At 53.7% G+C, this 57,508-nt stretch carries 52 protein-coding genes (2 of these 52 only partly in view); 23 read left to right on the top strand and 29 right to left on the bottom strand.

Going from position 1 to position 57,508, the window contains the following annotated elements:
- Positions 1 to 105, top strand: partial view of a baeRF7 domain-containing protein gene (locus HNQ92_RS24980; protein WP_184178577.1) — the final stretch only. Its footprint begins 1,059 nt before the window's first position; only the last 105 of its 1,164 coding nucleotides appear in the window; its start codon lies beyond the left edge, outside the window; the stop codon is at positions 103 to 105.
- 93 nt (positions 106 to 198) lie between these two features.
- On the opposite strand, the gene HNQ92_RS24975 is transcribed toward HNQ92_RS24980, so the two are convergent.
- The 3 genes from HNQ92_RS24975 to HNQ92_RS24965 all read right to left on the bottom strand — a co-directional run bounded on the left by HNQ92_RS24975 (position 199) and on the right by HNQ92_RS24965 (position 2,173).
- The gene (locus tag HNQ92_RS24975) at positions 199 to 1,122 is read right to left on the bottom strand and encodes a sugar phosphate isomerase/epimerase family protein (RefSeq protein ID WP_184178575.1); all 924 of its coding nucleotides are present in this window, start codon (positions 1,120 to 1,122) and stop codon (positions 199 to 201) included.
- 119 nt (positions 1,123 to 1,241) lie between these two features.
- On the bottom strand, positions 1,242 to 1,721 hold the full coding sequence (locus tag HNQ92_RS24970; RefSeq protein ID WP_184178573.1) for a hypothetical protein: 480 nt from the start codon (positions 1,719 to 1,721) through the stop codon (positions 1,242 to 1,244).
- 11 nt (positions 1,722 to 1,732) lie between these two features.
- Entirely contained in the window at positions 1,733 to 2,173 is a 441-nt protein-coding gene (locus HNQ92_RS24965; protein ID WP_184178571.1) for a hypothetical protein, read from the bottom strand.
- A gap of 301 nt (positions 2,174 to 2,474) precedes the next feature.
- Between HNQ92_RS24965 and HNQ92_RS24960 the strand changes: the two genes are divergently transcribed.
- Positions 2,475 to 3,266, top strand: a complete 792-nt coding sequence (locus HNQ92_RS24960) for an SDR family oxidoreductase (RefSeq protein ID WP_221307540.1) — start codon at positions 2,475 to 2,477, stop codon at positions 3,264 to 3,266.
- 111 nt (positions 3,267 to 3,377) lie between these two features.
- A complete protein-coding gene (locus HNQ92_RS24955; protein WP_184178570.1) occupies positions 3,378 to 4,064 on the top strand; it encodes an MCP four helix bundle domain-containing protein in 687 nt (228 codons plus the stop codon).
- A 78-nt stretch (positions 4,065 to 4,142) separates the two neighbouring features.
- On the opposite strand, the gene HNQ92_RS24950 is transcribed toward HNQ92_RS24955, so the two are convergent.
- On the bottom strand, positions 4,143 to 4,694 hold the full coding sequence (locus tag HNQ92_RS24950) for a hypothetical protein (RefSeq protein WP_184178568.1): 552 nt from the start codon (positions 4,692 to 4,694) through the stop codon (positions 4,143 to 4,145).
- Positions 4,695 to 4,931: 237 nt separating this feature from the next.
- Between HNQ92_RS24950 and htpG the strand changes: the two genes are divergently transcribed.
- Positions 4,932 to 6,755, top strand: a complete 1,824-nt coding sequence (gene htpG, locus HNQ92_RS24945) for a molecular chaperone HtpG (protein WP_184178566.1) — start codon at positions 4,932 to 4,934, stop codon at positions 6,753 to 6,755.
- Between the two features lie 123 nt (positions 6,756 to 6,878).
- Here htpG and HNQ92_RS24940 read toward each other — a convergent pair whose 3' ends face one another.
- Positions 6,879 to 7,505, bottom strand: a complete 627-nt coding sequence (locus tag HNQ92_RS24940; RefSeq protein ID WP_184178564.1) for a hypothetical protein — start codon at positions 7,503 to 7,505, stop codon at positions 6,879 to 6,881.
- A 236-nt stretch (positions 7,506 to 7,741) separates the two neighbouring features.
- Here HNQ92_RS24940 and HNQ92_RS24935 point away from each other — a divergent pair, with 236 nt between their 5' ends.
- The 3 genes from HNQ92_RS24935 to HNQ92_RS24925 all read left to right on the top strand — a co-directional run bounded on the left by HNQ92_RS24935 (position 7,742) and on the right by HNQ92_RS24925 (position 13,260).
- Positions 7,742 to 8,848: an imelysin family protein gene (locus HNQ92_RS24935; RefSeq protein ID WP_184178562.1), complete on the top strand. Its 1,107-nt coding sequence runs from the start codon at positions 7,742 to 7,744 to the stop codon at positions 8,846 to 8,848.
- Between the two features lie 367 nt (positions 8,849 to 9,215).
- On the top strand, positions 9,216 to 10,541 hold the full coding sequence (locus HNQ92_RS24930; RefSeq protein WP_184178560.1) for a hypothetical protein: 1,326 nt from the start codon (positions 9,216 to 9,218) through the stop codon (positions 10,539 to 10,541).
- 106 nt (positions 10,542 to 10,647) lie between these two features.
- Entirely contained in the window at positions 10,648 to 13,260 is a 2,613-nt protein-coding gene (locus HNQ92_RS24925) for a DUF3857 domain-containing protein (RefSeq protein ID WP_184178558.1), read from the top strand.
- Positions 13,261 to 13,314: 54 nt separating this feature from the next.
- Here the strand turns inward: HNQ92_RS24925 and HNQ92_RS24920 are convergent, their stop codons facing one another.
- The 3 genes from HNQ92_RS24920 to HNQ92_RS24910 form a co-directional block, all read right to left on the bottom strand.
- Complete coding sequence (locus HNQ92_RS24920) at positions 13,315 to 13,686, bottom strand: hypothetical protein (protein ID WP_184178556.1); 372 nt, start codon at positions 13,684 to 13,686, stop codon at positions 13,315 to 13,317.
- Between the two features lie 146 nt (positions 13,687 to 13,832).
- A complete protein-coding gene (gene rho / locus HNQ92_RS24915; RefSeq protein ID WP_184178554.1) occupies positions 13,833 to 15,626 on the bottom strand; it encodes a transcription termination factor Rho in 1,794 nt (597 codons plus the stop codon).
- A gap of 300 nt (positions 15,627 to 15,926) precedes the next feature.
- Positions 15,927 to 17,093: a mechanosensitive ion channel family protein gene (locus tag HNQ92_RS24910; RefSeq protein ID WP_184178552.1), complete on the bottom strand. Its 1,167-nt coding sequence runs from the start codon at positions 17,091 to 17,093 to the stop codon at positions 15,927 to 15,929.
- 45 nt (positions 17,094 to 17,138) lie between these two features.
- Between HNQ92_RS24910 and HNQ92_RS24905 the strand changes: the two genes are divergently transcribed.
- From HNQ92_RS24905 to lptC, 3 genes are read left to right on the top strand one after another with little or no spacing between them, the layout of a single operon-like run.
- Positions 17,139 to 17,867 carry a type III pantothenate kinase gene (locus tag HNQ92_RS24905; RefSeq protein ID WP_184178550.1) on the top strand — a complete coding sequence of 243 codons (729 nt, stop codon included), beginning with the start codon at positions 17,139 to 17,141 and terminating at the stop codon, positions 17,865 to 17,867.
- Positions 17,845 to 19,140: a BamG family beta-barrel-assembly machinery protein gene (gene bamG, locus HNQ92_RS24900; protein ID WP_246440805.1), complete on the top strand. Its 1,296-nt coding sequence runs from the start codon at positions 17,845 to 17,847 to the stop codon at positions 19,138 to 19,140. The genes HNQ92_RS24905 and bamG overlap by 23 nt, the downstream gene beginning before the upstream one ends.
- 34 nt (positions 19,141 to 19,174) lie before the next feature.
- The gene (gene lptC / locus HNQ92_RS24895; protein WP_246440798.1) at positions 19,175 to 19,849 is read left to right on the top strand and encodes an LPS export ABC transporter periplasmic protein LptC; all 675 of its coding nucleotides are present in this window, start codon (positions 19,175 to 19,177) and stop codon (positions 19,847 to 19,849) included.
- A 4-nt stretch (positions 19,850 to 19,853) separates the two neighbouring features.
- Here the strand turns inward: lptC and HNQ92_RS24890 are convergent, their stop codons facing one another.
- The 6 genes from HNQ92_RS24890 to HNQ92_RS24865 all read right to left on the bottom strand — a co-directional run bounded on the left by HNQ92_RS24890 (position 19,854) and on the right by HNQ92_RS24865 (position 24,136).
- Entirely contained in the window at positions 19,854 to 20,285 is a 432-nt protein-coding gene (locus HNQ92_RS24890; protein ID WP_184178549.1) for a c-type cytochrome, read from the bottom strand.
- A complete protein-coding gene (locus HNQ92_RS24885; RefSeq protein ID WP_184178547.1) occupies positions 20,285 to 20,947 on the bottom strand; it encodes an SCO family protein in 663 nt (220 codons plus the stop codon). The genes HNQ92_RS24890 and HNQ92_RS24885 overlap by 1 nt, the downstream gene beginning before the upstream one ends.
- Before the next feature lie 66 nt (positions 20,948 to 21,013).
- On the bottom strand, positions 21,014 to 21,448 hold the full coding sequence (locus HNQ92_RS24880; protein WP_184178545.1) for a viral A-type inclusion protein: 435 nt from the start codon (positions 21,446 to 21,448) through the stop codon (positions 21,014 to 21,016).
- Between the two features lie 88 nt (positions 21,449 to 21,536).
- A complete protein-coding gene (locus tag HNQ92_RS24875) occupies positions 21,537 to 22,547 on the bottom strand; it encodes a BsuBI/PstI family type II restriction endonuclease (protein ID WP_184178543.1) in 1,011 nt (336 codons plus the stop codon).
- A complete protein-coding gene (locus HNQ92_RS24870) occupies positions 22,522 to 23,553 on the bottom strand; it encodes a DNA cytosine methyltransferase (RefSeq protein ID WP_184178542.1) in 1,032 nt (343 codons plus the stop codon). The genes HNQ92_RS24875 and HNQ92_RS24870 overlap by 26 nt, the downstream gene beginning before the upstream one ends.
- A gap of 100 nt (positions 23,554 to 23,653) precedes the next feature.
- Positions 23,654 to 24,136: a GNAT family N-acetyltransferase gene (locus HNQ92_RS24865; protein ID WP_184178540.1), complete on the bottom strand. Its 483-nt coding sequence runs from the start codon at positions 24,134 to 24,136 to the stop codon at positions 23,654 to 23,656.
- Positions 24,137 to 24,413: 277 nt separating this feature from the next.
- Here HNQ92_RS24865 and HNQ92_RS24860 point away from each other — a divergent pair, with 277 nt between their 5' ends.
- The 3 genes from HNQ92_RS24860 (at position 24,414) to HNQ92_RS24850 (ending at position 28,019) form a co-directional block, all read left to right on the top strand.
- Positions 24,414 to 25,055 carry a hypothetical protein gene (locus tag HNQ92_RS24860; protein ID WP_184178538.1) on the top strand — a complete coding sequence of 214 codons (642 nt, stop codon included), beginning with the start codon at positions 24,414 to 24,416 and terminating at the stop codon, positions 25,053 to 25,055.
- Positions 25,056 to 25,171: 116 nt separating this feature from the next.
- Positions 25,172 to 25,768: a peptide deformylase gene (def, locus tag HNQ92_RS24855; protein WP_184178536.1), complete on the top strand. Its 597-nt coding sequence runs from the start codon at positions 25,172 to 25,174 to the stop codon at positions 25,766 to 25,768.
- Between the two features lie 91 nt (positions 25,769 to 25,859).
- A complete protein-coding gene (locus HNQ92_RS24850) occupies positions 25,860 to 28,019 on the top strand; it encodes a TIM-barrel domain-containing protein (RefSeq protein ID WP_184178534.1) in 2,160 nt (719 codons plus the stop codon).
- 66 nt (positions 28,020 to 28,085) lie between these two features.
- On the opposite strand, the gene HNQ92_RS24845 is transcribed toward HNQ92_RS24850, so the two are convergent.
- From HNQ92_RS24845 to HNQ92_RS24810, 8 genes are all read right to left on the bottom strand, one after another.
- On the bottom strand, positions 28,086 to 30,620 hold the full coding sequence (locus HNQ92_RS24845) for an ATP-dependent Clp protease ATP-binding subunit (RefSeq protein ID WP_184178532.1): 2,535 nt from the start codon (positions 30,618 to 30,620) through the stop codon (positions 28,086 to 28,088).
- Positions 30,621 to 30,684: 64 nt separating this feature from the next.
- Positions 30,685 to 31,353, bottom strand: coding sequence for a WbqC family protein (locus tag HNQ92_RS24840; RefSeq protein ID WP_184178530.1), 669 nt, complete (start codon positions 31,351 to 31,353; stop codon positions 30,685 to 30,687).
- Between the two features lie 107 nt (positions 31,354 to 31,460).
- Positions 31,461 to 32,087, bottom strand: coding sequence for an L-threonylcarbamoyladenylate synthase (locus HNQ92_RS24835; RefSeq protein ID WP_184178528.1), 627 nt, complete (start codon positions 32,085 to 32,087; stop codon positions 31,461 to 31,463).
- Positions 32,088 to 32,108: 21 nt separating this feature from the next.
- Positions 32,109 to 33,125, bottom strand: a complete 1,017-nt coding sequence (locus HNQ92_RS24830) for a glycosyltransferase (protein WP_184178526.1) — start codon at positions 33,123 to 33,125, stop codon at positions 32,109 to 32,111.
- 322 nt (positions 33,126 to 33,447) lie between these two features.
- On the bottom strand, positions 33,448 to 34,368 hold the full coding sequence (locus HNQ92_RS24825) for a YihY/virulence factor BrkB family protein (protein ID WP_184178524.1): 921 nt from the start codon (positions 34,366 to 34,368) through the stop codon (positions 33,448 to 33,450).
- A 2-nt stretch (positions 34,369 to 34,370) separates the two neighbouring features.
- A complete protein-coding gene (locus tag HNQ92_RS24820) occupies positions 34,371 to 34,796 on the bottom strand; it encodes an acyl-CoA thioesterase (RefSeq protein ID WP_184178522.1) in 426 nt (141 codons plus the stop codon).
- A gap of 57 nt (positions 34,797 to 34,853) precedes the next feature.
- Positions 34,854 to 35,891, bottom strand: a complete 1,038-nt coding sequence (mltG, locus tag HNQ92_RS24815; protein ID WP_184178519.1) for an endolytic transglycosylase MltG — start codon at positions 35,889 to 35,891, stop codon at positions 34,854 to 34,856.
- 44 nt (positions 35,892 to 35,935) lie between these two features.
- Entirely contained in the window at positions 35,936 to 37,009 is a 1,074-nt protein-coding gene (locus tag HNQ92_RS24810; RefSeq protein ID WP_184178518.1) for an Ldh family oxidoreductase, read from the bottom strand.
- A 419-nt stretch (positions 37,010 to 37,428) separates the two neighbouring features.
- Here HNQ92_RS24810 and HNQ92_RS24805 point away from each other — a divergent pair, with 419 nt between their 5' ends.
- The 6 genes from HNQ92_RS24805 (at position 37,429) to HNQ92_RS24780 (ending at position 43,180) form a co-directional block, all read left to right on the top strand.
- Entirely contained in the window at positions 37,429 to 38,046 is a 618-nt protein-coding gene (locus tag HNQ92_RS24805; protein ID WP_184178516.1) for a DUF502 domain-containing protein, read from the top strand.
- Positions 38,047 to 38,155: 109 nt separating this feature from the next.
- On the top strand, positions 38,156 to 38,776 hold the full coding sequence (locus HNQ92_RS24800; protein WP_184178514.1) for a hypothetical protein: 621 nt from the start codon (positions 38,156 to 38,158) through the stop codon (positions 38,774 to 38,776).
- 102 nt (positions 38,777 to 38,878) lie between these two features.
- A complete protein-coding gene (locus tag HNQ92_RS24795; protein ID WP_184178512.1) occupies positions 38,879 to 39,325 on the top strand; it encodes a GNAT family N-acetyltransferase in 447 nt (148 codons plus the stop codon).
- Between the two features lie 219 nt (positions 39,326 to 39,544).
- Positions 39,545 to 40,789 carry a 3-phosphoshikimate 1-carboxyvinyltransferase gene (locus tag HNQ92_RS24790; protein WP_184178510.1) on the top strand — a complete coding sequence of 415 codons (1,245 nt, stop codon included), beginning with the start codon at positions 39,545 to 39,547 and terminating at the stop codon, positions 40,787 to 40,789.
- Between the two features lie 22 nt (positions 40,790 to 40,811).
- Positions 40,812 to 41,501, top strand: a complete 690-nt coding sequence (locus HNQ92_RS24785; protein ID WP_184178508.1) for a hypothetical protein — start codon at positions 40,812 to 40,814, stop codon at positions 41,499 to 41,501.
- Positions 41,498 to 43,180, top strand: coding sequence for a S8 family peptidase (locus HNQ92_RS24780; RefSeq protein ID WP_184178506.1), 1,683 nt, complete (start codon positions 41,498 to 41,500; stop codon positions 43,178 to 43,180). Before HNQ92_RS24785 ends, HNQ92_RS24780 begins: the two co-directional genes overlap by 4 nt.
- Here the strand turns inward: HNQ92_RS24780 and HNQ92_RS24775 are convergent.
- On the bottom strand, positions 43,170 to 43,712 hold the full coding sequence (locus HNQ92_RS24775; protein WP_184178504.1) for an NUDIX hydrolase: 543 nt from the start codon (positions 43,710 to 43,712) through the stop codon (positions 43,170 to 43,172). The two genes, HNQ92_RS24780 and HNQ92_RS24775, sit on opposite strands and share 11 nt — an antisense overlap.
- Before the next feature lie 71 nt (positions 43,713 to 43,783).
- On the opposite strand from HNQ92_RS24775, the gene HNQ92_RS24770 reads away from it, so the two are divergent.
- The 4 genes from HNQ92_RS24770 to pgl all read left to right on the top strand — a co-directional run bounded on the left by HNQ92_RS24770 (position 43,784) and on the right by pgl (position 48,545).
- The gene (locus HNQ92_RS24770; protein WP_184178502.1) at positions 43,784 to 44,686 is read left to right on the top strand and encodes a DUF2911 domain-containing protein; all 903 of its coding nucleotides are present in this window, start codon (positions 43,784 to 43,786) and stop codon (positions 44,684 to 44,686) included.
- Between the two features lie 204 nt (positions 44,687 to 44,890).
- On the top strand, positions 44,891 to 46,318 hold the full coding sequence (gndA, locus tag HNQ92_RS24765) for an NADP-dependent phosphogluconate dehydrogenase (RefSeq protein ID WP_184178500.1): 1,428 nt from the start codon (positions 44,891 to 44,893) through the stop codon (positions 46,316 to 46,318).
- Complete coding sequence (gene zwf, locus HNQ92_RS24760; RefSeq protein WP_184178498.1) at positions 46,318 to 47,826, top strand: glucose-6-phosphate dehydrogenase; 1,509 nt, start codon at positions 46,318 to 46,320, stop codon at positions 47,824 to 47,826. The genes gndA and zwf overlap by 1 nt, the downstream gene beginning before the upstream one ends.
- A gap of 5 nt (positions 47,827 to 47,831) precedes the next feature.
- Positions 47,832 to 48,545, top strand: a complete 714-nt coding sequence (gene pgl, locus HNQ92_RS24755) for a 6-phosphogluconolactonase (protein WP_184178496.1) — start codon at positions 47,832 to 47,834, stop codon at positions 48,543 to 48,545.
- 20 nt (positions 48,546 to 48,565) lie between these two features.
- Here pgl and HNQ92_RS24750 read toward each other — a convergent pair whose 3' ends face one another.
- The 6 genes from HNQ92_RS24750 to HNQ92_RS24725 form a co-directional block, all read right to left on the bottom strand.
- Positions 48,566 to 49,468 (bottom strand): bestrophin family protein, encoded by a 903-nt coding sequence (locus HNQ92_RS24750; RefSeq protein WP_184178493.1) that lies wholly within the window; start codon positions 49,466 to 49,468, stop codon positions 48,566 to 48,568.
- 213 nt (positions 49,469 to 49,681) lie between these two features.
- Positions 49,682 to 52,870 (bottom strand): efflux RND transporter permease subunit, encoded by a 3,189-nt coding sequence (locus HNQ92_RS24745; RefSeq protein WP_184178491.1) that lies wholly within the window; start codon positions 52,868 to 52,870, stop codon positions 49,682 to 49,684.
- Positions 52,871 to 52,975: 105 nt separating this feature from the next.
- Positions 52,976 to 54,112, bottom strand: a complete 1,137-nt coding sequence (locus tag HNQ92_RS24740; protein WP_184178489.1) for an efflux RND transporter periplasmic adaptor subunit — start codon at positions 54,110 to 54,112, stop codon at positions 52,976 to 52,978.
- A 25-nt stretch (positions 54,113 to 54,137) separates the two neighbouring features.
- Entirely contained in the window at positions 54,138 to 55,490 is a 1,353-nt protein-coding gene (locus tag HNQ92_RS24735; RefSeq protein WP_184178487.1) for a TolC family protein, read from the bottom strand.
- Positions 55,491 to 55,725: 235 nt separating this feature from the next.
- The gene (locus HNQ92_RS24730; RefSeq protein ID WP_184178485.1) at positions 55,726 to 57,429 is read right to left on the bottom strand and encodes a sodium:solute symporter family protein; all 1,704 of its coding nucleotides are present in this window, start codon (positions 57,427 to 57,429) and stop codon (positions 55,726 to 55,728) included.
- On the bottom strand, positions 57,426 to 57,508 hold the 3' portion of the coding sequence (locus HNQ92_RS24725; protein ID WP_184178483.1) for a hypothetical protein. It continues 58 nt past the right edge of the window; 83 of the gene's 141 nt are visible here — the last part of the coding sequence; its start codon lies off the right edge, out of view; it ends in the stop codon at positions 57,426 to 57,428. Before HNQ92_RS24725 ends, HNQ92_RS24730 begins: the two co-directional genes overlap by 4 nt.

Here is a 57,508-nt window from a genome sequence, read left to right as displayed (position 1 = left end):
CAGACGGTACTGATGAAAGGAGAAGTATACCTCTGCAACGCGGACGAAATGCCCGCTGGCGACAGCGTGGTAGTGGCCGTTTTCCGCAATCCGGTGGTCCTTTAACAGGGCAGCCCAACTATAGTAAAGTCGGGAAGGAACTGCTGTTTCTTCCCGACTTTTTTTTAACAGGTACCTTATCTACTGGATCTACTGGGCTCAGATTCCCTCCGTCACCTTTTTCATTTTGGCCAGGCCGGTTTTGGCTACGAGCAGGGCGTCCTGGGCGTAGTAAGTAGGGTTGAATACTTCCAGCGATAGGATAACGGGCCGCTCAGGATTTTTTAGAGTCTTTAGTAGTGGACCAAACGGAGCTACCCCGTCACCCATGTACACCCGATCAGCATCGACGATCTTGTCGCGGGCGGGAGTGGCAGGATAATCATTGACGTGAAATACCTCGATGTAGGGCTTCCCTACCCAGGCCACACTTTCCAGCCCCGAGCCTCCTTTGTACAAGTGGTAGACATCCATGAGTAGCCGCGCCGACGGGTGCCCGCTTTGAGTAGCTACAAACAATATCTCCCCGAGGGTACTTAGGTTTTTGGAAAAGCCCCACAGCTCCAGGTGCGGCACTACGCCCGTTTGGTCGCCCAGCTCCAGGATGGCGCGGTAGCGCTCGGCGGCGGCCCGCAGGTCCAGGTATTCGCCCTGGGTGGCGCCCATGGGCGGGGCCGCGATCCGTTTGCAGCCTACTTCGGCCAGCATGTCCATCTCTCGTTTGAGCTGGTCCAGGGCTTTGGTGCGCACGCTGTCGTCGTTGACGATCCACTGCGCAAAACCGATGGCGTCTTCTACCTGCACGCCCGAGTCCTTGAGGTGCCGCCGCGCCTCGGCCAGGGTACCTCCGTTTTTGAGGTAGTCTTCCAGGCTATTGATCCAAATCTCTACCGACGGGTACCCCGCTTTGGAGGCAACCTCTATCTCTTTCATAAACCCTAGCTTGTGGCCCCGCAAGGTACTCATGTTGAGGCAGTACTTAAACGAAGCGGAAGGCTTGGAGGTAGTAGCGAGGGCCCGTTGGGGCACTAGACCTGCACCGGCGGCAGCCGAAAGGCCTGCTAGTACTTGACGACGATTCATACAGAAGGTGATTGATGGGAGGTAGTAGAAATTAGATACACTCAAGCCAAAGGCACGACGGCCCGCATTCTAACGTAGCGGACCCAGAAAAACGCAGATCCCCCTCGCAAGAGGGTAGTTTAGCGGGGAGCCATCTGGGTGATTTCGGTTTTGAGCCGGATCACCTCCTGCTCCAGGGCGGCCGACTTGAAGTAGTAATATAAAGCCAGCGCTAAAAAGACCTTGGACAAGATAAATACAACCAGAAAAGCCACGCGCCAGAGCTTATGTACCCGGATGTGGGTGTCACTTACCTCTACCTTATGGTACTCCGGCCCCTTGGGCTCTTCCGGTGGGCGCCGTTGCTGGCCGTTGGTGCCTCTTTTCTGGATCGCGCTCCCCTGCGCCTCGCGGGCTATAGTTTCCCGAATATCCGTTGGCGGCGGTACGGCCGTTTGTAGAAAGTACCTTTCGATCTCCGATTCCAGCGAGCTCAGGGCCGCCGAAATTTCCGCGTTAGCAGCAGCAAGTCGTTCCACCTCCTGCTTTTCTTCCTCGGAAGCCAATCCCAACAAATATGTTTCCAGAATTCCGCTGGTTATATATTGGTACGTGTTCAAGGGTAAAATCGTTAAGGTTGGCGTAATGACTTAAAGTAGTCATGAAAACCCTTCATGACCTCTGCTTTGGGTATCTGGAGCTGCTCCGCGATGGTATCGGGGGCGTAGCCCTGGCGAAACGCCAGATCGAAAACAAGCTCAGGCATATCTTCCGGCTGGAGCGGGGTGGGCTCCTCAGAATGGGCATCCAGGGGAAGTTGCTGGGCTTTGGCTTCCAGCGCCCGGGCCCGCGCCAGCCTCACGATGCAGGTAGCCAGGTTGGTGGTCTGCCCCGAGCAGGCCTGTAGGTACCTGGAAGCAAAAAGCTCTACCAATACTTCCTGGGCCAAGTGGGTCTGGGGAATTATTTGCAGGATAATTCCATACGCTAGGGATCCGTAACGATCGTACAAGGCAAGCTGCTCGTTGGAGGAAAGCGACTGCTTGGGAGCGCTAGTATCTAATCGTTTCATTTCACTCATAGGCTATGGATGGTTAACCTGAATAGTATTTTGTAACGTATACACTCCATTTTTGAAATAAAGCGGATGAGCGCCAGAAAGATTGTTGAGTTTGTGCTAGCCCTTTTGCCGATGCCAATCAAGTCACTTTGTCATCAGTTCCAGCAACAAATATAAAAGTACCAGCCCATTACTTCTACTTCTTTTTGCAATGATTTTTAAAAAGGGTACCTTGCTCAGGCCCGCACGAAATAAAGTACCCCTGAGCCGGGCACCTTTATTCTTGGCGTTTAGGATTTCACCCGGTTCGTTCATGATGAAGACAATCGTTATTACCGGCTCTAGCCGCGGTATAGGCCGGGGGCTCGCGGAGGCTTTTCTGAAGCGCGGCTGCCGGGTATGCATCAGCAGCCGCAGCGCGGCGTCGGTAGGGCCAGCCACGGAGCTCCTGCAAGGTACCTTTGGTAGTACCTCCGTAACGGGTGTGGTGGCCGACGTGACTCAGTACGCAGACCTGCTGGCCCTGCGCGAGCACGCGCTAAGTACCTTTGGGCGCATCGACATCTGGATCAACAACGCCGGGCTGAGCCACCCGGCCCGGCCTTTGTGGCAGCTCGACGCGGCTACCCTCGAAGCCGTGGCCGATACCAACCTGAAAGGTACCTTGCTGGGAAGCCGCGTAGCCCTGGAGTACCTGGTGGCGCAGGGCCACGGGCAGCTCTACAACCTACTCGGCCTGGGCAGCAACGGCATGAAGGTACCTGGCTTTGCGCTTTATGGAAGTACCAAATACGCCCTCAAGTACCTGACAGACGGCCTGATCCGGGAGGTGAAAAGTACCCCCGTGCGGGTGGGGAGTATCTCGCCGGGCATGGTGGTTACGGACCTGCTCACGGGCGACTACGACAAAACTTCAGCCGCTTGGGCCAAGACCCGCAAAATAGTCAATATATTAGCTGATAAAGTGGAAACCGTGAGCCCCTGGCTGGTCGATCAGATCCTGAACGACCACACCAACGGAAGCCATATTGCCTGGCTGACCAAGGGAAAAATCGTTTCCCGCTTCGCCCTGGCCCCCTTTCGTACCCGGCATATGCTGGAGTGAAAGATAAAGTACCCCACTTCGTTCTAGAGTAGTAGTAGAAGTACCCTACGCTCCTGTGTACCGGGCGCGCCAACGCATATACCCCTTTTATGTACCTTTTAGCCTTAGCGAATGAAGTGGTCTTATCTTATCCAGCAAAAAATGAAAGCGGCGCTGCTGCTGGGAAGCGTCATGGTACTGATCATGGTAAGTACCTTGCACTCGCAACACAACCTACGCGACATCCATAGATCGTTTGCGTCGATTTACCAGGATCGCCTCATGCCCGCCATCGACTTCGTGTACCTCACCGAGCACATGTACCGCAAGCGGCTCCTGCTGGAGCAACATCTGCTGCTGGAGGGCCACGGTACGCCCGGCCAGATCCGTCAACAGCTTGGCCACCACAACCTCACCATCGACTCGCTGGTGGGTGCTTTTGAAAAAACCCACCTGGTAGCTCAGGAGTCGAAGAGCCTGCTTACCTTTAAAAACTACCTGCAAGAGTACCAGCTACTGGAAGACCACATCCTGCGCCTGAGCGCCGTCGGCGACCAGGCCGCCAGCGTGGCGCTTTTTGAGCAGCAAGGTACCTTGCTGTTTCAGCAGGCCATTACCAACCTCAACGAGTTGACCCAGCTGCAATCGACCATCGGGCAGGAGCTGATGAACGAGTCCGAGAGCGAAATGGCCAACATGGCCCTGATGACGTCGCTCCAGGTGGCGTTGTCCATCGTGGTCGGGATCATGCTGTTGGGGATTATCCGGAGCTCCCGCATTCTCCCGAAGCACAGTAGCCAGCCTTTTCATCTCAATTAATTGATTTGTAAGCCCACAAAAAAAACCGAACGGTGCCGTTCGGTTTTTTTTGTGTAAAGTACCTACGCAGGTACTTTGTTACTGGCCGCCTACCCTTCTGCCTTTGAGGGTCTCGTTCTTGCGGTTGATCTGGTTCAGAATGTCCTTGCTCACAAACAACCGGCTCCCGATGCCGCTCTGTACGTCGAAGAGGTACCCTTTGTAGTCAATCTTGGCGTCTTCGGTGGTAGAGATGTAGTACTGGTTGCCGTTGAGGTTGAAGCGCATGCCGCGCTCGTCCTGCTGGGTGTCATCCCAGGATACGTTCATGGTACCGGCACCGGTGCCCAGCACCACACCCGGCGTAAAAGGCCGCACGTTGATGGTCTGCACGGATTTGCCGTTCTGAATGCTGATTTTCCCTTCCGAGCTCACGTTGATGTCGTTGGGATTTACGCCCTCGCGCTTGATGGTGATGGGCTTGTCGTTGTAGAACTGCACCTTATCCAACGCAATGCCCGCCCCTTCCAGATCCCGGCGGAGCTCTTCGGTAAAGACGGTAAAATTGGTAAAAGGTACGGTACTGGGAGCGCAGGCCGAAAGGCCCGCCAGTAAAACTACCCCGGTAATGATTCGTTTGATCAACATCATGGTATCAGACAGAAATGGGTATGGGTCAAAAAAAATGAGATATAAATTTTGATAAAAGTACGTGCCGCAATATTACTAAAAAAGCCTCGCCGAACCCAGCGCTAACCCAAGATAGGTACCTTCTGGCTGTCATTCTGTCAGCGCTGCCCCCTGATTTCCTATTGGAACGTGATTTTTTACGCGGTATTGCAGAGTGAAAATCATTTTCTAAAAAATAATCCTAAAAACCGAACAGACATGGAATCAGTGGTACAAGAGAAAGGTAATCTCAGCATCCACACGGAAAACATTTTTCCGATCATCAAGAAGTTCCTCTATTCCGACCACGAGATTTTCCTGCGGGAGCTGGTCTCGAATGCCGTTGATGCCACGCAAAAGCTGAAACAGCTGGCTTCTTACGGAGAATTTGGGGGAGAACTGGGAGAGCTGAAAGTGAGCGTGAAGCTGGACGAAACCGCCAAAACCATAACCGTCAGTGACCGGGGCATCGGGATGACCGCCGACGAGATCAAGAAGTACATCAACCAGATCGCTTTTTCGGGCGCGGAGGAATTCGTAGAAAAGTACAAAGATAAAGGCGGTGACAAGGGAATCATCGGGCACTTCGGGCTGGGCTTCTACTCGGCCTACATGGTGGCGGAGAAAGTCGAGATTGTGACCCGCTCCTACCAGGAAGGGGCCGAGCCCGTACGCTGGATCTGCGACGGCTCCACGGAGTTTGAGATCACGACCGCCGAGAAAGCCGAGCGCGGTTCGGACATTATCCTGCACATTGCGCCCGACTCGGAGGAGTTTTTGAGCGCTTCCCGTCTGCGCGGTATTCTGGAAAAGTACGGCAAGTTTCTGCCCGTGGAGATTGAGTTTGAGGACAAAATCATCAACAATCCCAACCCGATCTGGACCAAGAATCCCGCCGACCTGAAGGATGAAGATTACCTGGCTTTTTATAAAGAACTGCATCCGTTTAGCGAAGATCCACTTTTCTGGATTCACCTCAACGTAGACTACCCCTTCAACCTCACGGGGGTACTTTACTTCCCTAAGCTGAAGAACGACTTCCAGGTCCAGCGCGAGAAAATTCAACTTTACAGCCGGCAGGTGTTTATTACCGACGAGGTGAAGGACATCGTGCCGGACTTCCTGCAGCTGCTGCACGGCGTCATCGACTCGCCGGATATTCCGCTCAACGTGTCGCGGAGCTACCTGCAGGCCGACGGCAACGTGAAGAAGATCAACGGGTACATTACCCGCAAGGTAGCCGACAAATTGTCGGAGATTTTCCGCAACGACCGCGAAGGCTTCGAGAAGAAGTTTGACGACATCGGGCTTTTCGTGAAGTACGGGATCATCAGCGAAGATAAATTCTACGACAAGGCGAAGGATTTCTGCCTCCTGAAAAATACCGAAGGCAAGTACTTTACCTTTGAAGAGTACCGCGAAGCCACCCAGGCTACCCAAACCGACAAGGACGGCAACCTGGTATGGCTCTACACCACCGACACCCAGAAGCAGGACGGCTTTGTGCAGTCGGCCCGCAAGCGCAGCTACGACATCCTGGTACTCGACTCGGTCATCGACAGCCACTTCATAGGTACTTTGGAACAAAAGCTGGAAAAGACCACCGTGAAGCGCGTCGACGCCGATACGGTAGACAAGCTCATCGAGAAGGACGTGAAGCTGGAGAGCGTGCTTTCCAAAGACGACGAAGAGAAAGTAAAGAAACTTTTTGAAGCGGTCGTAGCCGGTGCCGGTACCAGCGTGGTGGTAGAGCCTATGCCCGCCGACGAGCTGCCGGTGGTGATTACCTTCCCCGAGTTTATGCGCCGCATGACCGACATGCAGGCTACTTCGGGCCAGCGCAGCATGTTTGGCAACATGCCGCTGATGTACACGGTGTCGGTCAATGCCAACCACCCGCTCACCAGCAAGCTAGCCTCCCTGGACGACGACGCCCAGAAAGCCCTGGCCAAGCAGATCTACGACCTGGCGCTGCTTTCCCAAGGAATGCTCAACGGCCAGGACCTGACGCAGTTTATCCAGCGTACGGTCGAGGTACTTTAAGCAGGTACTTCAGGCGAATCAATAACCAAAAAATCCCCGGTGTGAGCGCCGGGGATTTTTTGTGTTGAGCAGGGTACTTTGGATAAGTTTACATCACATTTCATCACCTCAAGGTACTTTCCTTTATAGTGACTTATTTTTGACAAAATAGAGATTATCCCCGTCCCAGTAACTATTCTCGCTATAGACTCTCACGGGCCACCACATGGATGCCCACACGTTGCCTTCTACGCATTGTTCATCTTCCAGGTACACATTAAAGGTAAAGGTGGCCGTCGTTCCTACGGGGCTGGTAGATAGCGAAGGTGTCCATTCATAGCCGCTATAGCCTTTCCCGCCTTCTTTCAGATCGTATACCGTAAATACCACGGGTTGGTAGCTATTGGTAGGTTCCTGGGATGAGGGGGATATCTTCAAGCACTGGTAAGCTCTGCCGTAAATCCTGAACGTAGGGTCCACATTCGATGCTTCTCGTTTTGTAATCTTGAGCGTAACGGACCTAAGGTAGTTCTTTGATGCTTTGAGAAAAAAATGGCGGTAAACGGTGTTGGGTACAATTTTGAATTCGGAGGGATTGTTTTGATCCGTTGTTTCGAGTAGCCACGAATAACCGGGGCCCGGCCGCCCCAGCCGCTCGACCGACTCTGAACCAGGGTTTTCTGCTTGGGGTTCCACCTTTTCTTTGTCCTTACGGCATCCCAGCATCAGCAAGGCTATCAGGCATAATGGTATGGCAAAAATGGTTTTCATAACGAATCTTTTTTAGAATTAAACCTACCTACTAAAAAGGGCCATGAAAGTAAAATAACTGGTTTATTAGAAACAGGATACGACTCGCCTGACTATGGAAATTAAAAAATGACAATAATGTATATAATCCTGGCAATGAACCACGCGTTAGAAAAATAGAAATCTCTTGCTAAGAAGAACTCAGTTCTAAATCCTATCAGCTAACCGCATTATCCACCTACCTGTACTTTTGAGCCATGGTTTACAGACTTATATTCTTTTGGTTGAGTGTGTTGACACTTACGTCCTGTTCCAAAAATGTAGATCCGGAACCATTTTCTCGCTCTGATCGTCAAAGGGTACTTAATAGTATCGGGTACACCAACATTTCCAGCGGGCTGCTCGAATTCCAGATTACGGCCCGAGGTTTCAATCAGTACGTTGATGCCTATGCCTTAGACCCTACCAGCCCCCAAAAGCTCAATGCCCTACGGGAAGCCTGGCTACGAATGGCCATTGCCTGGAAAGAAATAGCCCTGTTTGGCTTAGGCCCTTCTGCTCCTTCATACATTCCTACCGATGTATACACGCCAATCAATCCCACGGCCTTAGAGCGTGTTATCTCCCAAAATGGAGCGGAAATCGACGCCGCTTATTTTGAAACGCTCAACCCTACCCATAAAGGTATCGTGGCCCTAGAATATTTATTGTTTGACCCAACGGCCACGGATTTAGCTCCAATCATAGCGTCATTCACCTCCCCAACGACCGGCAGTAGGCGGCTCGCCTATTTAAAATTACTGAGTGCTCATTTGCAAGAACGGGCCACTACCTCCATGTACCAATGGAGCTCGGGCGGAGGGGATGCCATATCCCGCTTTATTTCGGCCGACGGCATGGATCAAAACTCTTCCCTGAGTCTCATCACCGCGCAATTCATTCGCGCAGTCACGGTTCTGAAAGAAGAAAGGCTTGGCGCTCCGCTAGGTGCTAACCACAACGGCCAAGTACAGCCCGACTTAGTGGATGCCAAATACAGCCTAGAATCAGTGGCGCTACTCCAGGCCGAACTAAAAGGGGCTTCTAAGATTTTTTACGGCGTACCGTCGCCAAGCCAGGGCGGAGCACCAGGCCTTCGTGACTTATTAGATAAAATGGCTGCCAAAACCGGCGACCAACTACTTGGTGACGCTATCAATGCTCGCTTCCAAAGTATTGATTATAAAATTGAACCTATTCGTCTTCCTTTAAAGCATTTACTTGTTTTGAACCCCGCCACAGTAAATAGCCTGTACAAGGATCTTGAAGAGCTGGAAACTTTACTAAAAGTGGACATGGTAAAGTACCTTCGTCTACCTATTTAACCTTTCTTAGAGCTACGTCTTCCTACGTTTTCAATCAATAAAATAGGTCATTCTTATAAAAATGCCGAAGGCATGATAGGCTTATAGCTGTATTCAAAATGCCTCGATCGAAACCCCGTATGGGGTGGCAGTCGTGCATGGTGTCACCCCATACGGGGTTCTGTCTGGCTTGAATTCCTATTAGTTCTATAATCATGACACCCTTTCAGGGTTACTATTCTTTGATAAGAAAACCCTGATCAATAAAATGACAGGACCAAAACCTAAGCAAAAGCCATTTGCATTTTAGGGTCAAAAAATTAGCTTTTTTAGCCAAAGGTAGGTACGTTTAGGCTATTGTATCCAACCACCTCACCCATCCACCCGTATGCGTCATTTCTGCACCAAGTACCTCCTCGGGCTGCTGTTGATGGCTTTATTGGCTAGCTGTAAGCCCGTAGATCCCATTGCCGATGGCAAACCCCGCATTAAAGCGATCACGTTTCCGGGAATACCCGCCGAAAACGTAAAAATAGACCAGAAGAACCTGCGTATTACCGTTACGCTTCCCCCCACGCTTTCTGCCCATCGTACCCCGGAAGCTACCCTAACCTACAACGCCCAACTACTCCCCAAGGAATGGGATAATTCTTTTGTTGGCTATTGTAAGGGTTGCGAGACCATTGAGGTAGGGTACCGTACAAACCCAGATGCCCCTGCTATTACGGTCTATAAGGTCGAGACGCTCCCTACTGCACCCCTGGCCGCCGCGCCCCTGAGTGCTCCTCTGGAGCACTTGCTATCCCGAGATAGATTATACATTCCAATGCTAAACCTATACGCGAATCCGCTTCCCCAAAAAGTAACCTTCACCAACCAAGCCAGCGGGGAAATCATTTCGGCAGAAATTAACGAGAACTATCCAAATTCATTCATAGCCCATAAAGGCGATCGTGGCGCGCTTAACCACATAGGTATCAATACAAGTTACATCAGAGACTTGCTGCCTGGCACCTATAAGGTCGCATTTACTAGCGCCGAAGGTACCACGATTCACATACCGCAGCCGGTTGTCTTGAAGCAAGGACTTATCCAGGTTTTTTCTATAACTAATACGGAATATAAACGCCTACAGCCCGGCGATGAGCTCATCGTTCAGGGTCTGAATCTTCTTCCGGGCACTATCGCCCTGTCTATGGTCGATTCTACCGACCGGGTCATAGAAGTACCTGAAGTAGAATGTGACCCCTACGGTCGCTGGTGCAAACTTAAAACACCTTCTACCCTATCCTACGGTCACTACCTACTCCGGATAACGAGCACCGGCCCTGTAAAGGATCAGACGTGTATACTCGTGCATCTTAGGTCAAAACCCTTAGTGCCGTTTGAAGTGACTATGTTTGGCGACAACAACCTAAGCGAGTGCTCTATCCGTGGACCCATTACGATCCAAAGAGGTAGCAAGGTCATTCTTATAGCAAGTGGGTATGAACCAAGAGCCCGCTTCAAGCTTACATCGGTCCAAAATTCTTCCCAGGTGTATTATGCACCGGCCGTTCTCTATACCATTAATTCATATCCAGGTTTTGAGTACGCTACTATTCCGAGCGACATACAATCGGGAAGGTATAGAATCGTCCTACAGGCGCTAGATGAACAAGGTCAGGTAAAAGCCGAAGGCCCTCCCTATTGGCGTGAAATACGGATCCCGTAGCCCAGGTACCTGGCAGCAGAAAAAAAATGGGCGTAGAAGCCGGTAGGTTATTCCATTTTTCCTACATTTATGAGGTATATAATTACGTAAACCCCAAAGAATTCCGTTGATCCATACCGCTACCTCCGTTAAAGCGCTGGGGCTGCTTTGGCTGCTTCTTTATGTAGGTACCTTCAAGCTCCTGGCCGCTGCTTCTGTGGGTATTCAGCCCGCTCCCGCCTGGGTCATTCCGGTTTCACCCGGTGGCAAGGCTCCCTCCTCCAAAGATTTTTCGGATGGGTACTACGTAGCTTTTATCGATCGGCAGGTCAACCTCGACCGGCAAACGACCTACCAACGCTTCATCCGGCAGATCGCTTCCGAGAGCGGGGTCCAGAACGGCTCAGAGATTTCGGTGGTTTTTGATCCTACCTACGAGCGCGTTGATTTCCACGCCATTATCATCTGGCGGGACGGCAAGGCTATTTCGCACCTGAAAGCTTCCGATTTTAAGGTACTTCCCCTCGAAACCGACCGGCAACGCTTCCTCTACAATGGCTACCATTCGGCTTCGGTGATCCTGAAGGATGTCCGTAAGGGCGACCGCATTGAGTATATGTACTCTACTACCGGCTGGAACTCCGTTTTTCAAAATAAATATTCCGAAAATTTCACCTTTTCGGCCTACGACTACATCCCGCATATTCACTATGCTATCTTGGCCCCCCAAGACCGGAAGCTACATTTCAAAGACTTCAATCGTCCCCCGGCTAAGAGCGTCCGGCCAGCAGGCCCCACGACCATCTATGAATGGGATTTAAAGAATATCAAAAGTACCCCCTACGAAGACTACACCCCGTCATGGGCCACCCAGTACCCCTTTGTGCAGGTCAGTGAGTACGGCAGCTGGCAAGAGGTCGTGGACTGGGGGCTGCATTTCTACCAGTACGCGGCGCTTAGTGGAGCGTTGAAAGCTAAAACCGAAGCCTGGAAAAAACAAGCCAACGGAAGTCGGCTTGCGTACATCGAGCAGGCGGTACACTTTGTGCAGGACGAGATCAGGTACCTGGGCCTCGAAACCGGCGAAAACTCGCACCGCCCCCACCGCCCCGACGAGGTATTTGCCCAGCGCTACGGCGACTGCAAAGACAAAGCCCTGCTCCTTTGCGCCTTCCTGCGCGCCAACGACATCGCGTGCGATCCGGTACTGGTGGATACCTACAAAAAAGCACGACTGCAAGACTACCTTCCCGCGCCCACGAACTTCAACCACGTGGTGGTTCGGATGGAGCTGGCAAAAGACCGCTACGCTTTTGTGGACGGCACCTACTCGTTGCAGGGCGGTACGGCCAATAAATTTTATATGCCTCCCTACGGGGCCGGGCTGCTCCTGAAAAAAGGCCAAACCAGCCTGATCGCCATTCCGCCGCAAAACCCCGGCTACGTAACCGTGCAGGAAGAAATTACCCTGCCTGCCCCCACGGACCCGGCGGGTAAAGGGCTATTTTCGGTCAAGACCGTTTATTTCGACTCGGAAGCGGATGATATCCGCGATACCTTCCAGCAAAGCAATATTTCAGAAACCGAAAACAACTACCTCAACTACTACCGCGATACCTACAAACACGCCGACTTTGAACTACTGGACTCCCTGGAATACTACGACCAGCGCGAGGCCAACAACTTTTCGCTGGTGGAACGCTACCAAATGACCAACGGATGGCAGTACGATAGTACCCGGCAGACCTATGTCTTTTCGATTCTCGGAAAAATGCTGTACGACCAGCTCGTGCACCTGCCCAACCGCCCGCGTACCGCGGCGGTAGCCTTAAAGTACCCCTACCACATGCAGTACACCATTCAGGTACATACGCCGGGCCCCTGGAACGTACCCGAAGACCAATGGGAGATCGAACGGGACGCCTACGTGATCCGTTTTAAATCCAGGTGGGTGGCTGAGGAAAACAACTGGGTACTTTCCTACGAATACCAAACCCGGCAGGATCACGTACCCGTGGAGCAGGTAGCCCAGCTAAAAAAAGACATAGAACGGCTGGTCACTAATCTGGAATACGAACTAACTCCTCCGGGATCTACGCCGGTCGGCGACCCGAATTTCGGCATGATCCTGTTTGCGCTATTGGCCTTGGCGGGAGGTACTTGGCTAAGCTTCTGGCTGTATAAATATTCGCCAGGAGGGGGCCTCGCCGTGGCCAAAAGTACCTCCCTCGGGGGCTGGTTGATTGTGCTGGGTATCGGCCTGGTGGTCAAACCACTCCTGGTGCTAACGCCACTTCTGAGCAATACCAGTGCTTATTTTACCGCATCGGGCTGGAATTACTTCGCCGGAGATAACTCTTTTAAAATACTGGCCTTCAGAACAATGCTGGTGTTTGAGGTACTTTTCAACATCCTGTTGTTTTGCATTTCAATCCTGCTTATTATTCTTTATTTTAAAAAGCGCGATTCCTTTCCGCGTATATTCTCCATTACCATCTGTGCCAGTTTGTTTTTCCTTTTTGTGACCACGGGTATCAGCAACGGCTTTTTTCGGACTTACGTAGAGGCTAGTATCCAGCAATCCCAATACGAAATCTTCCGGCAGTTTGTGTACGCGGCCGTATGGGTACCTTACCTGTACAAATCCAGTCGGGTAAAAAAGACGTTTGTGCGTCCCTACGGCCACATTCGCACCGCCGACACCAGCAAAGACCCGGAAGTGATGCAAACGCTGGAATAGAGAAAAGGCTACTTTCGTCGCTGCCTAAAGGTACCCCTTTCAAGTACCTCTTCTCTACTTCCGAGGCCACAGCACTACCCTTTTGCCCGACTCCGTCCAGAGGTTATCCTGGTAGTCGCGGAGTTCCGCCTGGGTGAAGGTACTTAGGTCCACCCGGGAGCCGTCGCAGTAGTAGCTCAAGCAGCCAATGCACGACAGATAGCTTACGTAGTAGTTAATGATCGGCTGGCCCCGCACCTCCACCAGCGAGATGGTCGTGATGTTCTCTTCGTTTTTCCGCTTAGCCTCCTTGATGATATCCCGTAGCCAGGGTAGGTTACGGGCAGGGTCTTTCACGCCGCAGACGCTCAGCTCGGCGGCGGGGTCGTCTTTTCGGCAGGCAAAAAGCAGGCTGAGCAGTAGCAGCAAAATGGTCGTATTCTTCATGGTCCGGGTCGGGCTTTATTTATTGGAGTAAAGATTCCCCAAGCCCGCCATTGGTTGTAAAGTACCTTAAAATAAAAGTACCTTTCGCCAGGCGGGCCGAAGCCAGCCGCGAAAGGTACTTTCAAGGGGGCGCGGAGGTACTTCGCTTAGCGGTTCATCGAGATCAGGAACTCGTCGTTGTTGCGGGTACCTTTCATATTGTCGAGCAGGAAGTCCATGCTTTCCATCTGGTTCATGTCAGACATGTGCTTGCGCAAAATCCACACTTTTTGCAGGGTCTCTTTATCCAGCAGCAGATCCTCGCGGCGCGTACCGGAAGCCATCACGTCGATGGCCGGGAACACCCGCTTGTTGGAGAGCTTGCGGTCGAGCTGAAGCTCCATGTTACCGGTACCTTTGAATTCTTCAAAGATTACTTCGTCCATCTTAGACCCCGTGTCGATCAGGGCCGTGGCAATGATGGTCAGCGAGCCGCCTTTTTCGACGTTACGGGCCGCGCCAAAGAAACGCTTGGGCTTGTGCAGCGCGTTGGCATCTACCCCACCCGACAGGATCTTGCCCGACGAAGGTACCACCGTGTTGTAAGCCCGGGCCAGGCGCGTGATCGAATCCAGCAGAATCACGACATCGTGACCGCATTCCACCATACGTTTCGCTTTTTCGAGCACAATGCTGGCTACTTTCACGTGGCGGTCGGCCTGCTCGTCGAAGGTAGAGGCAATCACTTCCGCGCGCACGCTGCGCTGCATGTCGGTTACCTCTTCCGGGCGCTCATCAATGAGCAGGATAATGAGGAATACCTCCGGGTGGTTGCGCGTGATGGCGTTGGCAATTTCTTTCAAAAGTACCGTTTTACCGGTTTTGGGCTGCGCCACGATCATCCCCCGCTGGCCCTTGCCAATGGGTGCAAACAGATCCAGGACGCGCGTCGAGTACTGGTCGGGGCGGGTACTTAGGTTGAGGCGTTCTTCGGGGAAGAGGGGCGTCAGGTACTCAAACGGAATCCGGTCGCGGATCTCCTCGGTGGTTTTGCCGTTGACGGTCACTACGCGCAGCAGCGCAAAGTACTTCTCCCCTTCTTTGGGGGGGCGGATCTGCCCTTTGACGGTATCGCCGGTTTTGAGGCCAAATAATTTGATCTGCGAAGGCGAAACGTATATATCGTCGGGGCTGGCCAGGTAGTTATAGTCGGCTGAGCGCAGGAAGCCGTAGCCGCCGTCCTGCATGATTTCAAGTACCCCTTCGTTGACGATCAGGCCGTCAAATTCCCGGACGTAGTTGTTGTAGTTGCGCTTGATCTTGTTGGTATGATCTTCCCGCGAGGCCTGTGTTTGTTGATTCTGCGGATTTTGGGCCACCGGGCGCTCCGCCGAATCCGGCCGTGAAGGTACTTTGGGTTCTCGCTCCTCGTGGGTAGGCGTGGCTCCTTGCTTGGCAGTAGACTCATTTTGAGGCCCTTCTGCTACCGGAGCGTCTTCTGTAGGGGTACTTTCTCTCGACGAAGCCGGTGCTTCTTCTACCCCCAAGTCGTCAGACAGGTCCAGGTCTTCGCCTACTTCGGCGCTGGTATCTACTACCTGGCTGGACGCTGGGCGCTCGGTACTCAGCGGCGGCGTGTTGCCCGGTGGCCGGCCCCGGCGTTTGGGTTTTGACTCGGCGGCGGGCGCCTGGGCTTCAGCGGGTACGGGTGCGGGCGCTGGTACAGGGGCGGGCGCTGGGGCGGCGGCATCGTCCGTTTTGGGGCGACGTACCCGCTTTCTCTTAGGCTCTTCCTCGGCTTTTTCGTTGGTGTCTACTTGGGGCATTTCGGCTTGTTGGCTCAGTATTTTATAAATAAGATCTTTTTTGGAAAGCTTAGAATAGTCTTTTACGGCTAGTTTCTCCGCGATTTCCTTTAACTCCGACAGAAGTTTCAGGTTTAATTCTTCAATTGTAAGCATAAAAAAATAGGGAAGTAAAGTATAGCTTTACTCGGTGAGAAGTTTGATAGTGATTATGACAGAAGAAAATATAGGTTGACGGATGGAGGCTGGTAAGGGTTCACGTACGGGTATGTAACTAATTAGTTTCGTGAAAGTGAGAAAATGAATTGGGTGGTTGGTAGGCCGGTGACCGTACCTTGAAATTCAGATGAGGTATTCGTAGCTGAGATTGACCGCAATGTTACTACGAAAAACCCGGGTTGTCAATACGTTGTAATCTATTTTTTTAGAAAAAAGGGGTATTAACCGCCGAAGTACTTATAAAATGGGCTCAGATTCTTCGGATTCGGAAGACGGATGGGATTCAACAGCTGTGCGAATATACAACTCCCGACTTGGAAAAGCAAATTTAGCTCCCTGCTTTTCTACTATTTCAATAATTTTTAGATTTACTTCCTCTTTGATACGATTAAACTCCCTAATTTGTTGTGTTTCAACAAAGAAAATAATCATGATGTCCAGGGAGCTCTCTCCGAAACTATCAAACCGCACCACGCCTGGCTCCTTCTGGGTATCGGGATGCTCGTCGATGAAGCCTTGAATTTCCTGCACAATCCCCCGAATGGACTCCAGGGAGGTTTGGTACGCCAGGCGAATGATGAATTTGGCCCGGCGCAGGCGCCGCTGGGTCAGGTTGTCCAACGACTGGGACGTAAGCAGGCGGTTGGGCATCGTGACCAGGCTCCCGTCAAAGGTACGCAGGCGGGTACTTCGAAAACCCACGCTTTCCACCGAGCCTTCAATTCCTCCGGCGTTGATCGAGTCGCCCACGGTGAAGGGGCGGTCCAGCATCAGGGCGAAGGAAGCAAAGAGATTTTCCAGCGTTTCGCGGGCGGCCAGGGCAATGGCCAACCCCCCGATCCCGAGGCTGGTGACGAGCGTCAGCACGTCTACCTCAAAGACCTGCCCCAGCATGATGAAGCCGATCGTCAGCACGAACAACAAAATGCACAGATCCCGAAAAAAAGGGACAAGCTGGTTGTCTATTTTGGACTCCGTTTTTACGGCTTTGTGAATGAAAACCAGCCCTCCGAACTTGATGATTCGAACGCCCAGCCAGGCCAAGCCGCCGAAAAGTACGGTCAGGTACAGCTTATGGATGATCAGCCGGGCCCCAAACTTCTTGACGGGGGCCCAGCCCCATTGGGCCGGAATAGTAAGGTGCTCGGAGGCTATGTAAAGCAACAGCAGAAAAAAAAGAAACTCAAACGGGGGTTTGATGAGACGAATGAACTCCGACAGAGGGACGTTCTCGGTCCCGCGGCGTACCAACCTGAATACCCCCCTGCTTAGCAAAGCCGAAAAGGTTTCTTTCAAAAACCAGCCCACCAGCAGGATGGCGATCGCCCACAGGTAGTTGGCGACGGTGTTTCCCCCATATTTCTGCTGCAGCCAGTCTGCGGCATTTTCCAGAATACTATCCAAGGCCCATTAGTTTTTGTGCGAATAAAAGAAGAATTTTGCGCAATTATGAATATTGTCGTTGATTCAGGCAACACCTACTCCAAAATCGGCTGGTTTTCTGAAAGTACCTTGCTCCGCTACCAAACCCAGCTGAGCTTTGAGGCACTGGTGGAGCTGATCCGTCAGGAGCCGCCCAAGTACCTGTTGTATTCGTCCGTAAGCCGGAGCACGGAAGCTTTCCTGGAAGCGCTCGGGCTCAATATTCCTGTTTTAAGCCTGAGTGCCCACACGCCGGTACCCATTCTTAAAAATTACGATACGCCCCATACGCTGGGGGCCGACCGCATTGCCGCCGCCGTAGGGGGTACTTTCCTTTTTCCCGACGAAGATTTAGTGGTTATTGACATGGGTACCTGCATCACTTATGACTACGTTACGCGTATGGGTACTTTTGAAGGGGGGCTCATTTCACCGGGCCTGCGTATGCGATTCCGGGCCATGCATTCGTTTACTCAACGGCTTCCGCTGGTGGAGCCGGACGGCATTCCGCCGCTGATTGGCAAGAGTACCCACCACGCCATGCAGAGCGGCGTTATGCACGGGCTTCTGGCTGAAATAGAGGGAATCATCGCCGCTTACCGGCAAATCTCCCCCCACTGCCGGGTACTTGCGTGCGGGGGCGATGTGCCTTTTTTTGAAAGTCGTCTGAAACCGACCATATTTGCGGTGCCAGAACTGGTACTGATTGGACTGAACCGAATTTTACAACACAATGTCGCTTTACAGCAGGATTAAAAACCTTACCACAGCACTACTTCTAGCAGGAATCGTAGCGGGCTTTATTTCACCACTTCACGGCCAAGGGCTGGGCAATTCGCCGTACACCGTGCTGGGCATTGGTGAAACCTACAGCGAAGCGTTTGCGTCCAACATAGCCATGGGCGAAGCCGGCGTCAGTACCAGTAACGGGATGCACATCAACAACCTCAACCCGGCGCTTTGGGCGCGCAACCGCATCACCGCTTTTGAGTTCGGCACGCTGGGCCAATACAAACAAATAGCGGCTCCCAACGTCTCACAGCGGGTATTTGGCGCTAACCTGGGGTACATGGCGCTCGCGTTTCCGGCGGCTCCCCGCTGGACGGTGGGCTTCGGCCTGAAGCCCTACAGCTTTGTCGATTTTGAAAGCCGCACTACCAGCAAAGTACCCGGCACTATTTATGACGCCTACTACTACTATACGGGCAAAGGAGGCCTCAGCAAAGCCTCCATCACCAACGCCGTTCGGATTGGCCGGTACCTGAGCGTGGGCCTGGAAGCCGCCTACCTCTTTGGCAACGTACGGCGGTCGTCGGATTCGCAGCTATTCATTGGAGATGGGCGCGACTACACCGTGAGCCGCACCGAGCGGACCAACTACTCTGATTTTGCGTTACGGACGGGAGCCGCAGTACGTATTCCGATTAAGAAAAATAATAAGCTCAACCTAAATGTAGGAGGTACTTATAATTTGGGTACAGACCTGAACGCCCGGCAGATTACGAGTTTTGAGCTCAGCAACAGCTCATTTCCGGTTGGCCTGCCCGATACGCTCTCCAATAACGAAAACGGCAACGTGACGCTCCCCTCCCAGTACCGGCTGGGCGTCAGCCTGGAATGGCCCTACAAGCTGACGCTGGCGGTGGATTACGAGCGGCAGTCGTGGACTCAATTTCGAAGCTTCGCCAATACCAACGAGGGCTTCGTGGATGCAGGCAAGGTGCACGTTGGGGCCGAGTACATTCCGCGCCTCACTTCCACGCGCTATTTTGATCTGGCCGTTTACCGGGCGGGCTTCAGCCACGGCCAGCTGCCCTATAGCCCCGGCGGACAAAAGCTCAACGACACCAACGCCAGCTTGGGCATCTCGCTGCCCATCGGGCGGGGCGGTAACTCCTTCACCTTCACGCTGGTGGGCGGGCAACGGGGCGTCGTAAGTACCCAATCCCTGCGCGAACGCTACGGCAAAGTGGTACTGGGACTTACCCTCAACGACAACTCCTGGTTTATCAAACAGCGCATCGACTAAACCGCTTTTTTGTTAATTTTTCTTAAAAGTACCTTTGTCCGGGAAACCGGCCGAGGTACTTTGGTGGTTAAGTACCCGTACGCAGGTACCTAAGTATGTACAGGTACTTTTACTGCCCTACTTATTGGCTATGCTCAACTGGATCAACATAGTTTGGAAAGTACCTCGCCTCGTCGCTTTGCCTGGGTTGCTGGTGGCGCTTCTATTTTTGACCAGCTGCGAGAAAGAAGTAAAGAGCCCGTCGGCGGCTTATGAGGGCCCCATTGAGATCATCGACGACGTGGGGGTACTTTACAGCGAAGGGGGGGTACTTCAGGTATCCATGAAAACGCCGCGCCAGTTTCGTTACAAGCTTGACGACAAAGTATTTCCCGATACCATCAATATCTTTTTCTATGACCCCGAGGGAAATAACGTGGTCACGACCCTGCGGGCCGACTCGGGCCATTACGACTCCCCCCGGAACCTCTACGTAGTGAAGGGCAACGTGCGCGTGGTGAACTCCGTAAAGCAAGAGCGCCTCTTCACCAGCGAGCTCAACTGGAGCCCTACCACCAAAAAGGTTTATACCGACAAGCCCGTCCGGATCGAGCAGCTTCTCACCGGCGACGTCATGAAGGGCATTGGGCTGGATGCCGCCCAGGACTTCTCCCAAACCTCCATCCGCAAGCCCACGGGTATCTTCAGCATCGAAGCGGGTACTTTTTAGGAGCCTATTTATTTTTGCTTGGTTCGCAGCGCGCCAGGGCCTGCGTCACGGTGTCGATGGGCGTGTAGGTACTATCTTTGGCCCAGGTGGTGTACACGTAGGTGGCTATTTCGGCAATGTCGATGTCGGTGAGCTTGGGGTTGGCGGGCATGGGGCGGTCGTATACCTTGCCGTCTACCGTGATTTCTCCCGAGAGCCCGTTTTTAGTAATACAAATAAAGCGTTGCTTGTCGCTCAGGTAGTCTGCGCTCGCCAGCGGCGGGTACAGGTTGGCCAGTCCCCGGCCGTCGGGCTGGTGGCAGTTGGCACAGTGCAGGGTATACAACTGGTAGCCTTCGGCGTAGTACTGCTCACGCTTGAGCTCTTCGGTACTTTGGCAGCTCACCTGGCCCAGCAAAAGTACCCCCGCCGCCAGGTAGTTGAGTAGCTTCTTCATCAGGATTGCTTGTACTCGGCCAAAAGTACCTTAATGTCCTCCATCAGTTTTTTAGCGCCTTCGTCCGTCGTGCCGTCGTACATACCACGCACGCGCTTCTCTTTATCCACCAGAATAAAAGCGCCGCTGTGGATGTACCCTCCTTCGGCCGTTTTGTCTTCTTTGGCCGTAACCAGGTAGCTACCCTGCCCTATTTCGTAGATTTTCTCCTTGGGGCCGGTCACAAACTGCCACTGGGTATCCTGCACGCCCAGGTCTTCGGCGTACTTGCGAAGTACCTCTGGCGTATCGTGCGCCGGGTCGATGGTATGCGACAAAATGGCCACCTCGGGGTTTCCTTTGATCTCGTTGTACACTTTGATCATCTGCTTTTTCATCACGGGGCAAATCGTGGGGCAAGATGTAAAGAAAAAATCCGTCACGTAGATTTTCCCGTCCAGCGAATGGTCCGTAACGGTATCCCCGTACTGATTCACAAAAGCAAAAGCCGGAATACTATGATAAATCGTATCGACTACCTCTTTTCCGTTCACTTCTTTGGTCGTGGTTTCGCGCTCGCCCAGGATGGGTAGTTTGCGGTCTGACGAGCCACAGCCGCTCAGCCCGGCTGCCAGGCCCAAAGCCAGCAGCCCTGCCGTCCACCAGGTACTTGTATTGTTCATTGGGAATTTCGTTTACGAGGCAGGTACCTCATGTAGTCGTAAAAGTACCTTGGCCTTTCCTTATTTTTACTCCTTCAAAAAAGCTTCCGCTTCCTGAATACTCTTATCGGTTTTTTCCTTCACGTCCTCAATCTTTTCCTTTTCCTTGCGGAAGTACGCCAGCGCTTCGTCCGAAGAAAGCGCCTTGGCGGAATCGCCCTGGTACTGGTACATCCACTCCATCATCAGGCTGTCGGCCAGCGAGAGCTGGCGGCTCAGGTCGTAGGCTTTCATGCGTTCCTCGGCGGTGGTGTTGCTGCTTACGCCCGCCTCCTGTAGGCTATCCAGGTCGGCCAGGCGGGCCGTCAGCTGCGCTTTCAGCGTCATGAGGTCGTCCATGCGGGGCATCACCTGGTCGTGGATGGTCATCACTTCTTTTTCGGCTTCGTTTACCTTGTCGGTTTCTGACCCGCAGGCCATTAGCAGTAGTATAGGTAGCAGGAGGGGTAGTTTGGTATGCATGTTTTTTTGGATTATAGTTGGAAAGAGAATGCACCGAGAGATATATACTAGGAGAATGGAGGCAATAATATTTCACAATGAGCCTAAATTATTTATAGGGACCTAAAAATTTATCGCCATTAAAATGAATTAAGTGATCAGGGCTATCGGCTATCCAAACCTCCGTTTCCCAAGCAATACTTGAAATAAATTGTCTGAATTTTTGCCTATCTAAAAAGGCCGTTACAAAAACAATGTCCGCTGTGCATAGCTTTGTAATCTTCTTTAATTGCAAAAGCCTTATTTCACTAATAGGCCCCGATGAGTGTACTGCTTCAATTATATACAACCAGTTTTTCTCCTTAGAATAAGCAATTACATCTGGAAGTTCATCATGAGTAATTTCAAAAAAGTTAAGTTTTATAAGCTTTTCTTTTTCTAAATAGAGGTACTTATTCGAAGTATCCCCAATATATAGAACTTCAGCACTATATCCATATCTAGGCAAAAAATCTTCAATAATTTTCTTCTGTAAAATATTATGCTCTCCTAAAGAAAGTGTCAATTTACCTCCAGCAGGCAGGTTAACCTCAACCTTATTAATTTCTCTTTCTCTTTTTAATTTTAAACTTAATGGTTCAATATCCTTCAGTGTCTTTTCAACTAACTGTTCCCAATCTTTAAAGCCAAATTTCCTCACAAGTTCTGCATAAGTAGGATTTATTGAATACCCTCGGGTTGAATCATTAGTTGCAGAATTTGGACTAGATTGTAATATAATCTCAGCAGTAGTAAGTAGTTTAAGATCTTTCCTTCTTATGTCGTCATAAGAACCAGAGCTTATATTTTCATAAAAGTGCTTATTTACATAAGAAATTATATCTCTTGTTTTTAAAGAATATCCATAATTTAAGTCTTTTGAATTATTAAAGTCGGAGAGCTTTTTGATATCACCACAAGCCAAAAAAGAGATAGCCATTCGTTCTAATCTACGGGCAGAATTGGTAAGAGGTATACCAAAACGCTCAAGAATATATAAGGCTGCATTTATAAGCTCTTGGATGTCAGCAGGTTTCTCTCCAAATGTCTTTGATTCAGCGGGATTGATATATTTTTTCATCTTCAAATAATTTAAGCTGTTCGTTCTCTACAAGAACATATTGATCATTTGAACCGCCTACTAAATATTTTTTTATATTGTTAGCGAGATGAAAGGCAAAATAGGGAGCAACAGCATTCCCTATCTGATTAAATTTATGTGTTTCTGTCCCTACGAAGTCGAACCAATCTGGAAAACTTTGCAGTCTGGCAGCTTCTCGGACGGTAATTCTTCTCCTTCTTCCATCAGATAGTCTCACTCTGTGCATATCACCAGTAGCCCCGGCCAAATTTCGACAAGTTAACGTTCGGGCGGGCCTATCTAAATACAAATCTCTTGGATTTACGCACTTTGAGGCTTTTTCATAATTAGCTACATACCTATCCATCGAATCTGTAAAAAATTTAGATTCATCATCAAATTGAAAGGCAAGATCTCCTAAGGCTTGCCCAGCTGTTACTTTTTTATTAATTCTTTGAGGTAATGATATTTTATTTTTAGAGCCAATGACTATTATCCTTTCCCGGTTTTGGGGTACTTGATAATCTACTGCGTTCAACAATTCATATTCAAGATTATATCCTAACTTTTCAAGCTCATCAATCACTTCTTTTAAATACAATTTGTTTTTATACAACATACCACGAACATTTTCAAATAAAAGAACCTCAGGATTCAATTGCTTAATTGCAGAAATAAAGATTGGAAAACCGTCTCGTGAATCCTTTAGCCCTAGTTGTTTTCCACCAACACTAAATGGCTGGCATGGCGGCCCCCCTATTACAATATCTGCTTTAGGATATTTTGAATCAACAGTAAGTCTTTTATTAATGCACTCACCAAGCAAATTATTGTTATATGTAGCACAGGCGTTTTCATCCATTTCATACCCCACTGTTTTGAAACCATTTGCTTCAAACCCTAGAGAAAGTCCACCACAACCCGCAAATAAGTCTACTACTGTTTTATTCATTTCAGTATCAACCCAGGGCTTTAATCTCTCATTTATCACTTCCCAATATTCCATATCGTAAAATTAAGGATTCTTAACTCAACATTGCCTTCTTCCTCTTAAATATATATACTTGCTACACCAACTCATAACGCAGGTACCTACAAAAAGGTACCTATCCTTCCATTTCCTTCAGCATCCAGATCGTACAGGCGTAGTGACCCGAATTGCCCAGCGGCCCTTCGAGCGGTTGAAAGCCCGCTTTCTCGTACATGCTCACCGCCTGGGCCAGCTCCGGAAACGACTCCAGGTACAGCTGCGCGTAGCCCAGCTCCCGCGCCGACTCGACACTTCGCTGCATCAGCTGGCGGCCCGCTCCCTGGCCGCGCACGGAGCGTGCCAGGTAAAATTTTACCAATTCCGCACAGCCCGGTGGCAGCCCCGGCGTAGGGTACAGCCCGCAGCCACCCATGATGACGCCGTCTTTCTCGGCTACCCAGTAGACCGAGCCCGGTTCCCGGAATAGCTCATAAAGGCGGTCGGTGGTGGGGTCGGTGTAGACGGTACCGGGGCGGTCGATGCCGAACTCACGGAATACCGCCCGGATAACGTCCGCCAGGGGTTGGTTGTCTGCCTGCTGAATGGGCCGAATGGTCATGTTTCGTGTTGGATTTGGTGTGCCAAAAATAACGAATCAGCGGGCTTTTCGCTCACATTCGGTGCAAAAGAAGTACTTTATGGCCGTGACCGTACACTCAAAAGTAGGTCCCGACGGAGGTCCGGTTGGGCCTTTTTAACTACCTTTATATTCCCTCTCTTGACTGACCCCCCACTAAAAAAACGACGCAGGATCAATTTGCCTACCCCTGCTCAAGACTTCCACCATGAAGTCTGTTTGTATAAAAGTTTTTTGTTTTATCTCAACTAGTAAGCACATGAAAAATCTGAAGAAGAACGTGGCTCTGGCCGTAGGAGGTACTTTACTACTGCTACTGAATGGCTGCAAAAACAACGACGCTGAACCCACGGCGCTTCCTATTCGTGAGCATTCCATCGTGGCCGAGAGCATCATTGCGCCGGGCGGCAGCCAATCTACGACGAATAAATGCTTTCTGAATTTGTACGACGGGCTGGCTTATACCAAGAGTGAGGCCGAAGCCAACTCCAGCAAGGTGGATTTTGCCTATAACTACCGCGGCGGAGGTTGCAATACGTGTCGTTTTTTTGAAAATGTAAAGAACATGTCCACCCGTACGGGCTACGTATCGTCTTTTTCGACCATCACCGACAGCCGCATCGCCAACGTGGAGCAATACGACGGCATCACGCCCGACCGGTTCGAGCAAATCAAGAATGCCAAGGACATTGACGATCTATTTGCCGAGAAAAAAATTCAAGACAACGCCCATGGCCACGGCGACATCACCAACCGCACCACCGACGTGGCCGTGGGGCGGGTATTTGCTTTCATTGATAAAAGCGGTAAAAAAGGTTTTTTCCGGATCTCGGACTACGTGGCCAACGTACCTACTGGCGACAAAGCCACGCTGACGCTGTCGGTTAAAGTCCAGGAGTAACGTACTTTATCCCCCGCTTTTTCAAGGGTACTTTGGCGTTCATGAGGGTAGTTTTGCGTTTAAACGTCTACCTTTGTAGCCGCTAAAGTACCTTTGAACTACTAATCAAGCTCTTCATGCAGCTTCCGATTCTGGCCTACGGCCACGCCATGCTACGCCAAAAAACCCAAGAAGTACCTGCCCACTACCCCGGCCTCGACGCGCTCATTGAACGGATGTGGATTACGTTGTACGGGGCCAACGGTTGCGGCCTGGCCGCTCCGCAGGTCAACCAGCCGCTGAGGCTCTTTTTGGTCGATAGCCAAAGTACCTACCACCAGCTCGCCGACAAAGACCGGCAGGGGTACTTTGCCCCGGACGATACCGGCCTGGTGGAGACGTTTATTAACGCCACTATTGTGGAGCGCTCCGCCGAAACCTGGCGCGACACCGAGGGCTGCCTGAGCATCCCGACCCTGACGGCCACGGTGGAGCGGCCCTGGGAAATTACCATCGAGTACTTCGACCGGGCCTTCCAAAAACAACAAAAAACCTTTGCCGGCGCTACGGCCCGGATGATCCAGCACGAGTACGACCACACGGAAGGCATCTTGTACCTGGACTATCTCAAACCGCTCAAAAAGCAACTTTTGCAAAACAAGCTTCGCAAAATTACCGCCGGGCAAGTACCCGCCAAGTACCCTATGCAGTACGTTTCCGATACGCTTTCCTAGCTAGGCCCGCGCGCAAAGTACCCCGCATAGGCAGTAGGCGGGTAGTTGGGGCCGCCTTTTAGAGGTGTACTTCCTACCTGCCCTTGGACTCATGAAACCACCCTCTCTGCTTGGCCTGCTCCGTTTTTTGTTGGTGATCAGCTTCTTTCCTCCCAGTACCCGCGCCCAGGTACCTACCCAGCCCTGGGAGGAAGTCGTAAACGGCGTGTGGCGGTATGTACCCGTAAAGAAAGAAAAAATCAATTTGCTGGACGCCGCAGGAAGTACTCCTAACCTACCCAGGCTCCGCGAATTTACCCAAGTACCCTTCCCGCTGGATCAAACCCAGATCCGAATTACGAAGCAAAACGGCAAGCTCTACCTGCGGTTTCCGCTGGGGCCCGAAGAGCAACTCTACGGCCTGGGGCTGCACTTCAAGCAGGTCAACCGCCGGGGCCGGATCTATAACCTGCACGTGGACCACTACGGGGGCCAGGACAACGGCCGCACCCACGCGCCGGTTCCTTTCTACGTGTCGAGCCGGGGCTACGGGGTACTGATCAACTCCGCCCGGTACCTGACCGTGTACGCCGGTACCGCCAACCGCGTCGATAGCCACAATCCACCGAAAGTATACAACCGCAACACCGACAAACAGTGGGAAGCGCAGCCTACATCCGACGCCGTGGAGATTCTGGTGCCAGCAGAAGAGGCGGAGGTACTGGTGTTTGCGGGCAAGTCGCCGCTGGAAGTAGTGCAGAAATACAACCTGTACAATGGCGGTGGGTACCTGCCGCCCAAGTGGGGGTTGGGCTTTACGTACCGAACGCACACCCAGTTTTCGGCCGATGACGTCCTGCGCGAGGTACAGGCGTTTGAAGAGCAGGGCTTTCCGCTGGACTTTATGGGCCTGGAGCCCGGCTGGATGAGTCGCTCCTACCCTTGCTCGTACGAGTGGGACCCGCAGCGCTTCCCCCAACCCGCCGAATTTGTCCAAACGCTTTTGGCCAAAAATGTACGGACCAACTTGTGGATCAATCCGTACATAGCGCCCCAAACGACCCTGTACGAGCCCATGCGGGCGCTGGCGGGCTCGCACACCGTCTGGAACGGCCTGGTGCCGGATTATACCTTGCCCCAGGCGCAAAAAGTGTTTACGGATTTTTATCAAAAAAACCACCTGGACATGGGGGTATCGGGGTTAAAAATCGACGAGAACGACGGCTACGACCAGTGGCTTTGGCCCGACGTGGCGACGTTTCCCTCGGGTACGGAGGCGGAGCTCCTGCGCCAAACCTACGGGCTGCTGTTGCAGGATATGATCGCCCGGCAGTATCGCCAGGCCAACCGCCGAACCTTCGGGCTGGTGCGGGCTTCCAACGCCGGGGCCTCACACCTGCCCTTTGTGCTCTACAACGACTACTACAAGCACGAGGACTTCATTACGGCGCTCATCAACTCCGGCTTCGTGGGGGTACTTTGGACGCCCGAGGTGCGCAACTCGGCCTCGGGTGAAGAATGGCTCCGCCGGATGCAGTCGGTCTGCTTTTCGCCCCTGGCCATGATCAACGCCTGGTCGAGCGGAACGAAGCCCTGGTCGTACCCGGAGGTATACGAGTCGGTAAAAAAAGTGGCTCTGCTGCGCATGAGGCTACTCCCGTACATTTATTCCACCTTTGCGCAATACCATTTTGAAGGTACCCCGCCCATCCGGCCCATGCCGCTGGTAGAGGGCTTTGTAGACCAACCCACCGAAACCGAAGGTACCCTCGACGACACGAACAATCCGTACAAACTTGCCACCCGGCAGGACATCAAAGACCAGTACCTCTTTGGCGAGAGCATCCTGGTAGCTCCGGTATTTACGGGTCAAACATCCCGCAGGGTGATTCTGCCCAAAGGCAAATGGTACGACTTCTACACCGGAAAGCTGGTGGGAGAGAATGAGGTGATTACCGTGGAGGCCAAACTGGACGAAATACCACTTTTCGTAAAGGACGGCGGCCTGATCCCGATGATCCCGCCCCGGCTACACGCTCCGAAAATGGGGGAAAAGTTACCGCTGGAAGTTCGCCACTACGGTACTGCGGAAGGACGTTTTTTGCTGTACGACGACGACGGCGAGACCTTTGACTTCGAAAAAGGCGACTATTCCTGGACCGAGCTAAGTACCCGGAAAACACCTCGAGGGCCGCTGCGGGGTACTTCGCGGCGCATCAGCGGAAAAATCTACGGCTACAGTACCCTCGACTGGAAATTCATGACGCCCTAAAGGTACCTACGCAAGAAAGGCAGCCCCTGGGGTCTGCCTTTCTTGCGTAGGTATGAACTAAAAAACTTAGTTTGTCACTTCTTCTTCTTTCTTCCGGACGGAGATCGTCAGCTGCTCGCTGGTGCCGTCGTGGTCGGCCACGAGTACGTCGCCGTCGCGCAGGTCACCCTTCAGAATTTCTTCCGCCACGGGATCTTCGAGGTACTTCTGGATGGCGCGGTTGAGCGGACGGGCTCCGTACTGCGGATCGTAGCCTTTCTCGGACAGGAAGTCCTTGGCGGGCAGCGTGAGCTCGATCTCGTAACCCAGGCCCTTCACGCGGTTGAAAAGCTTACCCAGAGAGATGTCAATGATGCGGTGCAGGTCTTCGCGCTGGAGGGAGTTGAACACAATCACGTCGTCCAGACGGTTGAGGAACTCCGGCGAGAATGCTTTACGCAGGGCGCTTTGGATGGTGCTCCGCATGATCTCGTCCTGATTTTCGGCTTTCAGTTTTGTGGCAAAACCAATACCACTACCGAAGTCTTTCAGGTCACGCGCTCCGATATTGGACGTCATGATGATGATCGTGTTCCGGAAATCCACGCGGCGGCCCAATCCGTCGGTCAGAATACCGTCGTCAAGTACCTGAAGCAAGATGTTGAAGACATCCGGGTGTGCTTTCTCGATTTCGTCCAGCAGGACTACGCTGTACGGTTTCCGGCGGATCTTCTCGGTCAGCTGGCCTCCTTCTTCGTAGCCCACGTAGCCGGGAGGCGCTCCCACCAGCCGCGATACGCTGAATTTCTCCATGTACTCGCTCATGTCAATCCGCACCAGGGCGTCTTCCTTATCGAAGAGGTAGTTGGCCAGGACCTTGGCAAGCTCGGTTTTACCTACGCCGGTTGGGCCCAAGAATATAAAGGAGCCGATGGGTTTCTTAGGATCTTTCAGTCCGACGCGTGTACGTTGGATGGCTTTCACCAGCTTTTCGATCGGTGGGTCTTGCCCGATCACCCGGCCTTTGAGCTCGTCGGCCATGTGGAGCAATTTCTTGCCTTCGTCCAGCGACACGTTCGTGACCGGGATGCCCGTCATCATGGCTACTACCTCCGCTACGTTTTGTTCCGTCACGGTATAGCGCTTCTTCTTGGTCTCTTCTTCCCAGGCTTGCTTGGCCCGGTCGAGCTGGTCGATGAGTTTTTTCTCGCGATCGCGCAGTTGAGCGGCCTCTTCGTACTTCTGGCTTTTCACCACCCGGTTTTTCTCCTGTTTGATATTCTCGATCTGGTCTTCGAGTTTGAGAATATCATCCGGTACCGTAATGTTGCTGATGTGCACGCGGGCTCCTACTTCATCCATTACGTCAATGGCCTTGTCAGGCAGGAAACGGTCGGTAATGTACCTTTCTGACAGCTTCACGGCCGACTCAAGGGCGTCTTCGGTATAGTTGACGTGGTGGTGCTCTTCGTACTTATCTTTGATGTTTTCCAGGATCTGGATGGTTTCTTCCACGGAGGTGGCATCTACCATCACCATCTGGAACCGGCGGGCCAGAGCACCGTCTTTCTCGATGTACTGACGGTATTCGTCCAGCGTCGTAGCGCCGATGCATTGGATCTCGCCACGCGCCAGGGCGGGCTTGAACATGTTGGAGGCATCCAGCGAACCGGAAGCGCCACCCGCGCCCACTATGGTATGCAGCTCGTCGATGAACAAGATCACATCGGGCGATTTCTCCAGCTCGTTCATAACGGCCTTCATTCGCTCTTCAAACTGCCCACGGTACTTGGTACCAGCTACCAGCGAAGCCAGATCCAGCGTAACAACCCGCTTGCCGAAAAGTACCCTGGAAACTTTCTTCTGCACGATACGCAGGGCCAGTCCCTCGGCGATGGCGGTTTTACCAACACCCGGCTCGCCAATCAGGATGGGGTTGTTTTTCTTGCGGCGGCTCAGGATTTGGGCTACGCGCTCAATTTCCTTTTCGCGCCCTACGATGGGGTCCAGCTTGCCAACTTCGGCCAGCTTGGTGAGGTCGCGACCAAAGTTGTCCAGTACGGGTGTACGTGACTTCTCGGCACCTTTCGATTCTTTTCCTGACGAAGAGCCGCCGCCAAACATGCCGCTGCGCGGGTCGTCGTCGCCGTCTTCGGTTTCGGGCCCCATGTGGGGTCTCGTTCCGGATGATTGATATTCCAGCATTTCTTTAATTACTTCGTAGTTGACATTAAATCTATGAAGAATCTGCGTCGCCACGTTGTCTTCGTCACGCAGGATCGACAGCAGTAAATGTTCGGTTCCGATGAGGGGGCTCTTGAATATTTTAGCTTCCAGGTAGGTAATCTTAAGTACCTTTTCCGACTGGCGCGTCAGGGGTATATTCTGGAGGTTCTTGACATTGTTGGTCGCCGATCCTTTGGTGGCTTGCTCAATGGTAACCCGTACTTCTTCCAGGGAGACACCCAGCTTTTTGAGAAGCCCGATTGCCACGCCATCACCTTCACGAATCATTCCAAGTAGTAGATGCTCTGCACCAATGTAATCATGACCCAGACGGAGCGCTTCCTCGCGGCTCAGCGTGATCACTTCTTTAACTCGATTTGAAAATTTAGCTTCCATGAATGGGCAGAATTATTTGTGTCTTTGTAAAAATCTTAACGAATATATTTTCGGCTTTGTTCAATCAGACACCAATTGGTGCACGTAAAGATTCGGTGAGAATATGCCTGGCTTCGGGCCCTTGATTAAACAGTAAGTCTACGATGCTCAAGTTTGTTAAAAAATCATTGCCAAAGGTTTGGTAATAGGGTACCTTTTTCATGAATATGGTACTTTCCGGCCCGTTTTTATCACTTATTAACGATCTGGCATCAAAAATCGTACTCGTCGCTTCTTTTTCGTATGACAAAGTGTACTGAACATTTTTTGTTATGCCAAGTAATCGCAGACAGATTGTCAGGAGCCTCTCGTTCAGGTCAGCTAAAAAAATGGGTTTCTGTTGAAATACCGCTTCCAGTTCGGGAGCATAATATTCAAAAAAAGGCGATTTGCCGTACGCTGCCCGAAAACAGCCCCAATGCCGACGTATCCAGGCTTGCCCGTAGTCAATCTTAACATCCCGCATCAGTTGTCGGGAGCGGCCTGCCTGCACGGGTACCGTGAGGGTGTCCACTTTATTGGTAGTAAGTACGCGGCAGCGGTTCCGGTAGGTTTGTTTCGGGTAGCTTTCGTGGGCTTCCAGCCAAACAGCCCGATGGGATAACAGGCAAGCAAAATAGTCAAGGCAAGGAAGGTAATGTAACTCAATGAGTACGTCCTGCGCTGGGTGATTTTGCGTGATTACGTCAGCCATTACCAAATATGGCAAAGACGAAGGAGAATATCAAAAAAATGATAAAAAAATATTTCTATGGAGCGCAAGTACCTGGCGTACCCTACGTTTGTTCCAATTTGGCGGATTTACAAAAAGCGGTATAATTCTCCCAACCCTTCGCGTACCACCTCGAAGTCGTCGGTTGTAGCATCCACGATGGTAGAGGCGATGTTACCGCCGTAGCCGCCATCAATGACCAGATCAACCTGGTGCTGAAATTTTTCGTAGATCAGCTCCGGGTCGGTGGAGTACTCGATGATCTCGTCGTCGTCTTTGATGGAGGTAGTAATGATGGGGTTTCCCAGCTCCTGAACAATCTGCCGGGGAATGGCATTGTCCGGCACGCGGATACCCACCGTTTTTTTATTGGTGTGCAGCAGCTTCGGTACCCGGTAGCTGGCTTCCAAAATAAACGTAAATGGACCCGGCAGCGCTTTTTTCATGAGCTTGAAGGCGGCGTTGCTCACCCGGGCGTAGTCGGCAATGTGGCTCAGGTCGTAGCAGATAAACGAAAAATCATTCTTCTGCGGCTTGATGCCCTTGATCCGGGCCACCTTCTCGACGGCGCGGGTGTTGTGGATATCGCACCCCAGGCCGTAGACGGTATCGGTGGGGTAAATCACCAACCCGCCGTCGCGCAGGCACTCCGCTACCTCGCGGATCCGTCGCAGGTCGGGGTTGTCGGGATAGATTCGTACAAAAGCGGCAGGCATACTAACTAGGCTGGTTGTTCATTAGGGTACAACAACATCAAGCGCTAAATCCTTCCGCCGCGGGGGCTTTTTTTGAAAGTTGGCTAAGTAAAACCGGTAAATTCCGTTGATCGGGAGCCGAAGCCGGCAGAGCAACACGATCGCCTCCGTCAGGAGGTCGGGATCTTCGATGTAGTTGAGCAGCTTACGAAAGCGAACGGCCAGCTCAAACTCCTGCGCGTACAGGCATTTGCGGATGAAAGTCCGAATTCGCGCGGCCAGAATGTCGAATTCTTCCTGGTCACGATTCAGGTCGTAGGCTTTGTTGCAGACGGCGTAGGTCGACTCCAGGATTTGGTTCCCCGGCCGGGCCACCTCTCCCGAGAGCGAATGCGGTACGATGCGCTTGTGGGTCAGGATCTCGTCCTGGTAAAAGTACCGGTACCGCACCCCCGACCGCACCCAAAAATCAAAGTCTTCGTAGCTCAGGGATTCGTCGTAGCCGCCCAGCTCGTCCAGTACGCTGCGTCGGATCATCATCGTGGGCGTACAGATAAAGTACTTTCGAAGAATCTCTTTGTAAACATCACCCGAAGGAACGGGTACTTTGGCTTTCCCCTTAGAATCCAGCGGATAGTGCTCGTGCAGCGGCTCGCCGTGGGTATCGATGTAGCGGGCGTTGGAAAATAACACCCCGTAGCTGTCGGACAAACGCTCAAAGGCAACTACCTGCCGCTCGATGCGTTGCGGGAGCAGCAGGTCATCTCCCGACAAGTCGATGACGTACTTCCCGCGGGCCAGGTACAGCCCTTGATTGAACGCCTTGCACAGGCCCCGGTTTTCGGGGTTGGCTATGAATTTGACCCGCGGGTGCTCGCGCACTATCCGTTTGATGATCGCCACCGTCTGGTCCGTACTGGCGTTGTCAATGATGATTAGCTCTATGTTTCGATAAGATTGGGTAAGTACCGACCGAAGCGCTTCTTCCACGTATGGCCCCTGATTGTAAGTGGTACATACAACGCTTACCAACGGTTCTATTTTAGCACTTTCCTTCATGCTTGGCTCTCTTCGCTTCTGCTTTTTCACTAAATACTTCTACCGCTATTTACACCCTTTATAACAAATAGTAACAAATATTTGATTATACGGTCTCGTCCGGTTAAACCAGTGATGCCATGTAGGGTACTTTATAATTATGCCTGATGATTTTTTGAAATAGTACCTATACTAAAGTACCTTCTTTAAAAGATGGCACCAAAATTGGTGGTGAAGGCTTGTGCCAAGTACCTTTCAAAGCTTATGAAGTCGTTAGAGGGTACTTGGTATACATTGGATTAGGGTAATGCATCAAAGGCCGACTTGGTTTCCAGATCGGCCTTTATTTTTTGGTACTTTCTACTTTTTTGGCACTGATGATACTGGCATTGATTTCAAAACCAAAAATGATCAGCAACGAAATCAAATACAGCCAGATCATGAGCGCGATCATGGTCCCGATGGAGCCGTACAGCTTGTTGTAGGAGCCGAAATTGGAAAGGTAAAACGAGAAGCCCGTGGTGGATAGCATAATGAGCACCGAAGCGATCATGGACCCTATGTTGAAAAAAGATAGCCGGACGGTACGTTTGGGCGCGAAGCGATAGATCAAGGAGACCGCCAGCGTGAGGGCGGCCAGCGTGATCACATACCGCGTGATGTTTACCAGGGCTATGATCCAGCCTTCCTGAATGATGTCCCAGTCGCCCACGACGGCCATGACGCGGTCGCCCACCACCAGCAGCACGACCGAAACAAACAACACCAGGGCCAGCAAAAAAGTGAGTAGGGTCGCGATGGCGCGGGTTTTAAAAAATCCGCGGTTCTCGACGTCGTGATACACCATGTTGAAGGAGCGCATCAGCGACACCATGCCGTTGGTAGCCGTAAAAAGCGCCAGCAAAAAACCCACCGAAAGTACCCCTCGGCGCGGGCGACTCACGATGTCGAGGATGGTTTGCTCGGCTTCACTGTAAATCCCCTCGGGCATCATTTCCTGCAGAAATTCCATGATCTGCGCGTCCAGGTTTTCAACCGGGATGTAGGGAATGAGCGTAAAAAGAAAAATGATGGCCGGAAAGGAAGCGAGCGTAAGGCTAAACGCTACGGACGTAGCACGCTGGTCGATGTCATACACCAGGATTTTGTCAATCAGATTGACCAGGATGTCGTAGAGCGATACGGAGCCCCGAAAGAGGGTGGTGCTGCGCAACCATTGTTCTATTCGCCGAAAGTAGCGATTTTCCAACAGTTTCTCGAGCATAGCTAGTGGGGTTTATGGTCGTGGAAGTAGGGGGCTAGTTTTTCCAGCAAGTTGGCCGGAGCCTGGCAGAGGCGGCCGGTATCGCGGCGCTGAAAAACCAGGGTTGTCTCACCCGTATTCAATAAAGTACCTTCCTGATTGCGAATTTCATAGTTAAAAACGACCCGAACCGACGGAAGGTTTTGAATTAGTACTTTTACGGCCAAAAGATCATCGTAGCGGGCGGGCTTCAGGTAGCGCGTATGCAGCTCGTAGACAGGCATCATGACGCCGCTCTCCTCCATGGCTTTGTAATGAAAGTCCAGCGTTCGCAGGGCTTCTACCCGGCCTATTTCGTAGTAGCGGGCGTAGTTGCCATAGTAAGCGTAGCCCATTTGGTCGGTATCGGCATAGCGAACGCGGATACCCGTTACTTCGTGTATAAACATGCAGAATCACAGAATACGCAGCAGGTACCTTGGCGCCTCCCACGCAGCGGGTTGAATTTACTTTCGAATATTAAGCTGATTGAGCGCGGCCTGGTACATGCGGGCGTTGTTGAGGTGGTCGGCGTAGGTCTCGGCAAAGGCGTGGTAGCCCGATAAGTCGGCCTTAGCACACATGTAGATGTAGTTGTGCTTTTCGTGGTTAAGTACCGCGTCCAGCGACGTAAGGTCGGCCACGCGGATGGGCCCCGGCGGCAGGCCCACGTAGCGGTAGGTATTGTAGGGCGAGTCGACCAGGAGCTGGTTGTGCAGCACCCGCTTGATTCCAAAATCCTGCAGGGCAAACTTGATGGTAGGGTCGGCTTGCAGCGGCATCTGGGCGTTCAGGCGGTTGAGGTACAGGCCCGCCACGCGGGGGCGCTCGTCCTTATTGCGGGCTTGTTCTTCTTCTACGATGGAAGCCAGCGTAGCTACCTGCACGGGCGTCAGGCCAATGGCCTTGGCTTTGGCTTGGCGCTCCTCGTTCCAGAACTTCTGGTACTCGCTGTGCATGCGGTCCAGGAATTTTTCGGTACTGACGTCCCAGAATATCTCATACGTATTGGGCAAAAACATACTGACCACCGTGAGGGTATCCAGGCCGTACTTGTGACAAACCTCCGGATCGCTGAGGGCCGTGCGAAGCTCGTTAGTCCCAAACTGGAACCGGGGGCCGATCCGGTTCACCAGATCTTCCTTCAGCCGGATGTTGTTGAACGTGAGCCGCACGGGGTCCTGCACGCCCGAGAGCAGCTTTTTGATCACCGTGTAGTTGGTAGCATTCGGCTTGATGACGTACCGGCCCGGCGTTACGTTTTCGGGGTAGTCCAGGAGCTTGGCCAGGAAGCGGAACGAAATCTGGTCATTCACAACCTCGTGCGCTTTCAGGGAGTCCAGGACGGTCTGGTAGGTGGCTCCTTCCGGTATAAGCAAGGCAAAACTTTCCTCCTTTTCGAGCTGAAGGTTGGGGGTTTTGAAAATCTGCCAGAAGTAAAACGTAAAGGTAGTGGTAATAACGGCCAGGGCTAGGAAAGCCCCAATCTTAACATTTCTTGACATAGCTAAGTAGGTACTAGTGGATAGTGAGTTGTTGGCAAGCTAGCTTATTCTTCAAATTCCAGTTCAAAACGTTCGGCCAGTTCGCGAAGCATGGCAACCACCGGCCCCAGGAGCGGAATCCCCGCTTCGCGCCGCTGCGCTTCCATCTCGCGTTCGGGATCACCGGGGATCAGTACCCGCTCGCCTTCGATGGCCCGGGCGTTTCTAAAGGCCCCGATCCAGGTATCCATGCTGCGCTTAAAGTCGGCGGCGGGCTGAAATCCGTCAACACGCATGGCCCCTAAAAAGTGCCCGGTACCCAGCCCCACGGCCTGTTGGGCCGTCATGAAACCCGCCGTGGCAAAGGGAGGTACCCAGGGCCCGAAGTTCGCTCCCGAAAGTACCCCGGAAAAAATGTCCACGATGGCCCCCAGCCCGTAGCCTTTGTGGCTGCCGTGCTCGCGGTCGGTACCCAGCGGAAGCAGCCCTCCCCCACTCCGAACGGCGTTGGAGTCGGTGGTCGGCTGGCCCAGCGCATCCTGTGCCCAGCCCAGCGGGGCCGGTAGTTCTTTCCGTTGCAAGATCTCGAATTTGCCGTAAGCAACGGCCGTCGAGGCGAAGTCAGCCACAAAAGGGGGCTGCTCGTCCGCTGGTACCGCCACGGCAATGGGGTTGGTACCCAACAACTTGTCCAAAGAAAAGGTAGGTGTCACCAGGGGCGCGGCGTTGGTCATGGTCCAGCCGATCATGTCTTTTTCCAGGGCCATCATGGCGTGGTAGCCCGCAATGCCGAAGTGGTTGGAATTGCGCACCGCTACCCAGCCGGAGCCTACCTTTTCGGCTTTCTCCATGGCAATTTCCATGGCCCGGGGTGCCACTACCAGCCCCAGCCCCCGGTCGCCGTCTACCACGGCGGTGCTGGGGGTTTCGTGCACAATATGGACGTTGGGGGTAGGGTTCAGCCGGCCGTGGTCGTACAGCCGCACGTAGCCCGCCAGGCGAGCAATGCCGTGGGAGTCGACGCCCCGCAAGTCGGCGCTGATCAGTACCTGGGCGGCCAGGGCCGCCTCGTGGGGCGGACAGCCTATTTTTTTGAAAACGGCTTCGACAAACTGCTGTAGATAATGAGCCTGAAACATAAACGAAGTGATGAGAGGAGTAGAATGACGGTAATCAACCAACCTATTTTACCAAACAGCGCAACAGCCGGGCCTAAGCGCCCTGATGTGCACATCGGCCGCAAATATCCGAATAGCTACCCGCGTTACAAAATAAGTAGTTGCCAAACTACCCCTACCGCTCCCTCTTCCGCCCATCGCTTTCCGTCTACGGATAGGAAAAATACCATTGAGCGAACGGCGCGGCAAGGGCCCTCCGGTGGGGAACCTACCTCACGCTATCGTCGTTGAGTACCCAAAGTACCCTCCCGGCCCCTCGAGCCCGAGAGGGTACTTACTAAAAAAATAGTATTGACGCAAAACCCAAACGCTCATCCTGCGTTTTGATTTTAAAAGTTTAAGAACAACTCACAGACCACTCACCTCTACCCTCTTGATCCATGGAGATCAACAATGCCTTTCTGAAACGCATCCTGTCGTACTTTGTTCGGGGGCTTATCGTCATTGCGCCCACCTACTTCACAATCCTAATCATCTGGTCGGGCGTCGAGTTCCTGGATAGCATTCTGCCCATTAACATTCCCATTTCCAACAAGCGGTCGGTGTACCTGCCGGGCCTGGGCGTGGCCATCATATTGTCGGGCATCATTTTCTTGGGTTTCTTTTTTTCAACTGTCGTACCGCAGTCGGTTTTTAAGTTCAGCGAGAGCGTGATGCGCCGGATTCCGCTCGTGAGCCTGATCTACTATTCCATCAAAGACCTTATTTCTGCTTTTGTGGGTGATCAGAAAAAATTCAACCAGCCCGTGCTGATCACGGTCAATCGCGACTCAGACGTGTGCAAGCTGGGCTTCATTACCCAAACCGACCTGAGCCATCTCGAGATCGAAGGGTACGTTGCGGTGTACATTCCGCATTCGTACGCCTTTTCGGGTGAGCTGTTTTTGGTACCGGCCGCCAGTATAAAGCTCCTCAACGCCTCCAGCACCGACATCATGAAAATGATTGTGTCGGGCGGGGTGTCGGTGAAAGCTACCGTAGAGGACCAGGCTCCCTAGGTACCTGGCTGGTGTTCGGCCCTTTTAATCGGGACAAAGGCGCAACACTTTGGCGTTTTTGGCCGTTTTATAAGAGGATTCCGTATCTTTGGAGCATCCGTACTCAACCATGCGACTACCCGTACCGTATTCTATTCTGGTATTTTGCTGCTTCCTGAGCGCTTCGCTTCGGGCCCAGGATCATTACGATCCGGCCCGCGCCCTGAGTAATGAAGAACTCCTGCTGAAAAAAGATCCTACCAACCGCGTATTCACCAAGGCGGGCCAAAGGTACCTGGCCCTGGACGTTTCTCCATTTTGGGGGGGCTTTCACCGCCATCGCTTCTTTCCCGGCGATGATATGCGTTTCCGGTTGAAGGACGAATCCATTAAATTCAACGAGACCCTGGCCAGCGTCAGCGATAGTACCTTCAGCATTGTTATCATCAACGATGTGCTCGAACGCATGGAGTACCGCGAGATTCCGCTCACCCAGGTACATCGTATCAAAGTATTCCGGCGCATTCCCTGGGTCACCGAGGGGGCCTTCCTGCTGCCTCTGGCGGGGCTTATTTACATCGGGGCCGACTTCTTCAACAAGGGCATTGACGACCAACGCTTCACCACCGACCGCCAAACCCTGGCCGTAGGGGGAGCCCTCGTTGGTACCGGTATTATTTGCTACAAGCTCAGCTTTTCTTCCCTTCGGATCAACAAAAACAACCGCCTGAAGGTACTTCAAACGTACTGACCAGGCCCTGATCTCTTTCCTCAGGGTACTTTGCCGCGCCCTGATATAAAATTGTAGGAGCCCACTTGATTATCATGAGGCTTTAAATTAAAAATGGATAGTATGGAAGAAAACGTTACCATTGAGCGGGTCGGGAAGGAAAGTTACGCGGAGATCGTAGACGTCTGGGAGGCTTCCGTCCGCGCCACGCACGATTTTTTGTCCGAAGAAGATATCCAGTTTTTTAAACCCCTCATCCTGAACGAATACCTGGCCGTAGTGGATTTATGCTGCATCCGCGACCCTTCGTCCGGCCGGATCATGGGCTTTCTGGGAACAGTCGGCCAGCAAATCGAAATGCTTTTTATTCATCCTGACTACCGAAACAAAGGCATGGGAAAAGCATTTATGGAGTACGCTATTCGGCAATGTAAGGCCAACCGGGTGGAGGTGAACGAACAAAACGAACAGGCCGTGGGCTTTTACAAACACCTGGGATTTAAAGTAATTAAACGCTGTGAGTACGACAACATGGGCAAGCCCTTTCCGCTGCTTCAGATGATGCTCTAACTCTGCGTATAGCCCGCAGGTACCTTGCCCAAGGTACCTTAAAAATACCGGCAAGCACTCCCAAGTACCCCGCCAAAGTACCTTCTTTCTTACATTTGAAAGCGGCTGAGTCGGCCGCTCCGCAAAAAAATGCGTACCTTGCGCGCGTCAATTTCGGGGTAGGTACCTGGCGCCAGCGGCCGGTACTTGTCTCTTCGTTTTATCCTTGAATTCGTTCTCGTGAAAGCCATTCTTGTACACCCTCCCCAGCAACCCATCCGCGCCGTGATCCGGCTGGCGGCCTCCAAAAGCGAAAGCAACCGCGCCCTGATTATCAACGCCCTCACGGACTTTCAGAGCGAGCTTACCAATATCTCCGAAGCCCGCGACAGCCAAACCATGCAGCGCCTGCTGGCTTCTACGGACCCCACCGCCGACGTCATCGACGCCGGTACTACCATGCGGTTCCTGACGGCCTACTACGCCCTGACGGGCCAGTCCAAGCGCATGACAGGTACCCCCCGCATGTGCGAGCGGCCCATCGGCCTGCTGGTAGACGCCCTCCGGACGCTGGGCGCGCGCATCAGCTACGAGCAAAAGGAAGGGTACCCGCCCTTGTTGCTGGAGGGTTTTTCGTACTCAGGCGTGGCCGAAGTGTCCCTGCGCGGTGACGTGAGCAGCCAATACATTTCGGCCCTGCTGATGGTGGCTCCTACCCTACCGCAGGGGCTCACGATCCGGCTGGAGGGCGAGGTAGGTTCAAGGCCCTACATTGAAATGACGCTCCAGCAAATGGCGCAGTTTGGGATCAGTTACGACGCCAACTGGAACGCCAAAACGATCCAGGTACCTGCCCAGTCCTACCAGCCTACGGCCTACGCCATCGAGTCGGACTGGTCGGGGGCGAGCTACTGGTACAGCCTGGTGGCCCTGGCCGACGATGCCGAGGTGGAGCTCCTGGGTCTTAAAAAGAATTCGTTGCAGGGCGATAGCGCCATCGTGGACATCATGAGCCACCTGGGCGTACAAAGTACCTTTACCGATCGGGGGGTACTTTTGCAAAAAACCGAAGCCGCGCCCGCCATCGGCTGGGACTTCACCGACTGCCCCGACCTGGCCCAAACCGTGGCCGTATGCTGCGCCATGAAAAACATTTACCTGTCCATGACGGGCGTAGAAAGCCTTAAAATAAAGGAAACCGACCGCATCTATGCGCTGCAGCAAGAGCTCCAAAAGCTGGGAGCCGAGCTCACCGAGGTGGAACCCAACCACCGCTACGAAGTGAAACGCGTACGCGAAACTACCCCCGACCAGCCCGCTTCCATCCATACCTACGACGACCACCGCATGGCGATGGCCTTCGCCCCGGCGGGCATGCGCGCGCCGGTGATCATCGAGGAGCCGGGTGTGGTGGTGAAATCATACCCCGGTTTCTGGGAAGACTTGGGCCAGGTAACGACCTGGGAAGAGTTGCAACTTTCGTAGGGCTTTTGGGTTATAACACCGTATGCTGCGACGTTCCTGTCTCCTCCTTTGCCTGGCGACCGCCCTGTGGGCCTGCCAGCCCGACACCCAGCCCCAACCCGGGCCGGGCTATGGGTACTTTCCGCTAGAGGTAGGCCGCTACGCGGAATACGAGGTAACCGAAACGAACTACCTTCTGAACCAACCTACCCCCACTACCCGCACCTACTACCTGCGCGAGACCGTCATCGACTCAAGTACCTCGCTGGATCAGCAGCGCGTGTACCGGATCGAGCACGCCGTCCGCAACGCACCGTCCGAGCCCTGGCGGGTAGATTCGGTCCTGACCGCCTGGCGCACGCCCAACCAGGCCGTGCGTACCGAAAACGGCCAGCCGATCGTTCGGATGGTTTTTCCCATCACCGAACGTACTCCCTGGAACGGCCATGTGTACACCACCCTGGGTGAGCGGTGGTTTGAGGCACGGCACGTAGGTACCCCCGCCACCGTGGGCGGCACACTTTTTGAGCGTACTGCTACCATTGTACGGCAGGACGACTCCACGCTCCTTTCGCAGCAGCGCCAGCTCGAAACCTACGCCGAGGGCGTGGGGCTGATACGCCGGGAGCGGATTGCGGTGCAATTTTGTAGTGCGGGCTCGTGCGTCGGGCAGGGAGTGATTGAGTTTGGCCTAAAACAAGTGAGCACCATTAGCCGGTACGGAAAGCGATGAAACGAACCATTTACTACGGCATTTTGCCCCTTTTGCTGCTATTGGTACTCGCCCAAAGTACCCCGGCGCAGGTAGCGCCCCGGTACCTCGTCCGGCTGGCCGACAAAGCCAATTCTCCGTACTCGATCCAGAACCCGACGGCCTTTCTTTCCGAGCGGGCCCTGGCTCGGCGGCAGCGGCAAAACATCGCCGTTACGGAGAGCGACCTGCCCGTGAACCCAGCCTACCTCCAGGCGCTGCGCCAAACCGGCGCGAAGGTACTTTACAGCTCCCGCTGGTTCAATGCCGCCCTGGTCGAAGCCACTGACGCGCAGCTAGCGGCCATCCGGAACTTACCTTTTTACCGCAGTATTGAACACGGCCTCCCCCTGGCCAACCTCAACGCCCAGCCTACGCGCGGCCTGGCCCGCCTGGGGGCTGTGAGCCAAAAACTAGGTACTTTGGAAACTATAGACCACGGCCAAATGCGCAACCAACTGGCGCTGCTGGGGGTACCTGCCTTTCAGGAAACGGGCTACCGCGGTCAGGGCATGCTCATCGCCGTGTTTGACGCGGGTTTTTTGCGGGCCAATCAGGTAGGGTACCTAAGGCATTTGTACAACGACCAAAAAGTGCTGGATACGCACGACTACATCGGGCGCGACGGCGACGTGTATAATGATCACAACCACGGCCTCAACGTGCTTTCGACTATCGCCGCCAACCAGCCGGGCAGTTTGGTCGGGGCGGCCTTCGAGGCTAGTTTTGCGCTGTACCGCACCGAAAACGAATACAGCGAGTCGCCCTACGAAGAGGTAACCTGGCTCCTGGCCGCCGAGCGCGCCGACAGCCTCGGGGCCGACATCATCAATACTTCGCTGGGCTACAATGTATTTGAAGGTGAATTTGACACCCCCGCCTATAACTACACCTACGCCAACATGGACGGGCAGACGACGATCGTTTCGCGCGCGGCGCGCTGGGCGGCCCGCAAGGGCATTTTGGTGGTGTGCTCGGCGGGCAATGAGGGTAACGACGCCTGGCGGTACATCACCGCTCCGGCCGACGTGGACTCGGTGGTGTCGGTGGGCGCTACCTACCTCGACCGCAGTATTGCCCCCTTCAGCTCCATCGGGCCCACGGCCAACGGCCTGCTCAAACCCGACGTAGCCGCCGTGGGGGCGGGCGTGGTGGTGGGCAATCAGGTGGGGCAGGGCGGTATTTCTACCAGCAATGGTACCTCTTTCTCCGCGCCGCAGATCGCCGGCATGGCCGCCATTTTGTGGCAGGCGTATCCGTTCCTGACGGCCCAGCAGGTCCGGGATGTGCTGCGGAAGTCGGGCCACCAGGCCAGCCGCCCCGACAACTTTCTGGGCTACGGGGTACCTAACTTGGCCACGGCGCAGCAAATCATTCAGGCCGAGTACGGGCCACTTGGTCAGCCGTCCAATTCAACCATACCTACCCTGCTTTATCCCAACCCTACTACCGACGAGCTCCTTCTTTCGCTGGGCTCTTTTTTCCCGGGAGAGCGGGTAGAATTCCGGATCCTGCACCCATCGGGTACCTTGGTAAGTACCAGTCTGCAAACTATTGGGCCCACCGTCGTGATTCCGGTCAGGTACCTTTCGGCGGGTCTGTATTTGCTGCGATTTACTACTACCCAAGGTACCTACACGCTCCGATTCATCAAGCAGTAGGGTGCAGCTTCCGGGCCATCCGTAGGATCGACTCCGAGTCGTTGTAGCGCGCTACTTCTGCCAAAGGTACCCAGCGTACCTCCTTCGCCTCCGGATTTTGGACAACGGGTACTTTAGGGTCCACTTCCAGCAAAAAACGGATGTCGTAGTGGTAGTGCGCGGCTTCCTTGGCGTTGGCCGGGATCAGATGTACATCCACGTCAAAAATGCCGTCGCCAACCACCCGCGGATTTTGCACGCCCGTTTCTTCCTCGGCTTCTTTCAAAGCCACCCGACGTACGTCGCTGTCGCCGTCGCAGTGCCCGCCGGGCTGAAACCAGCGGTCGAGCTTGCGGTGGTGCATCAAAAGTACCTGCGTGCGGTCGGGCGACACAATCCAGGCCGAACCTGTGACGTGCCCCTCGGCCAGCGAGCGCTCAAAGCAGCGCGGCTGCGCTCGCACAAATTCCTTCGTAGCCAGGTACATACGGGCTTCGTTTAAGTCCCAGGGCTCGTAGCGGTCGAGCAAGGTAAGCAGTACCTGGCGGTGCATCGGAGTAGCGTTTGTGGTTTTTTCGTTCTAATTTTACCCCAAAGTTAAACACAATCAAACCACGGAACCCCATGAAAAAGTATTTTCTCTCCCTCGCTTTCGCCCTGGCCGTCGCCAGCACTACCCTGGCCCAGCGGGTACCTCAGCCCAGCCCGTCGGCGGGTGTGATGCAAACCGTGGGCGTCACCGACTTCACGGTACTCTACTCCCGCCCCAGTGCCAAAGGCCGCGCCATTTTCGGGGAAAGTACCCTGGTACCTTACGGACAACTGTGGCGCACCGGCGCCAACGCCACCACCACGATCGAAGCCAGCACGGACTTTACCTTTGGTGGGCAAAAAGTACCCGCGGGCAAGTACGCACTCTTCACCATTCCGGGTGGCGGGCAGTGGACCATCATTCTGAACAAAAATACCAAAGCCACCGCCACTACCTACCAAAACACCGAGGACGTGGCCCGGATCACGGCCTACCCTAGTTCGGCCCCTTTTGCGGAGTCGTTTACCATCAGCTTCTCCGACGTCACCGATAGCACCGCCAAGCTGAACCTGGCGTGGTCTTCGGTGAATGTACCCATTAAATTGGATGTAACCACCACCCAAAACACGCTGGCTACGCTGGAGAAAGCCGTGGCTGAACACCCGGAAGACCAGGCCGTGCTGCTGAGCACCGCTACTTACTGGCTGTCCAAAGGCTACGAGCTGGACCGCGCCCTGGCGCTCACCGACAAGGCCATTGGCTTGCAGGAAAACTTCCGCAACGTATGGCTGAAAGCGCAGATTCTAGCCAAGATGGGCAAGCAGGCTGAGGCCCTGCCGCTGGCCCAAAAAGCCCTGGCGCTGGGCGCGACCTCCAACGACGGTGCCTACAGCTACATGAAGCCCCAAATTGAAAGCGGCATTGCCGCCATCACCGCCAAACTACCCACCGCTACTACCACCGCAACGGCTTCCAAAGGGAAAAAGAAGAAATAAAAGTAGCGTATGAAGATCTCTAGCCAGCGCCGCCCCCATGATCCGGGGCGGCGCTGGTTTTTATGAATTTGTCAAATACACTCGTGGAGGTAGGTGTTCTTAGTAAAAAAATAGTATATAGCAGTTCAAACGCGGATGGACTGGGTTTTGGCACGCATCTTTTTACCCAAACCCCCATCATCGACTACGCTAATACCTTTTACTATGGCAACACAAACGTACGATTACGGCATGGTTGGGCTGGGCACCATGGGCCGCAACCTGGTTTTTAATATGAGCGACCATGGCTTTTCCGTGGTGGGTTTTGATAAAGACAAAGCAAAGGGCGACGCCCTGGAGCAGGATGCCACCGGCGCCGGGGAGGTACTTGGGGCCGATAACCTGGAAGTCTTTCTGGCCGCTCTCAAAGTACCCCGTACCATCCTGATTCTGGTACCGGCAGGCCCCGCCGTCGACGCCGTGATCCGGGACCTGACCCCGCACCTCTCGCCCGAAGACCTGCTCATTGACTGCGGGAATTCAAACTACCGCGAGACTAACCGCCGCATCGAGCAACTGGCCAAACAAAATATCCATTTCATGGGGGTAGGTATTTCGGGCGGAGAATTGGGCGCGCGTTTTGGCCCCAGCATCATGCCCGGCGGCGACCCCGAAGCCTACGAACGCGTGGCCCCGCTGCTCGAAGCCATCGCGGCCAAGGTCAACGCCGAGCCCTGCGTCACCTACATCGGGGCGCGGTCGGCGGGGCACTACGTCAAGATGGTGCACAACGGCATCGAATACGCCCTCATGCAGCTCATTGCGGAGTTTTATCACATCATGAAGGAGGTTGTTGGCATGGACAACACGGCTTTGCAACATACCTTTTCCGAATGGAACAAAGGCCCCCTGCAATCGTTTTTGATCGAGATTACGGCGGATATTTTTGCGCAAAAAGATGAGCTCACCAGCGGTTTTCTCATTGATCGCATTCTGGACCAGGCGCACCAGAAAGGGACTGGCATGTGGACCTCCCAGGACGCCATGCAGCTGCACGTACCCATCACCACCATCGACGCGGCCGTGTCTATGCGGGATGTTTCGTCGTACAAAGAAGAACGCCAGGCCGCCGAGCAGTACCTAAAAGGCCCCGACCTAACTACCCACGCCAACCCCGACGAGCTCCCCGAACTCCTGGCCGAGGCCTTTTATTTTGCTATGATCATTACGTACGCGCAGGGCATGGCGCTGCTGCATCATGCCTCGCAATCGTACGAATACAACACCCGGCTCGACCGCGTAGCCAGCATCTGGCGGGGAGGGTGTATCATCCGGGCTACGTTGCTGGAGAAAATCCGCGCGGCCTTCGAGGAGCAGCCTGACCTGAGCAACCTGCTGGTGAGCAACACCTTTGCTCCCGAGCTCAACCGCCTGCAAACGAGCGCCCGCCTGGTAGCCAAGACCAGCCTCGAAACGGGCGTACCCGTCCCGGCCCTGATGGCTTCGCTCTCCTACTTCGATAGCTACCGCCGCGGCTGGTTACCGGCCAACCTGATCCAAGCCCAACGCGACTACTTTGGCGCGCATACCTACGAGCGCAACGACCGCGAAGGTATTTTTCACACGCAATGGAACCCAATTCCGGAAGAATAATGGAAGCAGAAAAAAAAGCGAAGCCGACGATTATTGTCATTTTTGGCGCAACGGGTGACCTCACCTGGCGCAAGCTCGTACCAGCCATGTATAACCTCTACCTTGACCAATGGGTCGATCCGCACTTTGCGATCATTGGGGTAGGCCGAAGCGAGATGAGTAACGAAGGCTTTCGGAGCCACCTGCTGGATGGCATCAATAAGTTTTCCCGAACGGGAAAGGCAAAACCGGAAGTATGGGAGGTATTTGCCCAAACGATTTTTTACCAGAAAGCCGACTACGATCAGGACAGTACCTACACTAGCCTCAAAAAGCAAATCACGGCCCTGGAAGACGAATGGGGCGGGGCGGTAAACCGCGTCTTTTATATGTCGTTGCCGCCTCAGCACGTGCAGCAGATCGCCACCAAGGTAGGCGAGGCCGGCCTGGCCCCTGACGACAAGCTCAGCCGGATTGTGTTTGAGAAACCCTTCGGACACGACTTGGAAAGTGCCAAAAAGCTGAATCAATTCCTGCTCACGCTCTTTCACGAGTGCCAGATCTACCGCATCGACCACTACCTGGGCAAGGAGACCGTGCAGAACATCATGGCGTTTCGGTTTGCCAACGCCATGTTCGAGCCCCTCTGGAACCGCAACTACATTGACCACGTGCAGATTACCGTCTCGGAGCAGCTGGGTGTGGAAGACCGCGGCAGCTACTACGACCACGCCGGGGCCCTGCGTGACATGATCCAGAACCACTTGCTTCAGCTCCTCTGCCTCATTGCCATGGAGCCGCCCGTGTCATTTGACGCCGACGAGGTCCGTAACCGAAAGGTGGACGTGCTGCACGCGCTACGGAAAATCAGCCGCGACGAAGTCCACCACTATGCCGTGCGGGGCCAGTACGGAGCGGGTTGGATCGAGGGCAAGAAAGTACCCGGCTACCGGGAAGAAAAGGGCGTACTGCCCGACTCCAATACGGATACTTTCGCGGCCTTTAAGTTTTTTATCGACAATTGGCGCTGGAGCAACATCCCCTTTTACCTCCGCACGGGCAAGCGCATGAGTGAATCCATCTCGGTGATCACGATCCAGTTTAAGCCGGTACCACACCAGTCGTTTCCGAGCCAGGCTACCGAAAACTGGCAGCCCAACCGCCTCATCCTGAACATCCAGCCACAGATGGGCATTCGCCTGCGTTTCCAGGCCAAACGGCCCGGCCTCAAAATGCAGCTCAATCCGGTGGATATGCTTTTTAATTACAAAGAAAACTACCCCTCGGGCAGTCCGGAAGCTTACGAAACCCTGCTCCTGGACGTGATGCTGGGCGACGCCACGCTCTTCATGCGGGCCGATCAGGTAGAAGCCGCCTGGGAGGTACTTATGCCCATTTTGCACAAGTGGGAGGCCAATCCTTCCATCAGCTTTCCCAACTACGCCTCGGGTATGCAAGGTCCGGAAGAATCCGAGGCCCTCATTGCCCGCGACGGCCACAACTGGATTGCCCTACCCCTGGAAAAATAGCCGCTATGGAAAGTACCTTCACCTTCCCCACCACCGAGGCCGCCTGCGAAGCCGCCGCCCGCTTCGTTGTGGAGCAGGCCCAGCGAGCCGTGCAGCAGCGCGGCCGGTTTGTGATTTCACTCTCGGGGGGTACTTCGCCGCGGCGGCTGTACGAGTACCTGGCCCAAGTACCCTACCGCGACCAGGTACCCTGGCCCCAGGTCGTGGTTTTTTGGGGTGATGAACGCTGCGTGCCCGCCCAGGACGAACGCAACAATGCCCGCATGGCCCGCGAGGCGCTGCTCGAGCAGGTACCTGTTCCGTCTTCGCAGGTTTTCCAGGTACCTACGGAGCTAGCTCCCGGGCAGGCCGCCCAGACGTACGAGCAAACGTTGCGTGATTTTTGGCAGGGTACTTCGCCCCGCTTCGATCTGGTGCTGCTGGGGCTGGGCGAGGATGCCCATACGGCCTCACTATTTCCGGGTACGGAGGTACTTGCCGAGACGGAGCGCTGGGTACGCGAGGTACCTAAGGAGGGAGAGTACCGCATTACGCTCACCCCGCCGCTCCTCAACGAGGCCCGGAACGTGCTATTTCTGGTTACGGGTAGTGCCAAGGCAGAGGTACTTCGCACTTTGCCGATGGCCCCCTACCAACCCGACACCTATCCCGTCCAGTTGATTCGTCCCACCGACGGAAATACGTACTGGTACCTGGACGAAGCGGCCGCCGGGGGGTAGTTTACACGCACTCGGGTACTTTACATCACGTAGCCATCCTTGGGCTTGGTTTTATCGGGCACAACGGCTTCTTCGATCAGTTGCAGCAGGTTGATCTCAATGGTGCGGGAAATGGCCGTCATGGGCGTATCGTTGGCGTTGTTCTCAAAGGGGTTTTGCATAATAAAGGCAATTGACTCCACGTACAAAAACAGCCAGGAAATCATGAAGGTAACCGGAATGGCCAGCCCCCCGATGCTGTCCACCAGGCCCATCGGCAAGATGAGCGTAAAAATGACGACGGTAATAAGGATAAAAAAGCTGTACTGGGTGGGAAAGACGGTACTTTTAATGCGCTCACACTTCCCCATTGCATCGCACAGCCGCCGGATGGTATCGTCCAGGTTTTGGAAAAATAGCGGATGCAGGTACCCTTGGTCGTAGGCATCCCGAAACTGATTCTGAATCAGCTGTAGGATCGCGTTAGGTACGTTGTCGTGGTGGGCCACAAAGGCCTTCTCTTCCTCATTCAGGTGCAGATCTGCCCGCACCATCACGGGGAGTTTTCGCAGCGAGTTGGCCAGCGCGTAGCACCAGGCTATCTGCAAATGGGCAATGTGCCGGGCCAGCCGGGCTTCCTCCTCTTCTGACGCTTTCACAAAAGCCATCGTTTGGCGCACCAGCGTCCGGCTATCATTCACAATTTCCCCCCAGATCTTCCGGGCTTCCCACCAGCGGTCGTAGGCCGAGTTGGTTCGAAAACCCAGCAGCAGCGACAGGGCCGTACCCACCACCGTAACTACCGAGATGGGAAAAAGCAAAAAGTGCCAATTGAAATGCTCATAGAGGTAGAATACCAACGTGGCGTACAGGGTGATCCCCAGTACGCTGGGCCAAATGCGCAGCAACAAACGCCAAACCGAAAAGAACTGTTTAATGTACATAGGTAGTAAATAGCAAATCCACTTAATCAGATAACTTTTTTGGTTGATTTGTGTTCGGTTTATCCACTTAACAGGCGAAAAATAGCCTGATTTCCTCGTTGCATCGGTGGCAAAAACTGACTTACCTCTGGCTATACACGGTACTAATCCGATTACAAAAAAAGAGGCTTTCGAGAGCCTCTTTTTTAATTAATTTCCAATGCGTTGCCTGAGCTATACGTCGTGTTCCTCACTTCCCTCCGCCGGGCTGGGCGCACGTACCTCGCCGCGCTCGGTAAGACTCTTACGGCCGTAGGCCAGGCGGGCGATCAGCGCAAAAAGGACCGGTACGATAAAGATTGCCAGCATCGTGGCGGCCAACATCCCCCCAAATACCGTCCAGCCGATGGTGTTCCGGGCGGCGGCTCCCGCCCCACTCGAAAATGCCAGCGGAAGTACCCCCAGAATAAAGGCCAGGGAGGTCATGAGGATGGGGCGAAGGCGTAGCTCGACGGCCTCCAGCGTAGCATCCCAGATGGATTCGCCGTGATCAACGCGTTCCTTGGCAAACTCCACGATCAGAATGGCGTTCTTGGCCGCCAGCCCGATGAGCGTCAGCAGACCGATCTGGGCGTATACATTGTTGGTAATATCCTTGAAAAACGACAAGGCCACGATAGCGCCAAAGGCTCCGATGGGTACCGCCAAAATGACTGCGAAGGGTACCGACCAGCTCTCGTAGAGGGCGGCTAAAAAGAGAAACACAAAGACCACCGACAGCCCAAAGATGTAGAAGGTGCTCGATCCGGCGTTGATTTCCTCCAAACTTAAACCCGAAAACTCATAGCCATACCCCACGGGAAGTACCTGGTCGGCCACTTCGCGCAGGGCCTGAATCGTCTCTCCACTGCTGTATCCGGCAGGGGAGTTCCCGTTGATTTCCGTGGAGCGGAACAGGTTGTAGTGCGAAATGAGCGGCGCACTCTCAACTACCTCGTGCGTCACCAAGGTACTTATGGGTACCATCTGCCCGGACTGGTTGCGCACGAAGTACTTCCCGAGCTCTTTGATGTCGGACCGGTAGTTGGTATCGGCCTGGGCTACTACCCGGAAATTGCGCCCGTAGAGCGTAAAGTCATTGACGTAGCGGCTCCCGAGGTAGGTTTGCAGGGTACTGTACACCTCGGCAATGGATACGCCGAGTTGCTTGGCCTTCGCGCGGTCCACCGTGAGCTGGTAGCTGGGGGTTTGCGCCGTAAAGAAGGAGAAAGCCCCGGTGATTTCGGGGCGTTGGTTGGCCGCCGCCACAAAATTAGTCACTACCCTCTCGAAAGTCCGGATGTCATCGTTGCTCTCGCGCTGTTCCAGCACGAAGCTAAATCCGCCCGTACGACCCAGGCCAGGAATAGACGGCGGCGTAATAACCACCACTTTGGCCTCCTTGATGTCGGCCAGTTTTCGGCGGAGGCTGGCGGCAATATTATCCAGGCTGAGCGAGTCGGCCTTCCTATCTTTCCAGTGTTCCAATTGGCAAAACACCGTACCGCTGTTGGACTTGGACGCAAAGGTAACGACGTTCAGACCACCCAAGCCCGCGTAGTGCCCAATGCCCGGCGTTTCGGACAAGATTTTCATCACGCGCTCGAGGGTTTCGATACTACGCGTGGTCGAAGCCGCCTCGGGTAGTTCGTAGGTCACAAAGAGACGACCACCGTCTTCTACGGGAATGAAACCCGTGGGCTTATTGCCGAACAAGAAGCCGGTACCCACGTAGGTACAGATTAGTAAAATCAATACCAGCGGGGTAGACCGGATGGCCTTTTGTACCCCCACCGAATAGCGACTGGTAACCCGTCCAAACCAGGTATTGAAACGGTAAAATACTTTATTAAGCCCTTTGGAGTCTTTGTCCAGCTTCATGGGTCGCAGCAACATGGCGCACAGAGCGGGCGTCAGCGTAAGCGCTACCAGGGCCGAGATAAGGACCGAAATGGCAATGGTGATGGCAAATTGCTGGTACAGCCGCCCCACAATACCCGGCACAAACGCCACGGGTACAAACACCGCCGCCAGGATAAGCGCCATGGCAATCACGGGGCCCGAAATATCCTTCATGGCGCGGCGGGTGGCTTTCTTGGCCGAGAGGCCTTTTTCATCGATGTAGTGCTGGGCGGCCTCCACCACTACAATGGCGTCGTCGACCACGATACCAATGGACAACACAAAACCGAACATGGTGAGGGTGTTGATGGTAAAGCCCATCGGGATAAAGAAAATGAAGGTACCGATGATGGAGACCGGAATGGCCAGCAACGGAATAAGCGTGGCCCGCCAGCTTTGCAAAAACACAAACACGACGACAATCACCAGCAGGAGCGCTTCGGCCAGGGTTTTCACGACTTCGTCAATGGACACCTGAACGATGGACACCGACTCGAACGGAACCAGGTACCCCAGGTCGTTGGGAAAAGTCTGCGAGATTTTCCGCATGGCTGCGTATACCCCTTCCGCCGTCTCGAGGCTATTGCTCCCCGGAGCCTCGTACACAAGCAGGTAGGCGGCCCTTTTGCCATCGACAAACGAGTTGCCAATGTAGCTGAACTTGCCCAGTTCCACCCGCGCTACGTCTTTGAGGTACACAATGGAGCCATCTTCGGGCCGGGTACGCACAATGACGTCATTGAACTCATCCACGGTGGTGAGACGGCTGTTGGTAAAAACCGTGTACTCAAAAGCCTGCGTGGACTGCTGGGGTGGCGCGCCGATGGCACCCACGGCTACTTGTAAATTCTGCTCTTGCAGGGCCGTCACTACTTCCGCCGAAGAAAGCCCCAGCTGCGCCATCTTGTCGGGTTGCAACCACACGCGCATACTGAAGTCATCGGCACGGCTGAAAATATCCCCTACCCCTTTGACCCGCAGCAAGGCATCCCGCACGTAGATGTTGGCGTAGTTATTCAGGAAGTTCACATCGTGGGTACCTTCCGGTGAATAGAGCGCTACCAGCATCAGGATACTCGGGCTGCGCTTCCGTACGGTAAGCCCGAGGCGCGTTACTTCACTGGGTAGTTGGGGCGCGGCCACACTCACGCGGTTTTGTACGTCGAGGGCGGCAATGTCCACGTTGGTACCTACGTCAAAAACCACGTTGATGCCCGTTCGGCCGTCGCTGGTACTGGTACTCGACATGTAGGTCATGCCGGGGGTACCGTTCACCTGGGTTTCGATGGGAGTCGTTACGGTTTGCTCTACGGTAGACGCATCGGCTCCCGTAAAGCTACCCGAAATCTGCACGGTAGGAGGCGAGATATCCGGGTACTGGCTAATGGGCAAATTAAGAATGGCCAGCGTTCCCACCAGTAGCAGTACCAGCGAAATGACAATGGCCAGGATGGGTCGTTCGATGAATCGATTCGCAAACATGAATTTGTCTGATCAGGATATTAGTAGTACTCAGCTCGGAAAATCCCGGCCGTTACGTGGGTGTTATGGCTACACGGAGCAGGTACCTTAGGGTCGTCACTCGCGTCAGTTGGGGCGGGGGGCGGGCGCAGCAGTACCCGTTTTTACCTTGGCTCCGTTGCGGAGTTTCTGTACGCCCTCGGTCACCACTTCGTCATTTTCGTTCAGCCCTTCCCGCACCACAATTTTTCCGTTAATGACGTTTCCAGGCTTTATCTGGCGCTGCACCACGCTATCTCCCTGCACTACGTACACAAAAAATTCGCCCATTTGCTCGACGGTCGCCTTCTGAGGAATCATCAGGGAGCTCCCCCCCGTGCTATTTCTTACGCGCAGGTTGCAGGTCATGCCGGGACGCAGCATCCCGTCGGGATTCGGGAATACCAGCCGGGTTTTGATGGTACCCGTTTGGGCATTCACGGCCCGGTCTATGAGTTCGATGCGTCCCTTGCGGGGGTAAATGCTCCCGTCGGGCAAGGTAAGCGAAAAGAGCGAGTCCGCGTTTTTACTCCCATTTTGAAGCAATTTGGTGAAGCGGGGGATCTCCTTCTGGTCTACGGCCACGTCCACGGCCATGGGGTCGTCGGTCGAAAGGGTATTCAAGAGCGTTTGTCCGGACGAAACCAGCGCTCCGAGCCGTACCTGTGAAATCCCCATCGTACCGCTGAAGGGGGCGCTGATGTTGGCGTAGTCCAGGCTCACTTTTGTGCGGTCCAGCGCCGCCTTGGCGGCTTTTACCCGCATCTGGGCCGCCTCAAGCTCGGCTACGGCGTTATCAAGTACCTGCCGGGCAATGGCCTCCTGCTTGTCCAGCTCCTGGTAGCGATCCACGTCTTTTTTGGCCCGTCGCTCGTTGGCTTCGGCCGCGCTCAAGTCCGCAGCGGCCTGGTCAATGCCGGCCTGGTACTGGTCCTGGTCAATTTTGTAGAGGCGCTGCCCCTTCCGCACGCGTTGGCCGTCTTCGAAGTAAATCCCCGTTACGTACCCACTGGCCATGGCCACCAGCTCTACCTGTTTTAGCGGCGTAACCGTAGCCGGATAGGAATCAAAGTAGGTAGCATCGCCCTGGTCTACCCGCGCGGTGGCTACATCTACCGGTGGGGGGGCCTGCTGCGCGGCTTGCTCTTTTTTTCCGCACGAAACAACGCCGAGCCCGGCACTCAGTAAGAACGCCAGGCGGGCCAAAGAAACCATTTTATTCATGATAGTATACACTTGTATATCGGTATCAATACGGATTGATGAAACCCAGCGCCCGCTCCACATCGTAGCGGCTACTCAGCAAACGATACAACGCGTTGATGTAGTTAAACTCAGCCGCCTGCAGGTCTGCCTGGGCAATAATTACTTCGAGGTACGTCTTCACCCCCGACTTGTACTGGAGATTGATCACATCGTACACTTCCTGCGCCAGTTCCCGGTTTTCCCGCAGCATCAGGTAGTCGTTCAGGTTACTTTTGTAGTCGGCCAGGGCCTGCGCGTATTCGGCCCCAATGGCGTTGCGCAACGCCACAAATTCCCAGTCCAGCCGGTCAAGCCGGAGTTGAGCGGCTTTGATGTTATGAAGGCGCTTCCCACCCTGGAAGATAGGGTAGGTAAGCGTAAGACCGTACAGCGAGTTGGGGAAGGATCGGTTAAAGAGCTCCGAGAACTCCTGGTTCTGATGGATCAGATTATAATTTAAAAAAGCGGACACCGTGGGAAGGTAGCTACGGCGGTTATAAAGTACATCCGCCTCCTGCAAGCTCCGCTGGGTCTGTAGTAGCTGGTACTCGACCCTGCTTTCGGGATGCAGGATCAGGTTGGTATCCAGCATCGCTTCGGCTTCCAGGTTGGTGGAATCATTGAGCACCACCAGGGTACCTTGCACCGGATACCCCATGAGGTTCTTCAAGGAAGCGTAGCGGGCATCGAGCTGCTCCTGAGCGCGCTTTAGCTGGGCTTTGGAATTATTGAGGGCAATGGTAGCCCGTTTGTAATCGGTTTTGTCTACAATGCCACCCTGAAACTGATTGTAGGCGTCCCGCAGGCTCCGCTCCAGCCGCACAATGTCCGACTCGATGATGTCGGCTTGCTGCTGGGTGAGTAGTACCTCGTAGTAGGCCTTGCTCACATCCACCGTTACGTCTATTTTGGTTCGCTTGGTGTTTAAGTTCGCCTGGGCGCGCACGGCCTGGGCGGTTTGTCCTGCCTGCAGCAGATCGCGATTAAAAATACTTTGCGTGGCCGAAAAAGCCGCCGTGGAGGTATTGGCTACGCCCGTCTGTACTTCCCGCCGAACGCCCGACGTCGGGTTGGCAAAGTCGGGCAGAATAATGACCGGGAGCTTCAGAAAGTGCTGAAAATTGTAGTTCAAATTGACCTGCGGAAACCAGTCGGCCAGCCGACTTTGGATGGTTCGTTCGGCGATACGTTCGTCCAGTTGGGCTTGCCGAACGTAGGGTTGATGGTTCAAGGCGTACGCCACGCATTCCGAGAGAGACGCTGGCTGCGATAGGGTATCGGATAGTGTCTGTGATTGCACCATGTCAGGGCCGCACATCAGTAGCAGGCCCCCGAAAAGCACCTTCCATGCTTTCATGTATAACTTTCTAATAAACAAATAATTAGGACAATAAGTACCCAACTAATCAACCAGTGGTTAATTAATAAACTACTGGATACTTGTCATGGTCGACTGAACTGAAAAGCGCTGCCGCGGTAGAATAGTTTCCCTAACGATTAAAATTAAAAGTAGCAACATCATTTACCTAGTTTAATCCAAAAAATTAGGTAAATATTTTTATACGAAACGAAGGTCGTTCTTCTGTCTTGTGCTAAGTAAGGGGTACTTTGGGCGAGGGCTGGGGCCAAATCCACTCAATGATCCCCGCAAAGCCAATTACAAGTACGCAGCCAATCAGGTTGAGCCAGAGAAAAGCCGTGAGCTCCTGCCAGTAGCTCACCACCACAAAGAACTCGCCGATCACCGCTCCCCAGAACACCGCCCGGCTCCCGATCTTTTTGAAATAAAACGCCACGAGGAAAATGCCCAAAATTACCCCGTAAAACAGCGAGCCCAGTACGTTGACGGCCTCGATCATACTACCCAGCCGACTGGCGTACTGGGCCACAAAAATGCAGAAAATACCCCAGCCAAAGGTAGCCCAGCGCGAAGCCTTTACGTAGTGAGCCGGGGAGCCATCCGTACGGACCATGCGCTTATATACATCCACAATGGACGTAGAAGCCAGTGAGTTATAGGCCGCCGCCACGGAGCCCATCGAGGCCAGTAGAATGACCGCGATCAGCAAGCCCACCAGGCCCGCGGGCAGGTAGTCGATCACGAATCGAAGGAAAATGTAGTTGACATCGTTGACGTCCTGCCCGCCGGATTTGGAAAGTACCTGCCGGGCTTCCTGCCGTACCGCCTGTACTTCTTTTTCCACTTTCCCTAGATGCTCTCGCTGCTCATTAATGACCAACTCATCGTTTTGGTCCAAGGCCTTCGTCAGGGCCATTACGTGCGCCCGTTTGCCCGCCTGAATGCGCGCGTGGCGCTCTTCCAGCGCCTGGTACTCTGCGGCGTAGGGGGTACTTTTGACCTTATCGGCCTGTACCTGGTTAAAAAAAAGCGGCGGCGTCGTAAATTGGTAAAAGGCAAACACCAGTACCCCTACCAGCAGGATTAAAAACTGCATGGGAATCTTCAGCAGGCCATTCATGGCGAGACCCAGGCGGCTCTGCCCAATGGAGCTGCCCGTCAGGTACCTGCCTACCTGCGACTGATCGGTACCAAAGTACGACAGCTGCAAAAAGAAGCCGCCGATGAGGCCCGACCACACGTTGTAGCGGTTGCTGAGGTCGAAAGAGAAATCAATGAGGTTGGTCTTGCCCATTTTGCCGGCCACGTGCAGGGCATCCGTAAAGGACACGTCCGAGGGCAGCAGCTTCACTACCATCACGCCCGCAAAGACCATCCCCAGTGTAACGATGCCCATTTGCTGCAGGTGCGTATGCGACACCGCCCGCGCCCCGCCCGTGACGGTGTAGAGCATTACGAGTCCGCCGGAAATAATGTTGGTCCAGAGGATATCCCAGCCCAGGATGGCCGACAAAATGATGGACGGCGCGTAGATCGACAGACCCGTGGAGAGCCCCCGCTGCAGCAGAAAAAGCCCCGCCGTCAGCCCGCGGGTACGGAGGTCAAACCGGCCCTCCAGAAATTCGTAGGCCGTAAACACTTTGAGGTTGTGAAACTTAGGGACGAACGTAATACAAAGTACCACCATTGCCAGCGGCAGGCCAAAGTAGAACTGCACGAAGCGCATCCCATCAGTATAGGCCTGGCCGGGGGCCGACAAAAACGTAATGGCACTGGCCTGCGTAGCCATCAGCGACAGCGTAATGTGGTACCAGGGCAACGATTGGTTGGCCAGCAGATAGGACTCAATGTTGCTGTTCTCACGACTGCGGTAAATGCCATAGCCAACGATAAAGGTTAGGGTCAGGGCCAGGACAATCCAGTCAAGGTAGCTCATTCGAAGTGGGTCATAAAGGCGTAGAACAGCGCAATCAGTACTACCAAAGTACCTACTACCAAACCATACAACTGCGGCC

The organism is Rhabdobacter roseus (assembly GCF_014202275.1).
In the GTDB taxonomy this organism is placed as follows: Bacteria; Bacteroidota; Bacteroidia; order Cytophagales; family Spirosomataceae; genus Rhabdobacter; species Rhabdobacter roseus.
The sequence above is the reverse complement of the archived record's forward strand: the minus strand, read 5'-3'. Positions and strand labels throughout refer to the sequence as shown.

Excerpts from the sequence above, each read along its gene's own strand:
- HNQ92_RS24835 (WP_184178528.1), bottom strand. The coding sequence starts at position 32,087 with ATGCCTGCCGCTTTTGTACGAATCTATCCCGACAACCCCGACCTGCGA.
- HNQ92_RS24750 (WP_184178493.1), bottom strand. The coding sequence starts at position 49,468 with ATGTACATTAAACAGTTCTTTTCGGTTTGGCGTTTGTTGCTGCGCATT.
- HNQ92_RS24890 (WP_184178549.1), bottom strand. The coding sequence starts at position 20,285 with ATGAAGAAGCTACTCAACTACCTGGCGGCGGGGGTACTTTTGCTGGGC.
- HNQ92_RS24810 (WP_184178518.1), bottom strand. The coding sequence starts at position 37,009 with ATGTTTCAGGCTCATTATCTACAGCAGTTTGTCGAAGCCGTTTTCAAA.
- HNQ92_RS24735 (WP_184178487.1), bottom strand. The coding sequence starts at position 55,490 with ATGAAAGCATGGAAGGTGCTTTTCGGGGGCCTGCTACTGATGTGCGGC.
- zwf (WP_184178498.1), top strand. The coding sequence starts at position 46,318 with ATGGAAGCAGAAAAAAAAGCGAAGCCGACGATTATTGTCATTTTTGGC.
- HNQ92_RS24865 (WP_184178540.1), bottom strand. The coding sequence starts at position 24,136 with ATGACCATTCGGCCCATTCAGCAGGCAGACAACCAACCCCTGGCGGAC.
- HNQ92_RS24840 (WP_184178530.1), bottom strand. The coding sequence starts at position 31,353 with ATGGCTGACGTAATCACGCAAAATCACCCAGCGCAGGACGTACTCATT.
- HNQ92_RS24905 (WP_184178550.1), top strand. The coding sequence starts at position 17,139 with ATGAATATTGTCGTTGATTCAGGCAACACCTACTCCAAAATCGGCTGG.
- bamG (WP_246440805.1), top strand. The coding sequence starts at position 17,845 with ATGTCGCTTTACAGCAGGATTAAAAACCTTACCACAGCACTACTTCTA.
- rho (WP_184178554.1), bottom strand. The coding sequence starts at position 15,626 with ATGCTTACAATTGAAGAATTAAACCTGAAACTTCTGTCGGAGTTAAAG.
- HNQ92_RS24785 (WP_184178508.1), top strand. The coding sequence starts at position 40,812 with ATGCTGCGACGTTCCTGTCTCCTCCTTTGCCTGGCGACCGCCCTGTGG.
- HNQ92_RS24825 (WP_184178524.1), bottom strand. The coding sequence starts at position 34,368 with ATGCTCGAGAAACTGTTGGAAAATCGCTACTTTCGGCGAATAGAACAA.
- HNQ92_RS24800 (WP_184178514.1), top strand. The coding sequence starts at position 38,156 with ATGCGACTACCCGTACCGTATTCTATTCTGGTATTTTGCTGCTTCCTG.
- HNQ92_RS24745 (WP_184178491.1), bottom strand. The coding sequence starts at position 52,870 with ATGTTTGCGAATCGATTCATCGAACGACCCATCCTGGCCATTGTCATT.
- HNQ92_RS24860 (WP_184178538.1), top strand. The coding sequence starts at position 24,414 with ATGAAAAATCTGAAGAAGAACGTGGCTCTGGCCGTAGGAGGTACTTTA.
- HNQ92_RS24795 (WP_184178512.1), top strand. The coding sequence starts at position 38,879 with ATGGAAGAAAACGTTACCATTGAGCGGGTCGGGAAGGAAAGTTACGCG.
- HNQ92_RS24950 (WP_184178568.1), bottom strand. The coding sequence starts at position 4,694 with ATGATGTTGATCAAACGAATCATTACCGGGGTAGTTTTACTGGCGGGC.
- def (WP_184178536.1), top strand. The coding sequence starts at position 25,172 with ATGCAGCTTCCGATTCTGGCCTACGGCCACGCCATGCTACGCCAAAAA.
- HNQ92_RS24775 (WP_184178504.1), bottom strand. The coding sequence starts at position 43,712 with ATGCACCGCCAGGTACTGCTTACCTTGCTCGACCGCTACGAGCCCTGG.
- HNQ92_RS24820 (WP_184178522.1), bottom strand. The coding sequence starts at position 34,796 with ATGTTTATACACGAAGTAACGGGTATCCGCGTTCGCTATGCCGATACC.
- HNQ92_RS24730 (WP_184178485.1), bottom strand. The coding sequence starts at position 57,429 with ATGAGCTACCTTGACTGGATTGTCCTGGCCCTGACCCTAACCTTTATC.
- HNQ92_RS24880 (WP_184178545.1), bottom strand. The coding sequence starts at position 21,448 with ATGCATACCAAACTACCCCTCCTGCTACCTATACTACTGCTAATGGCC.
- HNQ92_RS24850 (WP_184178534.1), top strand. The coding sequence starts at position 25,860 with ATGAAACCACCCTCTCTGCTTGGCCTGCTCCGTTTTTTGTTGGTGATC.
- HNQ92_RS24805 (WP_184178516.1), top strand. The coding sequence starts at position 37,429 with ATGGAGATCAACAATGCCTTTCTGAAACGCATCCTGTCGTACTTTGTT.
- HNQ92_RS24940 (WP_184178564.1), bottom strand. The coding sequence starts at position 7,505 with ATGAAAACCATTTTTGCCATACCATTATGCCTGATAGCCTTGCTGATG.
- HNQ92_RS24955 (WP_184178570.1), top strand. The coding sequence starts at position 3,378 with ATGAAGTGGTCTTATCTTATCCAGCAAAAAATGAAAGCGGCGCTGCTG.
- HNQ92_RS24935 (WP_184178562.1), top strand. The coding sequence starts at position 7,742 with ATGGTTTACAGACTTATATTCTTTTGGTTGAGTGTGTTGACACTTACG.
- HNQ92_RS24845 (WP_184178532.1), bottom strand. The coding sequence starts at position 30,620 with ATGGAAGCTAAATTTTCAAATCGAGTTAAAGAAGTGATCACGCTGAGC.
- HNQ92_RS24740 (WP_184178489.1), bottom strand. The coding sequence starts at position 54,112 with ATGAATAAAATGGTTTCTTTGGCCCGCCTGGCGTTCTTACTGAGTGCC.
- HNQ92_RS24885 (WP_184178547.1), bottom strand. The coding sequence starts at position 20,947 with ATGAACAATACAAGTACCTGGTGGACGGCAGGGCTGCTGGCTTTGGGC.
- mltG (WP_184178519.1), bottom strand. The coding sequence starts at position 35,891 with ATGTCAAGAAATGTTAAGATTGGGGCTTTCCTAGCCCTGGCCGTTATT.
- pgl (WP_184178496.1), top strand. The coding sequence starts at position 47,832 with ATGGAAAGTACCTTCACCTTCCCCACCACCGAGGCCGCCTGCGAAGCC.
- HNQ92_RS24930 (WP_184178560.1), top strand. The coding sequence starts at position 9,216 with ATGCGTCATTTCTGCACCAAGTACCTCCTCGGGCTGCTGTTGATGGCT.
- HNQ92_RS24975 (WP_184178575.1), bottom strand. The coding sequence starts at position 1,122 with ATGAATCGTCGTCAAGTACTAGCAGGCCTTTCGGCTGCCGCCGGTGCA.
- gndA (WP_184178500.1), top strand. The coding sequence starts at position 44,891 with ATGGCAACACAAACGTACGATTACGGCATGGTTGGGCTGGGCACCATG.
- HNQ92_RS24965 (WP_184178571.1), bottom strand. The coding sequence starts at position 2,173 with ATGAAACGATTAGATACTAGCGCTCCCAAGCAGTCGCTTTCCTCCAAC.
- HNQ92_RS24830 (WP_184178526.1), bottom strand. The coding sequence starts at position 33,125 with ATGAAGGAAAGTGCTAAAATAGAACCGTTGGTAAGCGTTGTATGTACC.
- HNQ92_RS24770 (WP_184178502.1), top strand. The coding sequence starts at position 43,784 with ATGAAAAAGTATTTTCTCTCCCTCGCTTTCGCCCTGGCCGTCGCCAGC.
- HNQ92_RS24870 (WP_184178542.1), bottom strand. The coding sequence starts at position 23,553 with ATGGAATATTGGGAAGTGATAAATGAGAGATTAAAGCCCTGGGTTGAT.
- HNQ92_RS24780 (WP_184178506.1), top strand. The coding sequence starts at position 41,498 with ATGAAACGAACCATTTACTACGGCATTTTGCCCCTTTTGCTGCTATTG.
- HNQ92_RS24875 (WP_184178543.1), bottom strand. The coding sequence starts at position 22,547 with ATGAAAAAATATATCAATCCCGCTGAATCAAAGACATTTGGAGAGAAA.
- HNQ92_RS24920 (WP_184178556.1), bottom strand. The coding sequence starts at position 13,686 with ATGAAGAATACGACCATTTTGCTGCTACTGCTCAGCCTGCTTTTTGCC.
- htpG (WP_184178566.1), top strand. The coding sequence starts at position 4,932 with ATGGAATCAGTGGTACAAGAGAAAGGTAATCTCAGCATCCACACGGAA.
- HNQ92_RS24960 (WP_221307540.1), top strand. The coding sequence starts at position 2,475 with ATGATGAAGACAATCGTTATTACCGGCTCTAGCCGCGGTATAGGCCGG.